Annotated in this window: 62 protein-coding genes; 55 read left to right on the top strand and 7 right to left on the bottom strand. The window is 51.0% G+C overall.

Going from position 1 to position 56,499, the window contains the following annotated elements; translation table 11 throughout:
* Nucleotides 1-229 precede the first annotated feature (229 nt).
* From ACPV3A_RS24205 to ACPV3A_RS24065, 29 genes are all read left to right on the top strand, one after another.
* A complete protein-coding gene (locus ACPV3A_RS24205; RefSeq protein ID WP_426201704.1) occupies nucleotides 230-469 on the top strand; it encodes a hypothetical protein in 240 nt (79 codons plus the stop codon).
* A gap of 280 nt (nucleotides 470-749) precedes the next feature.
* Nucleotides 750-1,349: a P27 family phage terminase small subunit gene (locus ACPV3A_RS24200; RefSeq protein ID WP_426201703.1), complete on the top strand. Its 600-nt coding sequence runs from the start codon at nucleotides 750-752 to the stop codon at nucleotides 1,347-1,349.
* Nucleotides 1,342-3,099 (top strand): terminase large subunit, encoded by a 1,758-nt coding sequence (locus ACPV3A_RS24195; protein ID WP_280755994.1) that lies wholly within the window; start codon nucleotides 1,342-1,344, stop codon nucleotides 3,097-3,099. Before ACPV3A_RS24200 ends, ACPV3A_RS24195 begins: the two co-directional genes overlap by 8 nt.
* A 12-nt stretch (nucleotides 3,100-3,111) precedes the next feature.
* Complete coding sequence (locus ACPV3A_RS24190; RefSeq protein WP_426201701.1) at nucleotides 3,112-4,446, top strand: phage portal protein; 1,335 nt, start codon at nucleotides 3,112-3,114, stop codon at nucleotides 4,444-4,446.
* Complete coding sequence (locus ACPV3A_RS24185) at nucleotides 4,376-4,999, top strand: HK97 family phage prohead protease (protein WP_426201699.1); 624 nt, start codon at nucleotides 4,376-4,378, stop codon at nucleotides 4,997-4,999. Before ACPV3A_RS24190 ends, ACPV3A_RS24185 begins: the two co-directional genes overlap by 71 nt.
* Before the next feature lie 13 nt (nucleotides 5,000-5,012).
* Nucleotides 5,013-6,242, top strand: a complete 1,230-nt coding sequence (locus ACPV3A_RS24180) for a phage major capsid protein (protein ID WP_426201697.1) — start codon at nucleotides 5,013-5,015, stop codon at nucleotides 6,240-6,242.
* Between the two features lie 55 nt (nucleotides 6,243-6,297).
* Nucleotides 6,298-6,525: a hypothetical protein gene (locus ACPV3A_RS24175; protein ID WP_426201695.1), complete on the top strand. Its 228-nt coding sequence runs from the start codon at nucleotides 6,298-6,300 to the stop codon at nucleotides 6,523-6,525.
* Entirely contained in the window at nucleotides 6,506-7,045 is a 540-nt protein-coding gene (locus ACPV3A_RS24170) for a hypothetical protein (RefSeq protein WP_426201693.1), read from the top strand. Before ACPV3A_RS24175 ends, ACPV3A_RS24170 begins: the two co-directional genes overlap by 20 nt.
* Before the next feature lie 11 nt (nucleotides 7,046-7,056).
* Nucleotides 7,057-7,545 (top strand): hypothetical protein, encoded by a 489-nt coding sequence (locus tag ACPV3A_RS24165; RefSeq protein ID WP_280755862.1) that lies wholly within the window; start codon nucleotides 7,057-7,059, stop codon nucleotides 7,543-7,545.
* Nucleotides 7,542-7,892 (top strand): hypothetical protein, encoded by a 351-nt coding sequence (locus tag ACPV3A_RS24160; protein WP_426201691.1) that lies wholly within the window; start codon nucleotides 7,542-7,544, stop codon nucleotides 7,890-7,892. The genes ACPV3A_RS24165 and ACPV3A_RS24160 overlap by 4 nt, the downstream gene beginning before the upstream one ends.
* Complete coding sequence (locus ACPV3A_RS24155; protein WP_426201690.1) at nucleotides 7,876-8,373, top strand: phage neck terminator protein; 498 nt, start codon at nucleotides 7,876-7,878, stop codon at nucleotides 8,371-8,373. The genes ACPV3A_RS24160 and ACPV3A_RS24155 overlap by 17 nt, the downstream gene beginning before the upstream one ends.
* Nucleotides 8,360-9,364: a DUF3383 family protein gene (locus tag ACPV3A_RS24150; RefSeq protein WP_426201688.1), complete on the top strand. Its 1,005-nt coding sequence runs from the start codon at nucleotides 8,360-8,362 to the stop codon at nucleotides 9,362-9,364. The genes ACPV3A_RS24155 and ACPV3A_RS24150 overlap by 14 nt, the downstream gene beginning before the upstream one ends.
* 13 nt (nucleotides 9,365-9,377) lie before the next feature.
* On the top strand, nucleotides 9,378-9,770 hold the full coding sequence (locus tag ACPV3A_RS24145; RefSeq protein WP_280755985.1) for a phage structural protein: 393 nt from the start codon (nucleotides 9,378-9,380) through the stop codon (nucleotides 9,768-9,770).
* Nucleotides 9,771-9,802: 32 nt separating this feature from the next.
* Nucleotides 9,803-10,108, top strand: a complete 306-nt coding sequence (locus ACPV3A_RS24140) for a hypothetical protein (RefSeq protein WP_426201686.1) — start codon at nucleotides 9,803-9,805, stop codon at nucleotides 10,106-10,108.
* Nucleotides 10,071-10,247: a hypothetical protein gene (locus tag ACPV3A_RS24135; RefSeq protein WP_426201685.1), complete on the top strand. Its 177-nt coding sequence runs from the start codon at nucleotides 10,071-10,073 to the stop codon at nucleotides 10,245-10,247. Before ACPV3A_RS24140 ends, ACPV3A_RS24135 begins: the two co-directional genes overlap by 38 nt.
* A gap of 59 nt (nucleotides 10,248-10,306) precedes the next feature.
* Nucleotides 10,307-12,514, top strand: coding sequence for a phage tail tape measure protein (locus ACPV3A_RS24130; protein ID WP_426201683.1), 2,208 nt, complete (start codon nucleotides 10,307-10,309; stop codon nucleotides 12,512-12,514).
* A complete protein-coding gene (locus ACPV3A_RS24125; RefSeq protein WP_426201681.1) occupies nucleotides 12,514-13,044 on the top strand; it encodes a phage baseplate protein in 531 nt (176 codons plus the stop codon). Before ACPV3A_RS24130 ends, ACPV3A_RS24125 begins: the two co-directional genes overlap by 1 nt.
* Before the next feature lie 8 nt (nucleotides 13,045-13,052).
* The gene (locus tag ACPV3A_RS24120) at nucleotides 13,053-13,373 is read left to right on the top strand and encodes a phage baseplate plug family protein (RefSeq protein WP_426201679.1); all 321 of its coding nucleotides are present in this window, start codon (nucleotides 13,053-13,055) and stop codon (nucleotides 13,371-13,373) included.
* Nucleotides 13,366-14,154, top strand: coding sequence for a phage protein (locus ACPV3A_RS24115; RefSeq protein ID WP_426201677.1), 789 nt, complete (start codon nucleotides 13,366-13,368; stop codon nucleotides 14,152-14,154). Before ACPV3A_RS24120 ends, ACPV3A_RS24115 begins: the two co-directional genes overlap by 8 nt.
* Nucleotides 14,151-14,531: a Gp138 family membrane-puncturing spike protein gene (locus tag ACPV3A_RS24110; protein WP_426201675.1), complete on the top strand. Its 381-nt coding sequence runs from the start codon at nucleotides 14,151-14,153 to the stop codon at nucleotides 14,529-14,531. The genes ACPV3A_RS24115 and ACPV3A_RS24110 overlap by 4 nt, the downstream gene beginning before the upstream one ends.
* Complete coding sequence (locus ACPV3A_RS24105; protein WP_426201673.1) at nucleotides 14,528-14,893, top strand: DUF2634 domain-containing protein; 366 nt, start codon at nucleotides 14,528-14,530, stop codon at nucleotides 14,891-14,893. Before ACPV3A_RS24110 ends, ACPV3A_RS24105 begins: the two co-directional genes overlap by 4 nt.
* Nucleotides 14,883-16,055 (top strand): baseplate J/gp47 family protein, encoded by a 1,173-nt coding sequence (locus tag ACPV3A_RS24100; RefSeq protein WP_426201671.1) that lies wholly within the window; start codon nucleotides 14,883-14,885, stop codon nucleotides 16,053-16,055. The genes ACPV3A_RS24105 and ACPV3A_RS24100 overlap by 11 nt, the downstream gene beginning before the upstream one ends.
* Nucleotides 16,048-16,689, top strand: coding sequence for a hypothetical protein (locus ACPV3A_RS24095; protein ID WP_426201670.1), 642 nt, complete (start codon nucleotides 16,048-16,050; stop codon nucleotides 16,687-16,689). Before ACPV3A_RS24100 ends, ACPV3A_RS24095 begins: the two co-directional genes overlap by 8 nt.
* Nucleotides 16,690-16,700: 11 nt before the next feature.
* A complete protein-coding gene (locus ACPV3A_RS24090; RefSeq protein WP_426201668.1) occupies nucleotides 16,701-17,903 on the top strand; it encodes a hypothetical protein in 1,203 nt (400 codons plus the stop codon).
* Nucleotides 17,904-17,921: 18 nt separating this feature from the next.
* A complete protein-coding gene (locus tag ACPV3A_RS24085) occupies nucleotides 17,922-18,362 on the top strand; it encodes a hypothetical protein (protein ID WP_426201666.1) in 441 nt (146 codons plus the stop codon).
* Nucleotides 18,363-18,503, top strand: coding sequence for an XkdX family protein (locus tag ACPV3A_RS24080; protein ID WP_426201665.1), 141 nt, complete (start codon nucleotides 18,363-18,365; stop codon nucleotides 18,501-18,503).
* An 82-nt stretch (nucleotides 18,504-18,585) separates the two neighbouring features.
* On the top strand, nucleotides 18,586-18,975 hold the full coding sequence (locus ACPV3A_RS24075) for a hypothetical protein (RefSeq protein WP_426201663.1): 390 nt from the start codon (nucleotides 18,586-18,588) through the stop codon (nucleotides 18,973-18,975).
* Nucleotides 18,976-18,992: 17 nt separating this feature from the next.
* Entirely contained in the window at nucleotides 18,993-19,274 is a 282-nt protein-coding gene (locus tag ACPV3A_RS24070; protein WP_426201661.1) for a phage holin family protein, read from the top strand.
* Nucleotides 19,258-20,082 carry a GH25 family lysozyme gene (locus ACPV3A_RS24065; RefSeq protein ID WP_426201659.1) on the top strand — a complete coding sequence of 275 codons (825 nt, stop codon included), beginning with the start codon at nucleotides 19,258-19,260 and terminating at the stop codon, nucleotides 20,080-20,082. The genes ACPV3A_RS24070 and ACPV3A_RS24065 overlap by 17 nt, the downstream gene beginning before the upstream one ends.
* A 490-nt stretch (nucleotides 20,083-20,572) precedes the next feature.
* Here ACPV3A_RS24065 and ACPV3A_RS24060 read toward each other — a convergent pair whose 3' ends face one another.
* Nucleotides 20,573-21,115: a PH domain-containing protein gene (locus tag ACPV3A_RS24060; RefSeq protein ID WP_426201658.1), complete on the bottom strand. Its 543-nt coding sequence runs from the start codon at nucleotides 21,113-21,115 to the stop codon at nucleotides 20,573-20,575.
* Between the two features lie 338 nt (nucleotides 21,116-21,453).
* The gene (locus tag ACPV3A_RS24055) at nucleotides 21,454-21,867 is read right to left on the bottom strand and encodes a hypothetical protein (protein ID WP_426201656.1); all 414 of its coding nucleotides are present in this window, start codon (nucleotides 21,865-21,867) and stop codon (nucleotides 21,454-21,456) included.
* A gap of 127 nt (nucleotides 21,868-21,994) precedes the next feature.
* Between ACPV3A_RS24055 and ACPV3A_RS24050 the strand changes: the two genes are divergently transcribed.
* Nucleotides 21,995-22,189: a hypothetical protein gene (locus ACPV3A_RS24050; RefSeq protein ID WP_426201654.1), complete on the top strand. Its 195-nt coding sequence runs from the start codon at nucleotides 21,995-21,997 to the stop codon at nucleotides 22,187-22,189.
* 127 nt (nucleotides 22,190-22,316) lie between these two features.
* On the opposite strand, the gene ACPV3A_RS24045 is transcribed toward ACPV3A_RS24050, so the two are convergent.
* Entirely contained in the window at nucleotides 22,317-22,532 is a 216-nt protein-coding gene (locus ACPV3A_RS24045; RefSeq protein ID WP_426201652.1) for a helix-turn-helix domain-containing protein, read from the bottom strand.
* A gap of 99 nt (nucleotides 22,533-22,631) precedes the next feature.
* On the opposite strand from ACPV3A_RS24045, the gene ACPV3A_RS24040 reads away from it, so the two are divergent.
* From ACPV3A_RS24040 to ACPV3A_RS23980, 13 genes are all read left to right on the top strand, one after another.
* Nucleotides 22,632-22,853: a helix-turn-helix domain-containing protein gene (locus ACPV3A_RS24040; RefSeq protein ID WP_426201650.1), complete on the top strand. Its 222-nt coding sequence runs from the start codon at nucleotides 22,632-22,634 to the stop codon at nucleotides 22,851-22,853.
* A gap of 248 nt (nucleotides 22,854-23,101) precedes the next feature.
* Nucleotides 23,102-24,223 (top strand): deoxyribonuclease IV, encoded by a 1,122-nt coding sequence (locus ACPV3A_RS24035; protein WP_071222600.1) that lies wholly within the window; start codon nucleotides 23,102-23,104, stop codon nucleotides 24,221-24,223.
* 129 nt (nucleotides 24,224-24,352) lie between these two features.
* Complete coding sequence (purU, locus tag ACPV3A_RS24030) at nucleotides 24,353-25,252, top strand: formyltetrahydrofolate deformylase (protein ID WP_216530669.1); 900 nt, start codon at nucleotides 24,353-24,355, stop codon at nucleotides 25,250-25,252.
* 350 nt (nucleotides 25,253-25,602) lie between these two features.
* A complete protein-coding gene (locus tag ACPV3A_RS24025) occupies nucleotides 25,603-28,002 on the top strand; it encodes a DUF7408 domain-containing protein (RefSeq protein ID WP_426201648.1) in 2,400 nt (799 codons plus the stop codon).
* A complete protein-coding gene (locus ACPV3A_RS24020; protein ID WP_426201646.1) occupies nucleotides 27,999-28,928 on the top strand; it encodes an ATP-binding cassette domain-containing protein in 930 nt (309 codons plus the stop codon). Before ACPV3A_RS24025 ends, ACPV3A_RS24020 begins: the two co-directional genes overlap by 4 nt.
* Complete coding sequence (locus tag ACPV3A_RS24015; protein ID WP_426201644.1) at nucleotides 28,925-29,872, top strand: ABC transporter permease; 948 nt, start codon at nucleotides 28,925-28,927, stop codon at nucleotides 29,870-29,872. Before ACPV3A_RS24020 ends, ACPV3A_RS24015 begins: the two co-directional genes overlap by 4 nt.
* A 35-nt stretch (nucleotides 29,873-29,907) precedes the next feature.
* Nucleotides 29,908-31,605, top strand: coding sequence for a phage tail tape measure protein (locus tag ACPV3A_RS24010; RefSeq protein WP_426201642.1), 1,698 nt, complete (start codon nucleotides 29,908-29,910; stop codon nucleotides 31,603-31,605).
* A gap of 71 nt (nucleotides 31,606-31,676) precedes the next feature.
* Nucleotides 31,677-32,666, top strand: a complete 990-nt coding sequence (locus ACPV3A_RS24005; RefSeq protein WP_071222606.1) for an AAA family ATPase — start codon at nucleotides 31,677-31,679, stop codon at nucleotides 32,664-32,666.
* Nucleotides 32,663-33,610, top strand: a complete 948-nt coding sequence (locus ACPV3A_RS24000; protein ID WP_071222607.1) for a DUF58 domain-containing protein — start codon at nucleotides 32,663-32,665, stop codon at nucleotides 33,608-33,610. Before ACPV3A_RS24005 ends, ACPV3A_RS24000 begins: the two co-directional genes overlap by 4 nt.
* Nucleotides 33,611-33,870: 260 nt before the next feature.
* On the top strand, nucleotides 33,871-35,877 hold the full coding sequence (locus ACPV3A_RS23995; RefSeq protein WP_426201639.1) for a vWA domain-containing protein: 2,007 nt from the start codon (nucleotides 33,871-33,873) through the stop codon (nucleotides 35,875-35,877).
* Nucleotides 35,861-38,887 (top strand): VWA domain-containing protein, encoded by a 3,027-nt coding sequence (locus ACPV3A_RS23990; protein ID WP_426201637.1) that lies wholly within the window; start codon nucleotides 35,861-35,863, stop codon nucleotides 38,885-38,887. Before ACPV3A_RS23995 ends, ACPV3A_RS23990 begins: the two co-directional genes overlap by 17 nt.
* Nucleotides 38,888-39,255: 368 nt before the next feature.
* Complete coding sequence (tkt, locus tag ACPV3A_RS23985) at nucleotides 39,256-41,277, top strand: transketolase (RefSeq protein ID WP_426201635.1); 2,022 nt, start codon at nucleotides 39,256-39,258, stop codon at nucleotides 41,275-41,277.
* 101 nt (nucleotides 41,278-41,378) lie between these two features.
* Nucleotides 41,379-41,696, top strand: coding sequence for a pyrimidine/purine nucleoside phosphorylase (locus ACPV3A_RS23980; RefSeq protein ID WP_194544389.1), 318 nt, complete (start codon nucleotides 41,379-41,381; stop codon nucleotides 41,694-41,696).
* Between the two features lie 131 nt (nucleotides 41,697-41,827).
* Here ACPV3A_RS23980 and ACPV3A_RS23975 read toward each other — a convergent pair whose 3' ends face one another.
* Together ACPV3A_RS23975 and ACPV3A_RS23970 are read right to left on the bottom strand one after the other, a co-directional pair.
* Nucleotides 41,828-42,754: a copper amine oxidase N-terminal domain-containing protein gene (locus ACPV3A_RS23975; RefSeq protein WP_220684014.1), complete on the bottom strand. Its 927-nt coding sequence runs from the start codon at nucleotides 42,752-42,754 to the stop codon at nucleotides 41,828-41,830.
* Between the two features lie 169 nt (nucleotides 42,755-42,923).
* Nucleotides 42,924-43,820 (bottom strand): NAD(P)-dependent oxidoreductase, encoded by an 897-nt coding sequence (locus ACPV3A_RS23970; RefSeq protein WP_220684015.1) that lies wholly within the window; start codon nucleotides 43,818-43,820, stop codon nucleotides 42,924-42,926.
* 196 nt (nucleotides 43,821-44,016) lie between these two features.
* Between ACPV3A_RS23970 and ACPV3A_RS23965 the strand changes: the two genes are divergently transcribed.
* From ACPV3A_RS23965 to ACPV3A_RS23955, 3 genes are all read left to right on the top strand, one after another.
* Complete coding sequence (locus ACPV3A_RS23965; RefSeq protein WP_194544386.1) at nucleotides 44,017-45,372, top strand: glucose-6-phosphate isomerase; 1,356 nt, start codon at nucleotides 44,017-44,019, stop codon at nucleotides 45,370-45,372.
* 106 nt (nucleotides 45,373-45,478) lie between these two features.
* On the top strand, nucleotides 45,479-46,111 hold the full coding sequence (locus tag ACPV3A_RS23960) for a YigZ family protein (protein WP_194544385.1): 633 nt from the start codon (nucleotides 45,479-45,481) through the stop codon (nucleotides 46,109-46,111).
* 6 nt (nucleotides 46,112-46,117) lie between these two features.
* On the top strand, nucleotides 46,118-46,711 hold the full coding sequence (locus tag ACPV3A_RS23955; RefSeq protein ID WP_113061516.1) for a TetR/AcrR family transcriptional regulator: 594 nt from the start codon (nucleotides 46,118-46,120) through the stop codon (nucleotides 46,709-46,711).
* A 180-nt stretch (nucleotides 46,712-46,891) separates the two neighbouring features.
* Here the strand turns inward: ACPV3A_RS23955 and ACPV3A_RS23950 are convergent, their stop codons facing one another.
* The gene (locus ACPV3A_RS23950) at nucleotides 46,892-47,293 is read right to left on the bottom strand and encodes a secondary thiamine-phosphate synthase enzyme YjbQ (RefSeq protein WP_220684017.1); all 402 of its coding nucleotides are present in this window, start codon (nucleotides 47,291-47,293) and stop codon (nucleotides 46,892-46,894) included.
* Nucleotides 47,294-47,481: 188 nt separating this feature from the next.
* Between ACPV3A_RS23950 and cysT the strand changes: the two genes are divergently transcribed.
* From cysT to ACPV3A_RS23930, 4 genes are read left to right on the top strand one after another with little or no spacing between them, the layout of a single operon-like run.
* A complete protein-coding gene (gene cysT / locus ACPV3A_RS23945) occupies nucleotides 47,482-48,297 on the top strand; it encodes a sulfate ABC transporter permease subunit CysT (protein ID WP_071222617.1) in 816 nt (271 codons plus the stop codon).
* Nucleotides 48,294-49,091, top strand: coding sequence for a sulfate ABC transporter permease subunit (locus tag ACPV3A_RS23940; RefSeq protein WP_426201632.1), 798 nt, complete (start codon nucleotides 48,294-48,296; stop codon nucleotides 49,089-49,091). The genes cysT and ACPV3A_RS23940 overlap by 4 nt, the downstream gene beginning before the upstream one ends.
* Nucleotide 49,092: 1 nt before the next feature.
* Nucleotides 49,093-50,157: a sulfate/molybdate ABC transporter ATP-binding protein gene (locus tag ACPV3A_RS23935; protein ID WP_071222619.1), complete on the top strand. Its 1,065-nt coding sequence runs from the start codon at nucleotides 49,093-49,095 to the stop codon at nucleotides 50,155-50,157.
* Between the two features lie 35 nt (nucleotides 50,158-50,192).
* Complete coding sequence (locus ACPV3A_RS23930; RefSeq protein ID WP_194544382.1) at nucleotides 50,193-51,251, top strand: sulfate ABC transporter substrate-binding protein; 1,059 nt, start codon at nucleotides 50,193-50,195, stop codon at nucleotides 51,249-51,251.
* A gap of 223 nt (nucleotides 51,252-51,474) precedes the next feature.
* Here the strand turns inward: ACPV3A_RS23930 and ACPV3A_RS23925 are convergent, their stop codons facing one another.
* Nucleotides 51,475-52,041, bottom strand: a complete 567-nt coding sequence (locus tag ACPV3A_RS23925; RefSeq protein ID WP_426201630.1) for a GNAT family N-acetyltransferase — start codon at nucleotides 52,039-52,041, stop codon at nucleotides 51,475-51,477.
* 189 nt (nucleotides 52,042-52,230) lie between these two features.
* Here ACPV3A_RS23925 and ACPV3A_RS23920 point away from each other — a divergent pair, with 189 nt between their 5' ends.
* From ACPV3A_RS23920 to ACPV3A_RS23900, 5 genes are all read left to right on the top strand, one after another.
* Complete coding sequence (locus ACPV3A_RS23920) at nucleotides 52,231-53,511, top strand: serpin family protein (RefSeq protein WP_220684018.1); 1,281 nt, start codon at nucleotides 52,231-52,233, stop codon at nucleotides 53,509-53,511.
* Nucleotides 53,512-53,623: 112 nt separating this feature from the next.
* The gene (locus tag ACPV3A_RS23915) at nucleotides 53,624-54,652 is read left to right on the top strand and encodes a TIR domain-containing protein (protein ID WP_113061508.1); all 1,029 of its coding nucleotides are present in this window, start codon (nucleotides 53,624-53,626) and stop codon (nucleotides 54,650-54,652) included.
* Nucleotides 54,649-54,885: a hypothetical protein gene (locus tag ACPV3A_RS23910; protein WP_071222624.1), complete on the top strand. Its 237-nt coding sequence runs from the start codon at nucleotides 54,649-54,651 to the stop codon at nucleotides 54,883-54,885. Before ACPV3A_RS23915 ends, ACPV3A_RS23910 begins: the two co-directional genes overlap by 4 nt.
* Nucleotides 54,886-55,079: 194 nt before the next feature.
* A complete protein-coding gene (locus ACPV3A_RS23905) occupies nucleotides 55,080-55,817 on the top strand; it encodes an MBL fold metallo-hydrolase (protein ID WP_426201767.1) in 738 nt (245 codons plus the stop codon).
* 393 nt (nucleotides 55,818-56,210) lie between these two features.
* Nucleotides 56,211-56,345 carry a hypothetical protein gene (locus ACPV3A_RS23900; protein ID WP_258394733.1) on the top strand — a complete coding sequence of 45 codons (135 nt, stop codon included), beginning with the start codon at nucleotides 56,211-56,213 and terminating at the stop codon, nucleotides 56,343-56,345.
* The last annotated feature ends 154 nt before the right edge of the window (nucleotides 56,346-56,499 follow it).

The raw sequence follows: 56,499 nt of genomic DNA, 5'->3' as shown, positions 1-56,499 counted from the left end.
AGAGGAATTAATGAGCAATCCACCTAGAGGATACGGAAGTGTTCATAAACCATGCGAACACAAATATGAGTTCCTTTATTCTGACTTCGATAAAATGGATGGCCCCGGCCTTACCTATTATGAGCAGAAGGATACATTCTTCTGTAGTAAGTGTTTGGAATACAAAACGAAACTATCTCGTACCGCAAACGAGCGATACAAGCCGGAATGGTACAAAGGAAGGTGAATCTTGATGCAACAGGAGCGGGAGCATAAAGGGCTGGCTGATGTAGAGTTAAAGTTCAATGTCCAGTTTGCAGGATGGTATGAAGTCTTGATCCAGAAGATGGGCGGTGCCTTACAAGATGCGGTTAAGGCCGGCATGCCCGTCGATATTGCAGACAATATGTTTAAAGGCAACCTTAGTAGTGTCCTTAGAGATGCGTTGGTGATCGGAGATAGGACCTCATGGGAACAGAGTGGGAAGTAAATAACATTGTGCGTGAGCTCAAAAGAGTAGGGGAGCATTTGGTAAACGATCTGTACACGAAAGCAATGTGTGTAGAGGTCTATTTGCTGCACCTTCTGAGACGAATTTAAAGGGGGCATAGAGACGTCCATGTCTCGACCCTCCCGAACACACGACCAAGGGCGCACAAGGGGGAGGGGGGGTAAATCTCTGCGGTCCTTTTGCTAGTTGACCGCGTCCCCCTTATTTCGCGTAAAAACTCGTTTTATGAATTTTTCGGAGATTCAGGGAGGTGAACCCGATGGGACGGAACGGAAAACCGATTGATCTGCACCTCGCAGCGGGGAATCCGAACCGGCTAACCAAAGAACAAATCCGGCAGCGGCAAGAGAGTGAAATCAAGCTCGGGAAAACGGAGCTCGACAAGCTGAAACCCCCGGAATATGTGAAGAGTGACACCATCGCCTATAAACAGTGGAAGGATTGCTTAAAGGAATACAAGGCAGCTTCCCAACAAGGTTTGGACCTTTTAACGTCTTCGGATGTAGGGTTGCTGGCGATGTATTGCAAAACGTATTCGGAATATGAAAAGCTGCTAAAACAGTATCAACGCATCGAAAATATAGCGATCAACGAAGACATTTTGAACGATTATTTCGAAAAAATGGAGGGTATCGAGGAATTTGAAGGGCGGGCGCAGATGTATCTTTCGCAGCTCGCCTCCATCGAAGGGGTATTGAAGATCGAGACGGCCATTAACAAGAAAATGGACATGCTCCTGAAAATGCAGGACCGTCTTTTCCTGAATCCTCTTGCGAAGATCAAAAACGTACCGAAACCGAAGGAGAAAGAAAAGCCTGCAAGCAAGTTCAGTAAATTCGGGGGCGGCCGGGGTGTATAGCTCCCAAATCTATCCTTACAACACCGTAACCGAGCTTGACCGGGTCACAGCGTATGCCAAGGAAGTAGTTTCTGGCCGGATCATTGCAGGTGAGACGCAGAAACAGGCCTGCGAAAGGCACCTTCGGGACCTTGAACGGCAAGGGACGGACGATTTTCCATTTGTTTTTGACCCGGACAAAGCCCATGAAATCATTGATTTCGCCGAAAGCTTGACGCTTGCGGAGGGAGAAGAACCCGAACCGCTCAAGTTATGGGGCTTCCAGGACTTCATTTTCGGTAGCTGGAACGGCTGGCTGAACATGGAAGGGTACCGGAGATTCCGCACATCATATGTTCAGGTTGCCCGGCAAAACGGGAAATCGCTCGGGAACGCGGTTCCGGCCCTGTTCTACGGGAATTTTGACGGCTATAATTACCCGCAAGTATATTGCGCAGCCACTAAAGAAGATCAGGCGCGCATTGTTTTGAAGGAATGTCTTAAATTCATCAATGCCGACCCGGAACTCGGGGGCAGCAAGTATGAAGAGGGGCTATTCACTTCCAAAGAATATAAAAGTACGATTCTCTGCAATATTACCCGCGGGGAAATCAAGGCGATAGGTCGAGATACCGAGACGATAGACGGTTTCCGGCCTTATTTTGCGTCTGTCGATGAATATCACAAACACAAGACAAACCAAATGTACAAGCTGCTGACAGGGGGCCAGCGCAAATTAAAACAGTGCCTAACCTCCATCATCACGACCGCCGGATTCGACCTGAATCTGCCATGCTACGAGGAATACGAGTATGGGAAGATGATTCTGGCCGGGCTCCATGATGACGAAACGCATTTCGTCTTTATCTGTGAGCTGGACAAAGGCGATGACATTTGGGACGAAGCGAACTGGCCGAAGGCGAATCCACTCTGGACCGAAGAAACGCTTTCCAGTTTGCGCGGAGATGCCATTAAAGCGAAGAAAAAGCGCGGCGCCGATCTCCGGGATTTCATGACAAAGGGCCTGAACATCTGGGTACAATTCGCAGATAACCAGTACATGAACATGGAGCACTGGAAAAAAAGCGAGTCGGACACCACGCTGGAAGCCATGCGCGGCCGCAGATGTTATCTTGGGCTCGACCTTTCATCCGGCGGTGACTTGACGTCTGGGTGCTTGGAGTTTCCACTCGATGACGGGGAGCACCGGAAATATTATCTGCATTCGCACAGCTTCATGCCTGCGGGCAGGGTTGACGAGCATATTCAGTCCGATGACGCCCCTTATGATATATGGATCACGGACGACTTAATCACCGTCACCGAAACCCTAGGCGGTGTGAAGACAGATTATAAATACATCATCCGATATTACAAGGATCTAATAAAAAAATACGATCTGAAACTGGAAGGCATCGCTTATGACCCTCATAATGCGGATGCCTTTTTGTCTGATTTGGAAGAGTTCGGCGTGGATTGTGTGGAGATCGTACAGAGCGCCCGTAGCCTGAACGATGCGACCGTTGATTTCCGCTTGGAAGTCGAAGCGGGCAACGTGAGCTACGATCGGGAGAACAAGCTGCTGACGTGGTCCATGGTTAACGCTAAAACGGTAAGCAACAGTTTTGGTGAAATTAAGATCGATAAGGATCCGAAAGCCAAGACGAAGCGGATTGACCCAATTGACGCGGTCATCAATGCCCACAAGCTGTGCATGGCGAACAAAACCAAGCGGTCCGTCTATGAGGATAGGGGCGTACGGACCATTTAATTCAGGAAGGGGGTGAGAACACTGAAAATTCCCATTATTTCACGATTCCTTGAGAAACGGAGCGATTCAAGCACCTTAAGCAATCCGAAACAATGGATATACCAAGCGCTGGGGATTCCATTCGGCAAGAAAATATACGTTACTGAGAGTTCGGCCATGCGGAGCACCGCCGTTTTGACATGTGTTCGAATCCTGTCCGAGACGGTGGCATCCTTGCCGCTGCCGGTATACAAGCGATTGAACCCGAGGGGGCGGGAGCGGGTAAACCATCGAATCGGTGAATTGCTGCAGCGATCCCCGAACCCGAGGATGACGGCCTTCACCTTCCGGGAAACCATGATGGTCCACATTCTTTTATGGGGGAATTGTTATGCCGAAATCGAGTATGACAGCCGCGGGGATATCGTGGCATTGTGGCCCATTCCGCCCCACCGCGTCGAGCATATGGAGACGGAAGCGGGCGAACCGTTTTTTAGGGTAACTACCGCGGACGGGAAGCAGCACAACGTCCCTGATTATGCCATGTTTCATATTCCTGGGCTTGGCTTTGACGGCAAGAAAGGAATATCGGTTATTCAATGGGCGAAACAGGCGATTGAACTTGCCCTTGCAACCGAACAATTCGGCGCGGAGTTTTTCGAGAATGGTACCAATGTTGGTGCGGTGGTTACACATCCGGGCACACTTTCGGATCCAGCCTTTGAACGATTAAGCAAATCCCTGAAAGAAAAATATGAGGGGTTAGGCAAATCGCATCGGCTTATGTTGCTAGAAGAAGGGATGTCTTTTTCTAAAAACACCATTCCGCCAAATGATGCGCAGTTTTTGGAAACCCGGAAATTTCAGATTCTTGAAATTGCCCGTATCTTTCGAGTGCCGCCGCACATGATGGCCGATTTGGAGCGGGCAACATTCTCCAACATCGAGCATCAGAGCACGGATTTTATTGTTCATTCCGTCCGGCCGTGGTTGATCCGTTGGGAACAAACGATCAATTGGAAGCTGTTTGATGGAACCGAGCAGAAACGTTTGTATGCTGAGTTTCTAATCGAAGGTTATCTTCGGGGGGATTCCGCAGCGCGAGCTGCTTTCTATAAAGAAATGTTTAATCTTGGAGCGTTTTCGCAGAATGACATTCGCGAGAGGGAAAACGAGAACCCAATCCCCGGCGGAGATCGTTATTTTGTACCGTTAAACATGGTTCCGCTTGATCTCTTGGACGAGTATTACAAAGGCAAATTTGCACCAAAAGAAGCATTGAAGGGAGGTGATAACGATGAAGGAGAACGAGAAGGAGCAGCGGGAGCTAGTGCTACCGGGGAGCAAGCCGGAGGTGCGGAAGGTTGATGGAGAGCCGACAAAGATTATTGGATATGCGGTCCGCTGGGATCAGTTATCACATCCGATTTTCGGTATGTTCCAAGAGAAATTCAAGCGCGGGGCCTTTTCTAAATGCCTTGCCGATAATCCTGATGTCTATGCAGCGTGGCAGCACGATTCCCGGGAAGTCTTAGGGAGAACGCCGGGTACACTACTCTTGACAGAGGATGACATCGGACTTCGATACGATATTACGCCGCCGAGTTGGGCGGAAAAACACATTGAGACGATCGAGCGCGGAGACGTGCGAGGGTCGTCTTTTATTTTTCGCGCAACTGTGGAGGAATGGGACGAGACGAACAGTGATATGCCGATTCGCACCATTACCGAAGCGGAGTTGTTTGAAGTAAGCCCGGTCACAACACCGGCATATCCGCAGTCAACCGTTGGTATCCGATCAGCCGAAGAAGTGTTCCAAAACCGCAATCATAGTGATGAATCGATCTTAGGCTACACGGATGAAGAAATTGACATGATCATGCTTGAACACGATTTGCGAATGAAAAAACTTAACCTTTAGGGAGATGATCGATTTGAAAAACCTGATCGAACTGAGAAAGAAGCTTGCTGCCAAGAAAGATGAAATGCGCACGATGATCCAAGGCGCGCAAGGTGAAAAACGCAGTTTCACGGATGAAGAAGAAACGAAATTCACCGCTTTGGAGGGCGAGGCTCGGGACCTTGAAAGCGAAATTAAAATGGAAGAGCGGGCGCAGGCCTTGGCAATGTCCGCAGGCGGCACCAAGCGTACAGCGGACGACCCACAACATGAATCTGAATTCCGCAGCTTCGGTGATATGGTGAAAACATATCGAGAAAATCCGCATGACGAACGTCTTAAAGAATACCGCGAGCTGGCTATGAAAGCGAACACCAGCGGCGGTATTTTTGTACCTCCGCAATTTTCGGCGCAACTCTTTGAGGTCACCCCAGAATCTGCAATCGTGCGTCCTCGTGCCTTGGTAATTCCTGCTGATGACGATACGCCGGATGCAAGCATGACTTTCCCGGCGCTTGATCAAGGAACGGGAAGCAACATGTACGGCGGTGTCGAGGTCAACTGGATTGGCGAGGGCGATGAAAAGCCGGAAACAAACGCTAAGTTTAGAGATTTGAACCTAACACCTCATGAAGTAGCGGGTCATATTGTCGTCACGGACAAACTGCTGCGCAACTCGTCGGCCATCAATACCATTGTCGCCCGGTTGTTCCGTGGGGCCATTGCAGCTGCCGAGGATGACGCCTTCCTGTATGGTAACGGAGTAGCCAAGCCGCTTGGTGCAATTAATTCCCCAGCTAGTGTAACTGTGGCACGGAAAACGGCCGGACTTATTACGTATCTCGACATTGTCGGTATGCTGGCGAAAGTGAAGATGGGTGGCAACCTTGTTTGGGCTGCTTCGCAGTCGATCCTTCCGCAATTACTCACAATGAAGGATGATGCCGGGAATAACATTTTCCAGCCGAACATTGCAGATAAAATGACCGGCACACTTCTTGGGTATCCGATCCGATTCTCCGAAAATTCGCCGATCCTGGGCGAAGCGGGCGACTTGGTGCTCACGGACTTTGGTTACTACATGATTAAAGACGGGGCGGGCATCTTCATTCAGGCTTCCGAACATCCATTGTTCAAGCAAAACAAAACGATTATCAAAGCGTTCTGGAACGTGGATGGTAAGCCTTGGTTGAATGGTCCGTTGACACTCAAAAATGGCTATGAAGTTTCACCGTTTGTGAAGCTGGGCATTCCTCAACCTTAATCATCAAGCCCGGCCTAGTCCGGGCTCCTATTCTATTTGAAAGCGAGTGGGATATATGGCAGAGAAAACAAAGTTTTACCACGTCACCAATGACTTTGTAGACAAGGAAACGGATGAAGTTATATCCAAAGGGTCCATCTATGAAGCGGACGAAGACCGAGCAGCGCTGTTGAAAGCCGCGGACGTCATCGGGAAGGAAGCAACTAAAGCCGAGATTGACGAGGCCAAGAAAGCAGCGGCGAAGGATACGGATGGTGGCAAAGATGCTGGCAAGTCTAAATAAGACTAAGCCCTTTCTTGGGGTATCTCTGGACGATACGTCACAGGACCTTGAGATTATTTTAGCTTTAAAGGCAGCATCGGCGGCCATTGAAAGGGAAACGAATCGGAGTTACGAACACAAGCCATATCGGCAAACGCTGGACGGCTCTGGAACGCAATTCCTCCGGCTCCGAAACTTTCCCGTTCATTCCGTTTCCATGCTCAAGGTCGAGGGGAAGGAACAGGATTCCGGTTCTTTCGTGATTGAGTCGGAAAACGGCATGCTGTTTCGGCGCACTGGCTGGCCCTGTGGCTCCCGTTTGATTGATGTGGAGTATTTGGCCGGGTACATCCTGCCAAGCGACGAGGCGGGCGCACCAGAAGCCACGTTGCCGGAAAATATCCAACTGGCCTGTATCATGTTCGCTCAGATGCTGCTACGTTCCCCGGGTGTGAAGTCGGAGCGGGTCGGTGATATTTCCGTGACCTATGACGATAGTAAAGGCCTTCCGGACGTTGTCAAAGCGCTGATTCAGTTATGAGGTGATCATACATGCCGAAGAAGAAACGCCGGAGTTACCGGCGGGCGAACATAGAGGTCACAGAAGAAACGTATCTGCCGGGAATCATAGACGCGCTGCAGGAGCTGGTCACCAAAGAGGTTCATATCGGTGCGCAGGGCGATGAAGAACTTGCAATGATCGCCGGTATTCACGAATACGGTTCATTGAAAGCGGGCATCCCGGCCCGTTCATTTATCGGAGCGGGGAAAAAGAAGGCCCAAACCCCGATTTCTCGCGTGGTAAAAGAGGGCGTTGTCGAATTGGTGACCGGGAACCTTGAAACGGATGACTTGCTGCGAAAGATCGGCGATGTCGGCAAGGATCGGGTGCTCAAGAACTTCGATAAAATGCGGACGCCCCCACTATCTCCGCTCTATGCGAGACGGAAGGGGAACAAGAAGATTCTGCGGGATGAAGAACAGCTTCGAGAGTCAATTACTGCCGTGGTTGTCAAGAAGAAGGGAGGGCGTCGGCGTTGATGTTCCGTTTTAACTCCATCGTTAGAAAGTACGAAAAGCCTTACGTTCTGGTACGACCGGGCGAGGATCAAGGTTATGACGAATACGGCGACCCGATTCCGGCCCAGCCCGTACGGGTACCGTTAAGAGGTCTTTTTCAGCCGGTTTCGGCGGATTTGCAACTGGCCGAGGGCGGGAACTACACAGCGGAAGACCGGGCGCTCTATACGTCACACCGGCATGATCCCGGCGATCTGATCGAATACCAAGGCGATCAATACACCATCGATATGCCGGAGGGCCGAGATTACCGGGATACCAACAAATACATCGCGAAAAAGAGGGTTGTCAATGATCCCGTACAATGAAATCCGTAAGCTGCTTGTAAAAGAGCTATCAGGGTTTACCGGCCTGCAGGTCATTAACATGAACGGCGGCGGCAGCATCCCGAAAACGGCGTTTCTGACGTATCATTTCGAACCCGGATTTGAAAAAGTTCGCGGATTCCCAATTGAGGTTCATAAAGGCGATCATATCGAACAGGTGGAGACGGTGGAATTCACTGTCTCTTTTATGTCGTACGCCGATGATCATCCCATCAGCATGAACAATGCCCTGCTGGCTCGGGAATGGTTCAGAACCGATGGCCGTGAAATCTTGAAAGATGCCTATTGGATCATCGTTCACGAGGTCGGCCACGTAGAAAATCGGGATATCGCCATAGGGGAAGAGTGGGAGCGGCGGCACGGGTTCGAAGTGGTGTTCCGCATGCCGGATGTGTCCCAAAGAAAACTCTACACGATTGAAAAAGTAAACATAGAAGGAGCTGGTACCATTGTCAGCAATTAAAGACGTAACGGTCATTATTGATATCCAAAAGCCTTCGCCGGTCGTCGGTTTTGGTAAACCGCTGATCATCGGCACATCCGCCACGGCCAAACCGTACAAAACATACACCGAATTGTCCGAAGTAGCTACTGAGTTCACTACGAGTTCCGAGGTGTACAAAGCAGCGAAGGCGATTTTTGACCAGGATAACCGGCCGCCGGAGCTCGCGGTGATGCTGCGCGAGACAGCCGGGACGTGGGATGATTTCTTGCCTACGATTTTTGATAAGGATTGGTACTTTGCCGTATGCACGCGCAGCACATTGGAAGACATCACGGCCATTGCCGATGCGATCGAGGCCGCGGATGCAAGACAGTTTGCGGTGAGTACAAGCAGCAAGGATGACTTAACATCCATTAAGGCCAAGGACTACAAGAACACCTTTGCGTTCTATCATACGAACATTGACAATTACCCGGAGGCGGCATTGGTCGGCGAAGCGGGTTCAAAGCCGGTAGGAAGCATTACATGGAAGGGTCAACGCTTGAAAGGGATTCAGCCTTTGGATATTACGGCAGCTGAGCTGCGGGAGATTCATAATCTCGGAGCGATTACCTATGTAACCAAAGCGGGCGATCCGGTGACATCGGAAGGCAAGACGGTATCCGGTGAGTACATCGACGTTATCCATTCTAAGCACTTTGTCATTCACACGCTGGAATATGAGGTCCAGAAGCTGTTCAACAATGCGCGTGACCGCAAAATTGGATATGACAATACAGGCATCGCCCAAATCGAAGGTGTGGTCCGTACGGTGCTGCAGCGCTGCTTGAATCAAGGCATTATCGCCCGCGGGTCGGATGGCGTCGGATTGTACAGCACAACGTTTAAAACACGGGAGCAAACGACACCGCTTGAGCGGGCCAGCCGGGTTTATAACGGAGGCGCATTTGCTTTTGAGCTGGCCGGAGCGATCCACGAAACCACAATCAAAGGCGTAGTAACCTACTAAGGAGGGAAACCAAGTGGCGACAACTTATGATCCGAAGGATTTGACAGTTATGGTCAACGGCGTATATCTTACCGGGTTTAGTGAGGATATGGCCGAATTCGAAAAAGATGAAGATGGTTACGAGGTAAAAGTCGGAGCGCAAGGGGATGTTGTTCGTTCCAAAATCAATAACCCTTTGGCAACACTGTCCATTACGCTTCTTTCCACAAGCCCGCAAGTGTCCATGCTGGATAAACTGGCCGTTTCCGATGAATTGGTGCCGGTCTCAATTATCTATAACGGCGATCCGAAGGAGACCATCACAGTGACGGAAGCTTATATCAAGAAACCGGCTGCACGGTCCTACGGCACCGAAGCCGGAGACCGGGAATATGAAGTGCAGTGCCTGGATGCAACATACAGCTAAACCAAACCAAAACATGAAAAGGGGTATATCAAATGTCTAATTTCAAGCAGAAAACCTATACATCTAAATCCGGTACGGAATATGTATTCCAGTTCCCGGGCGTCCGGTCTGTCTCGAAAATCAACGATGCCAGCAAAAACAAATTCGGCGTAGTCATGGAAGAAAGACTCTCTGATGAAATGCTCAAGCACGTCATTGTTTCTCCGAAACTTAAAATTGATGATTTCCCTTCCTACCAAGAATATATGGAGGTCATCAACGCTGCCTATGCGTTCATTTCTGGCAAGGATGGTGATGGCAATGACGATCAGCAAGCCGGAAGCGGAGAAGAGGGCTAGAAACAACTGGAATATGTGGCGGCTGCTGCTGTCCGACATGAACATCACCTATCGTGATCTCGACCTGATGGATGACGATGACATCATGGAGGCAAATGCAGCTCTGGACATCCACATCAAACAACAGAAAAAAGACTAGCAAAAGAAGTGAGCGCCCGCGGGCGCTCCTTTTTGGTTTGGAAAGGGGGTGTGTAGCGGGTGGCAGTAATCAGTAACCTAATGTTCGCGGTCGGCTTTAAGGTCGCCGATGGTGCCTTAAGGAAAGCAGACAAGCAAGTGCAGCAAATGGAACAGAATTGGGCGGCTGTAGGGGTTGCTGCTGGTGTCGTAACGGCTGCGGTTGTTGGTATTGGTGTAGCATCGGTTAACGCGTCCAATGAGTTCAATGATTCTATGAAAACAATACAGATGGCAACCGGTATGACAGCGGAGCAGATGGAAGAAACGAAGGCCGTTGCTACGGACCTGTACAATGATAATTTCGGGGAAAATTGGCAGGACCTTGGCAGCGCGATTGCAAGTGTGAAACAGATTACCGGGGATACCGGCGATGCTCTGGAAAGCACGACCCGGAATGCATTGCTGCTCCGGGATGCGTTTGGCTATGAGGTTAACGAGTCGGCACGAGCAGCCAAGACGATGATGGAAAACTTCGGCATCTCATCCGAAGAAGCATTTAATTTGGTGGCTCAAGGGGCGCAGCAGGGCCTTGATTTCTCGGGTGAACTCATTGATACCATTAATGAATATTCGCTGCAGTTTAAGGCGCTTGGTTTTGATGCCAATGAAATGTTTGATACGTTGGCAGCGGGATCGGCAGAAGGCGCATTTAATTTAGATAAGGTAGCGGATGCTGTCAAAGAATTTGGTATCCGGTCCAAGGATGCCGGTGATACTGGCGCAATCGAAGCGTTTGAAATGCTTGGTCTCAACGCCGATCAGATGATGCGTACCTTTGCCGCTGGTGGACCAGCTGCGAAAGATGCATTTACGCAGATTACCCGAATGATTGGGGATATTGAAGATCCGGTAGCGCAAAACACCGTAGCTGTTGGGTTGTTCGGCACCCAGTTTGAAGACCTGCAGAAAGATGTCATCACCGCTATGGGGTACGTTGACAGTCAGTTCGACATGACCATTGATAAGATGGGTGAGCTGAATGACATCAAGATGAACACGCCGGGGGAAGCGTTTGCCCGGATTGGTCGGCAGATGGAGACGGGGATCCTAAAACCATTGGGTGACAAGTTAATGCCATACCTGCTGGAATTTGCCGAATGGCTAGAGGCCGCGGGGCCCAAGATTACAGAAGTCGGCGGAGCTATTATGGATACGTTAGCGAAGGGGTTTGGTATCGCAGGCGATACAGCAAAGTTTCTCGCGGAAAATATAGATGTTATTGGCCCAGCATTAGGGGCGTTCGCAATCATAATAGGCATTAAGCTTGTTCCTGTGTTATGGGCTATGTCTGTAGCTGGATGGGCTGCGGTTGCTCCGTGGCTGCCGTTCATTGCTATTGCCTTGGCTGTAGCTGCGGCGGTCGCTGGCGTGATTCTGATATTCAAAAATTGGGGAGCAATAAGCACATGGCTAACCAATGTTTGGAACACCTTTAAAACATGGGTGGTCGGTCTATTCACCTCAGTTGGAGAGTTCTTTATTACCTGGGGGAATATCATCTGGAATGCCATTACCTCTGCCGTCATGAATATTGTGAATACCGTGGTTGCAAACTGGCAGGCGTTTAGCGCGATGACACGAGCGGTATTCAATGCGATTGTCGGGTTCTTTACAAGCACATGGAATTCCATTTGGAGCACTATTACCAATATCGCCAATAACATTGCATCGTTCGTCAACGGCGTATGGGAAAAGATCAAGACAACAGCAACCAACACATGGGAAGGGATATCCACGGGCCTATCCAATATGTGGACGAACGTTAAAAATAATTTCGCTAATGGCGTAAACTTCATCACCGGCCTGATCAATGACATGATTGCCAAGATCAATAGCGCATTATCGATCAAACTGCCGGACTGGCTGGGCGGTAAGGAATTCGCCATTAACATTCCAGAAATCCCGGAAATCCCGGTCGATGGCAGCCACGCCAACGGTCTTGCGAATGTGCCGTTTGATGGATACGTTGCGGAGCTGCATGAAGGGGAACGGGTACTGACGGCAGAAGAGAACAAGGCATATTCGGCCGGCAGCGGGGATTCCTCTTTGGCACCGGCTCGAGCGAGCAGCGCAGGTGGCGCAACATCCCGGCAAGAAATCAGCCTGAACATTAATTTGAATGGATCATCTGTTGGTCCGGCAGAAAAATCGGTGCTGCTTGCAGAAATCAATGCTCTGTTTGAAAGCGTCATGCGCCGAAACGGTTTGGAGGTGGCAACGGACTAATGGCAACCATTAACGGGCATTATCTCTTGGTTGAAGATGAGTCGTATGATTTTTCCATTGACGTTACGGATCAGCCGGTGGAAAAGGACATCGATGTCACGGACCATGTACAGCGGAAGCCGCGCGTCCTTTCCTTGACCGGGGTCGTGGTAGAGAATGCGGCCAAATTTGAAGCGTTTCTAAAAGATGCGAGTGAGAAAGGAAGCATCGTTCGCTATGTTGGCCGGACGACATTCACGGGTCTGATCACCGGTTTTGCACCAACTCGGAATTATAAGAATGCGACCGGGTTTGCTTACTCGTTGACCATTAAGGAAATCCGGGTCGCAACAACCTCTTATGTTAATGACTTGCCATTGCCAGTGAAAGCCCAGACGGTCAAGATCGTCAACTCCGGGACAAAGCAGACCAAGGACAAAAAGAAAAGCAAAAAAAGTTCCAAAACGTCTAGCAAGAAGACTTCGAAAAAATCCACGAAAGAGAAAGTGGAAAAGGTCAAATTTAAGCCGGGCAGCCCGTGGGCGAATTGAGGTGACACATGGAGTACATCGACATTGAAAAAGAACAAACACCCTATCGCTTTGATATTTCACTTGCAGAAGAGAATTTTACTTTTGAGGTCCATTACAATGCCGAATATGACTTTTTCACGGTGGACCTAGAGCGTGACGGGGATGTTTTGGCGGTCGGTGAAAAGCTGGTCTATGGAATGCCGCTATTTTATGACATCATGGATAACCGATTCCCCAAGCTGCCGATCGTGCCGTTTGACGAATCAGACAAAAGCAGAGCTGTGACATGGGAGACGCTCGGGAAAAGTGTCTTTTTATATGTGATTGAAGGTGAGGATGATGAATAATTTCGGTCGGGTGGCCGAGGTCATGACGGAGAACATGAAGTTTTCTATGGATGATTTCAACATTGAGGCGACAATCCCTTTTGATAACGATACGCTGCCGAATGAGGCGGAGATCAAGATATGGAACCTTTCGAGTGACACCCTGAACAACATCAAACGAAATAAGGTGCTGATGATGAATGCCGGGTACCGGGATGATTCCGGTGTTGTTCTTCACGGCTATATTTCCAGTGTGAAGACTCAGCGGGACGGCGTGGACAAAATCACGATCATCAATGTGCTTGATTCGCAAGACCTGTCGAAGCGGGAGGTTAAGGAAATCGCCTACGCCAAGGGCACACTTGCCAGCCACATCATTAAGGAAATGGCCCGGTATATTGGGTTGCCTGTGGCTCAAATGCAACTCAACCAAGATTACCGTTATCAGGACGGCTACACGGCCAAGGGTCCAGTGACTGAAATCATTTCCAAGGTGGCGAAGGATTGCGGTACATCGGTTTACATCAATAAAGGAAAATTGTATGTGCGCAGCCTCCGAAAGGGCGGGGATAGCGTATTTAATCTGACCAAGAAAACCGGATTAATCGAGTCCCCCGAGTATTTCGAAGACAACGGCGCAAGAGGGTATAACGTGAAATCTCAGCTGCAGTACCGTATTACTACGGCTTCGGTCATCAATCTGGAAAGCGAACAGTTTAGCGGCAAGCTGCATGTTCGAAGCGGTAGCCATCACATCAGCCGGACAGGCGATTTTTCAACGGAGATGGAGGCGTTGTTATGAGCAAAGCAGATGCAGCGGGCACTTTATCCAAGCTTATAGATGGATTCGTTAACCGAGCCATGGCCGGGGTACATGTGGCGATTCCGTGCCGCGTGGTGATGTTTGATGAAACGACATGCAGGGCGGATGTGCAGCCCCTTGTGAGAACGGGGGACGATATGCCTGCTGTCCTTCAATCCGTTCCGTCTCTTGGTCGAAAGCGGAAGATCGGGTCGGATATCGACGTCGAGAAGCCATTCTATGAAAAAGGCGATGTGGTTTATGTGGTATGTGCGGACCGGGAAATTAAGAATACATTACGCGGTCAAGTGGCCGCGCCGGACAGCACCCGGGTGCATGACATCAATGACGCCGTAATAGTGGGGGTGTTCCTATGATTTCACTGAAAGTGGATGACACCGGGGACCTTGTCTTCACCGGCGGCGAGTTGGATACGATCGAAGGCCCCGAAGAATTGGCACAATGCTGCCGGTTGGGCATCGGAACCAATAAAAATGAATGGTTTCTAAACCCGGAAATGGGAATTGATTTTAAGTTATTCCTTGGTAAAGACGTCAATGAAGCGCAAATGATGGACGAACTGACAGCCGGATTGCTGCAGGAGGCCCGGATCCAGTCTGTGGAGAATGTGGAGTTCACCATCAATCCTAAATCCCGGACGATGCTTGTTACATTTACGGCAACCGGGACGGATGGGGAAACGATTCAAGAAGAGGGGGTGATAGTCGGTGCTGGATAGAACCGGATTTAAACGGCGGCGATTCCAAGACTTGTATGACGAAATCGAAGACAAGGCCAAGGAAGCCTTTGGAGATAACATTAATACGTCTGAACGCTCGCCGCTGGGAATCATCCTGCGGCTTTTTGCATGGTTCTTGGCGATGATTTGGGGCACCGCCGAGGACGTTTATAACAGCGGATACAAGAACACGGCCCAAGGTAACAATCTGGACCGTCTTGGACCTTATTCGGGGGTCACACGCATATTGGAACAATGGGCGACCGGGACCGTTTTAGTCTCAGGAACCCCGGGCCGGACCGAGGATACAGGATTTCAGGTTGCCACGGAAACCGGTATTTATTTTGAGACGACGGAACCTTTCACGGTGGGTACCGACGGCACAGCGACCGTGCCAGTTGAGGCTCTAGAACCCGGTTCAAAGGGCAATGTAGCTGCCGGGTCGATTGTGATTATTGTGAATCCGAATCCTGATATCACGGCCGTAACGAACCCGGAGCGCACCCAAGGCGGACGGGAGAAGGAAACGGATGACGAGTTTAGAGACCGGATGGATCAGGCGGTGGCCGGGGGTGGCGCTGCTTCCTTGGATGCCCTTCGCGGCGCGCTGCTACGTCTGGAAAATGTGCGTGCGGCTGCCGTGATCGAGAATAACACCATACAGACGGACAGCGCCGGACGCCCTGCTAAATCCTATCAAGCGTACGTGCTTGGGGGAGACGATCAAACTATAGCCCAGACGATATTTGATAAGGGCGCGGCCGGAATTGAATCTCATGGAGACATTGCCATGCAAGTCATGGACCTTGGCGGCTATCCGCATACCGTCAAATTTAGCCGAGCGGAGGAAGTCCCTTTGCAAATCGAAGTGAATGTTACCCGAAATGACAGTTACCCGGCGAATGGTGATGATTTAATACGATCCGCCTTGGTCCGGTATGTCGGCGGTGAGGATGGCGGCAGCTATTACAACGGCCTGAACATGGGTGCCCAAGTAGTGTATACGCGGCTGATCAGTGCGGTGTACAGCGTCACCGGCGTTGAAGATGTTGACATCCGGGTAGGAACCGGCGGAACGATGGGGACGGGTAATGTTGCGATTGAGCCTTTCCAAGTCGCGCAAGTGAAAGCTTCTGATATTGAGGTGACCAGCCATGTTTAGTTTTAAGGATATGCTGCGGCGGTTTGCCGATGCCTACAATAAGGATCCACATAGCAATCTCGGTAAATTGATCGGCATTCTACATGGCCAACTGCAGCAGGTAAATGACAGCCTTGAACGAATCCGGGAATGGCGGTCTATTGATGATGCAGAAGGAACTACATTGGACCGGATAGGGGAAAACATCGTGCAAACACGCGGGGCTTCCACGGATGAAGTTTACCGGGTGCTTCTTAAATCCAAAATTGCGCGTAACCTTTCCAAGACTGACGTGAATACGATCATTCAGGTCCTATCCCTTGCGCTGGACTGCCCGTATTCTGACATCCGTATTGTCCAAAAGTTCAACGATCCATCAGAGCCGGAACCGGCTGCTATATCGCTGATCAAGGTTCCAACCAAACGGCTAAATGAAGTTGGGATGTCACCCTTACAGTTCGGACAGATCATTCAAAAAACGGTTGCGGCGGGTGTCCGGGTAGCTCAAATCGAGTTGACCGGGACGTTTCAATTCTCTTCGAAATATGCGGAGCTCGAAACCGGTCCGACTGGATTTGCAGACGAGGCAATGACGACAGGCGGGACCTTGGGGGAAGTTTATATCCCGGGTAACGATTACCCATTACCAATATAGGAGGGATTACCTTGGCTTTTGATAAACAAGTTCCTACTTGGAGCGCCCCCGGTGTGGAGCCTCCTGAATCGAAGAAGCAGGAAGGATGGCAAGTGAACGATAAACCGCCTGCCGCATGGTTGAATTGGTTTATGACGTTGTCTTCGGAATCCATCAAGGAGTTGCAAGAGAAGGCTGCAGAGAAGATTGACATCGGGGGATATGGGGTTACATCGAACAATGGTAACGCTTATGCAGTAACATTGAACCCTGCCCCAACGGAACCACTACCAGCGGGATATCGCATAACGATTAAAATAAATGCCGCGAGCACGGGCGCCCCGACACTTAATATTAACAATATCGGGGCTAAACCTGTGTTAAAAGCAAATGGCAGTGCAGCTAGCTTCAAAGCAAACGGTGTTTATACATTGGTTTATGACGGTACGTCTTTTTTCTTACAGGGGGGTGAAGGGGGGGAGGTAGGAACAGCGACTGCACCGGATGTACTACAAGGTAAAACGTTTCCTGGGGAAGACGGTCTGATTGTCGGTACCATGCCACATCTCACAGGCATTAGAAATGCTACTGGAACTGCAAAATGGGGTGATGGAGCATTAGCTGTATATCCCGAGAAAGGATATCAGAAAGGCGGCGTCGGTGACGGTGAAATCAAGGTGTCTCCTGCACAATTACAAGCCGCTGAAGGTGCACTTTCTCCGGGCAATTTACCGAAAGACGTTTCGATTTTTGGATTTTTGGGTGTTTTGGAACGTATGACCACAGCGGAAAAGCAAGCTATAGCTAATGCGATTACCGGCAAAGGTGTAGCAGCTTCAGTTAATGATACAAATACTGTTTTAGCAAATAAAATTGGGCAGATTAGAATATCTCCACGTAAAGCGTCAGGTCAAACCAATGCGTCAAACAGTTTGTACGGTATTACTTTTACAAATGGTAATACGGGAACCGTTTATGCGGTAACTGTTAATGGACTTGATTTTACACCCAGAGTAATAATCATTAGTGATGGAGGTTACAGAGTTCTTGGCTACTATAGTGTGGATATAGGAGCTTTCACACAAAAAATACGCAGAATGAGCGATGATATAACCGAAACATTAGATTATTTTATTTCGGGGAACTTGTATGTTAATAGTTCTGGGTTCAGACTTCCTGCCGGACCATTCAGCTATACAGCTGGAATGAGTTTTAATTGGTACGCTTATGAATGATAAAGAAGGTGAATGTGTATGAATATAGGCGCTAAAATTTACTTTGACAAAAGTACTGGTAATGTAATATTGAACACCCGTGATCGGACTGGAGACATTGTAGAAACTACTCGTGAACAAGATTTCGAGGTGTATGTCGAACTATCTGAACGTGTCCCCGAAACGGTTGAGATGGTCCAGTTAGAATATGGGGCGTATGCTGAAGATTATGCTCAAGGTGGAGCAATAACACGGATTGACTTAGAAACTCTCAAACCACTCTTTACGTATCGTGATCCTGAACCAGAGGTGCCACAAGAACCGCGAAAACCCTTAACTACCGAGGTCGACGAGCTGAATACAACGATCGGAACACTCTTACTGGATAACGCCAATGATAAGGCGACCATATCATCCCTTGAGGATACAGTGGGGACTTTGCTCTTTGAAGTGGCAGCACTGAAGGGAGGTGCAGGGTAGATGTGGTATTCGATCGTCAAACGCTACTATGATAATGAACATCCGTTATACAATTCCGAAAGCTTAAAGACTTTTGTTGTGGCAAAGATGATCACTCCAGATGAATACAAGCAAATCACAAACGTTGATTATGCAGCATAGAGCGCCGTAAGGCGTATTTTTTATGCCCCTGGGTGGTCCGGGGGCTATTTTTAATACAGAGAAATGATTGGGGGACGAGGGGATGACAACAACACAAGGGGTGGGTGACGTGCACGATGTAAACACATTGGTTAGTTTGCAAATTCAGCTCGCCAGAATTGAAGAGACTTTAAAACCATTAGCGGCATTGGTGCCGTCGGTGGCCGATGTCAAAGAGACGTCCCGGGAAGCATTGACATGCGCGCAGCAGGTGAAGCAGAAACTTGAAGGGCTGGAAGTTGAATTTAATCAGACGAAGATCATCGCAGAGGAAGCTCTACGGAAAGCAAACGCTGCGCTTGAGACGCAAAAGGCGCAGGCAGAGGACCAGAAGTGGTTTAAGCGTACGTTCTACGGGGTGGTAATCACCGGCATTGCTGGTGGAATCGTCGCTGCGGTCTGGACTGGTATCAAACTAGCTGCAATTAATTAATAGGAGGATGAACGAATATGGAGTGGAACGTGATTTTCGATTTGATTGACCCGCGGTTGTTTATCGTGGTAGCTGTTTGCTGGATTATTGGTGGAGTATTGAAGAAAACGCCGAAGGTGCCGGATTGGAGTATCGTTTATATCGTCGTCCTAGTCGCTGTATGGTTGGCTATTGGTCTTCTCGGGTGGTCGGTTGAAAACTTGATCCAAGGGATTCTGGCCGGTGCCTTTGCTGTGCTTGGACATCAATTCGTTAAGCAAGGTAAAGAGGGAGTGGAAACCAATGCAGAGCAGAAATAAGGGCAATGTCCAAGGGATCGACGTTTCCCATTGGCAAGGTAAAATCAACTGGCAGCAAGTAAAGGCAGATGGCAGAGAGTTCGCTTTCATCAAAGCAACTCAAGGAACGGCGCGTGTGGATCCACGATTTTATGAGAATGCGAAGGGGGCGCGGGGAGCTGGGCTTTTGGTGGGTGCATATCATTTCATGGATGCTATCACAGTACAAGCAGCGAAGCAGCAGGCTACCCATTTCGCAGAGACGATGAAGAAGGCCGGTGATGTGTTCGAATTGCCGCCGGTGATGGATTACGAGAATAACCCGGGTAATCTCAACAAGGCTACTATCAACGTCATTGCATTGGCATTCCTGAACGAGGTGGAGCGACTTACAGGCTGCCGGCCGATGATCTACACGGGCAATGCTTTTGCCGTCAATTTTGACACATCCCTTGGATCATATCCATTGTGGATTGCACGATACAGTAATACCCGAGTGCCGGATGATCGGGCAGCATGGAAACGCTGGACTATCTGGCAATTTAGTGATTCTGGCAAGGTCCCGGGTATTAGTGGCAACGTGGACCTGAATGAGTTCGACGGCACGCTGAATGATTTGAAGGCGTGGGCGAAGAAGATGAAACAGAAGGAAGACGCGGCTGCGGTGAGCGACAAGGTGAAAGTCATCGTGGATGGTAAGAAGATCAAAGACGGTAAACTAGTGGACGGAGTGACATACGTTCCACTGCGAGATGTTGGTGAAGCGCTGGGAGCAAAGATTGGATGGGACCAGAATACCAAGACAGCTACACTTAGTACAAAGGTATAAACCACTGTCGAGCGGCTATACTCATATTGAGTGATGATTCTTCCCTGTTGAACATTACTCGTCTCCACTTAGTTATTAGAGTTAACGTGGAAAGAACCCCTCGGCTTAGGCTGACGGGGTTCTTTTTTGCGTTCAGGCCTGATATAATACAAACATACATTCGCATGAAGGAGATGGACAAAATGCTGCCTGATTTCGAACGTAAGTTACTTCGAATCCTTATAAATTACCCGAGTCCAGTACATAACAGCCGCATGCCTGATTTTAGACGGATAGAAAGGATGACCGGGCGGCTCCGTCCAGATATACTGATAGGGCTCCAATACCTTGAGCATCAAGGGTTCATCGTGTGGCCGGATAAGTCCACGACAGATGGTATCCTGATCATTCGGACAGAAGATCTAGAGAAATCGCCGCCTAAGATGAGAAACATAGACTATTGGACATATTAAAACCCCTACCGGCTTAGTGCTGGAAGGGGTTCTTTAGATTATATAGATGATAACAGTTCACTCTTTTTGGCTTGATATTCTGTTTCGGTTATTATTTTTTTCTCGTAGAGCTCGTTTAATTTCTCAAGCTTGGTAAAAGCGTCTGCTTTATTAGGTGTGTTTTCAGGAGTCTGATTACCGACCTCTTTTGGGCGAGAAATACTTTCTCTAATTAAAGCGGTTATAAGTCTTGACTCTTCATAATCCATATTGTCAATGAATGCTTCATTACCCATGGCAAGGATTTTTATTTTCCCTAAGAGCAGAGGGGGAACCTTTTCATTTTCAATCGAGGTTATTTTATCAAAAGTGAATTCTTCTGTTTTGGATCCTCCAAAGAGAACTTTAGTTAATAAAATCACTCTCGAGTCAGTCACCACAATAATACCAGGCGTTTTATTATACCTTCCCTTTGCGATCTCGGTGATTCTTTCTTGAGAGAGAAGGATTTTCGGTAGTTCTTTAACCTCTGACATTTTAGACAGTTTGGAGTTACCTTTTACCGATTCGATTTGCTCTTTAATCTCGTCTAAATTTGGCAATATTTACACCGCCCTTTTTTTGTTCCATTTTACCAGCATGACAGAGATGTTTCTACATTAATAATACTTCATTAAGTATTTAGGTCTTTTCGAGGCTTTTTCACAAGGGTTCTGTCATACAAAAATGGCTTACCGTGATACATCCATCTTTCCGATTGCTTTTCTTTCTTATATATAACAAGTTTAATCTCCAAATTCGCGACCTTTTTCTGAAACTGTGAAGCATATTTTTTGCACCATTTTAATCCTGATTCTTCACTTTCACTATGATAGGTTCTAAGAATGAATCCATTTACAGTCATCTCGAATTTACACATACTCACGCTGTTTCAATCCCCTCAATATGTATTCCATAAAGCCTCATTAGACCCTTTTCTATCTTCATATATACTTATATCAAGTCCCAGGTACTTACGCATTAGAATAGAAGCCTCAGCAGAAATAAACTCCCATCTCAACTCCATTTCAGATTCATATCCTCTACATTTAAACCGTGTCATCAAACCATCAGAAGTCTTGCTTTGTGATGTTATTTTTAGTCCGCGCTCAAAAAAGTGTCTCTTTGCATAATGAAAATCCTCGTTTGCTCGTTTGATTGCAATTTTGAGGAAATCTGTATAAGGTTCTGGTGACTTGAAATGTTGTTCGATAATCTTTGAATCACGTTCGAATGCAGAAATGATAAAGGGAAGTATTGCATATCGTTTGACATGAAAACGATCTTCATGTGAGATAGCCTCCAAAATACTCAAGTATAGCCCCTCCTATACATCGGGATCATACGTTCTATGATATCTTTTCACAAACATGAAAACAAGGCTTGATAAGAACTTATGTTCGTAGTAATATGATTTCAACACACATCAGAGGTGACATTCTATGGAAACTTATTCATTCATTTGTGAACCTGTGACAAATAACAGAGAAGTTAAGAGTGTGATAGCAAGACATGAATCAAAAATGAAGTCGCCGTGTTATGTTAGCTTGTTAACGGATAAAGGCGTAAAGAAATACTACGCTGAAAAAAGCAATTTATCTTTGAAAGATGCCGGATGGATTGTGGTTGAAAAATGAGTGGATATGAACATAGTTTAAATAAGGTATATTTTACCAATTGAGGGGTAGAGGAAATAGAGGTATAATTTAACAAACCGGAGCAAATTGCTCTGGATGTCTCAAGAGGGTGCGGTATTCCCGCTACTTACTCTTCTATCCACTCATACAGATTTTCCATGCTGCACTTAAGTATTTTCGAGGCGATATACATATCCTCAGGCGACATCGTTCTTTCGTTTCGGCAGAAATGTGAAATCATCCTAGGGTGTCTTCCAGACCTAACGGCGTAGTCATTTTGTGACATTCCCCTAGCTATGAGCAGATCAGGAAGTAAGCATCTCCCTCTGGAGACGCGTTTCAATTTGCTTGCTCCTTTCGAAGGACGGTGATTCAAGGATAAATTTTACCATGATATCTCTTGAGGTGTAAGTACAACGAGAAAATACGGAGGCGGAGTCGTATGAATAAGGGGAGTAAATACAGGCGGGGCGATTCGATAGGCTTAAAAGAACTAAGGGAGTTCAGAGGATTAACTATTGAGTCGGCGGCAAAATCAATTGGAATAAGTGGGTATCAACTTGATCACTACGAAAATAATCCTGGCGATACACCGGTATCTATTGCTATAAAGCTCGCGAGCGTCTTGAATTGTGATTATGACCTTATTACATTCGAAGAATAATAACGTGAAGAGCCCAAACGTCTGCTGGAGACGAAGGGCTCTTTTTTAATTTTCCCCACAATCCACCCACAAAAACACGTTCCAACACCTTCCATCGCATTCCTTCTGTTTCCAACGTGAAATGCCGAGAACCCACGTCATTATTGGATTCCTTCCAAGAATGTCCTCCCGATTCCATCTCTTCTAGATTTATTTCGATATACAAGCTAAAATAGGTGTAATTGTGTGTTAAAAAAGGGGGATGCAGCATGTTGAAAATTGGTTCCCACGTGTCGTTTTCGGACAAGGGATTGCTGACTGCGACGGCTGAAGCCACATCATATGGCTCAAGCTCGTTCATGATATATACCGGCGCACCGCAAAACACGCGTCGCAAGCCGATCGATTCCATGTTTATCGAAGAAGGCAAAGCCGCCATGCAGGAAAGCGGTATTGAGGAGATCGTGGTCCATGCGCCGTACATTATTAATCTCGGATCGTACAAGCCCAACACGTTTGAGCTGGCGGTAAGCTTTTTGCAAGAGGAGATCCGCCGCACGCATGCGGTCGGCGTGAAGAATATCGTTCTCCATCCCGGCGCGTATACCGATAAGGATGCGGAATACGGCATCGACCGAATTGCCGAAGGCCTTAATGAAGTGCTCGGCGGTACGGATGAGACCGAAGTGAAGATTGCACTGGAGACGATGGCCGGCAAAGGCACCGAGATGGGACGCAGTTTTGAAGAAATTGCTTCCATTATTGATAAGGTGAAGTACAATGACCGTTTGGCCATCTGCCTCGACACCTGCCATATTCATGATGCGGGTTATGATATCGTAAATGATCTGGACGGCGTTCTGGAGCAGTTCGATAAGCTGATCGGACTCGACCGGTTAACGGTCGTGCACGTGAATGACAGCAAGAATCCGCGTGGAGCGGGTAAAGACCGTCATACGCCGATTGGAACCGGATGGATCGGCTATGAAGCCATTCAAAGAGTGGTTCATCATGAGAAGCTTCAGGGCAGACCGTTCATTCTGGAGACGCCGTGGATCGGTAAAGATCCGAAAACGCAGCGTCCGATGTATGAGATCGAGATTGCGCTTTTGCGCGGGGATGTGGAAGGCCGTTTCGGGCCGACTTTTGCTCAGCAAGTAGAAGAACTGGGTGCTTTCTTTGCGAAGGAAGGCATCGAATCCCGTTCGTTCGTGCTGGATACCTGGACGCTTCTGAAGAATGATGCCAAAGCCAAAAAGGCCGATCCTCGCGAACCGATGGAGCGCCTGTATGATATGGTCATGGCAGCCGGCCTGCTGTCCGACCTTTCGGAGGAGCAGATCAATCAGCGCCTGATCGCTTGGTTGTCCGGTGTTTCCCTGACTTCATAAGCTTCATTAAATGGCTTTATATTCAGAATACTAAGGCATTCTCGGGATAACGTCCGCAAGTCGCGGCATGTTTTCCTGAGAGGCCGATTGACGTTAATTGCAGATTTAAAAGGAGGATCACCAAGTCTCATGGAAATTCACATCAAGAAGGATCTGCCGTCTGCGGCAGGTCAGTACCCTAATCGCGCCCGCATGCTGATCTCCTGTCCGGATGGACCGGGAATTGTGGCGGCGGTCTCCCAGTTTCTGTACCAGCATGGTGCCAACATTGTCCAGTCTGATCAATATACAATGGATCCGGCCGGCGGCATGTTTTTTATGCGGGTTGAATTTGATCTGGAGGATTTGAACACGAAGCTTCCCCAGCTGGAGGAGTCCTTCCGGGAAGTTGCCGATCAATTCCGTATGGAATGGAATATCTACCATGCGGTCCGTAAGAAACGGCTGGCGATTTTTGTTTCAAAAGAAGATCACTGCCTTGTAGAGCTGTTGTGGCAATGGCAGGCCGGCGATCTGGACGCGGATATCGCACTGGTGGTAAGCAACCATCTGGATATGAAGGAATACGTGGAATCGTTCGGTATCCCGTATCACCACATTCCGGTTACGGCGGATACGAAGCCTCAAGCGGAGCAGCGTCAGCTGGATGTGATCGGCGATGATATCGACGTGATTATCCTTGCGCGTTACATGCAGATTATTTCGCCAACCTTTATCGAACATTACCGCAACCGGATTATCAACATTCACCATTCCTTCCTTCCGGCCTTTGTCGGCGGCAAGCCTTATGCGCAAGCCTATAACCGCGGGGTGAAAATTATCGGAGCAACCGCCCATTATGTAACCGAAGAGCTGGATGGCGGGCCGATTATTGAGCAGGACGTGCAGCGCGTTAGCCACCGGGATGATGTCAACGAGTTGAAGCGTATTGGCCGTACCATCGAACGCGTGGTGCTTGCAAGAGCCGTCAAATGGCATGTTGAGGATCGGATTCTGGTGCATAACAATAAAACGGTTGTATTCAACTAACGGTCTGCGTAAGATTTGCAAGCGTAAGTATGATCAGACAGGAAGACAGCCAGCAGGTTTGGAAACAGAACGAACACGATGGCGAGCGATGCCAGAGTAACCGGGCCTGTGCCTGAGATACAAGTAAGATATGAGGCTGTATTCGGACGATTCATCATAGATAGTACAATGGAGCAGCCTAACACTTTAACGCTGCAATGGATTACCCCTTGATCCCGCTCCTCTTATTGGAGTGGGATTTTTATTTATGGAAGGAAACGTCAAACTTTTTATAGATTCGACTCGTCAATATAGTTGAACTTGTGAAGAGAACCTTTACATACGTCTTCTGAACATAGGTGTCATTTGTCATGAGAAAGCAATTTATATGTGGAGAGGGGAATCATCAGTTGTCGTTTTATACAAAAAAAACGTGGATGTTGCTGCAGATGGTGGCGCTGCTGATTGTTGCAACGTTATCCTTCTCGTTCCCGGCCGGAAACGTCTACGCCGACGGAGCGAAGATTGGCATTCAATCCGAAATGGGTTATCAAGGCAAGATTAAACATGATAAATGGAATCCGCTCAAACTGACCTTAACCAGTGACCGGGATATATCCGGTGACGTGGTCGTGCAGATTCAGAACTACAATGGCTTCGGATATCAAACCTCCTACGTCCAGCAGGTGGACCTGCCGAAGGATACGCCGAAGGAAGTCGTGATCGGCATTCCAGGGGCTGTGCTGAATAAAGATAATAACCAGATCCTGTTCTATGAAGGGTCTTATACCAAGGGGAAGCAGATTCCGTTTGCCTCAGGTAAAAATTACGTGCAGGCTTCTCCATATCAGGGCGCACTCATCGCCGTGTTATCCGATGATCCGGATACAATGAATTTCATGAATGTCCTTAACGGCAAGGGCAACAGCGTGAATGTGTTCCCGCTTAAGAACGCCAGCGTTCCATCGGATGGAATGCTGCTGAACGGACTGGACGTCATCCTGATCAACAATTTTGCTTCCGATACGCTGTCAGAGCCTCAACGCAAGGCGATTACAGATTGGGTGAATGGCGGCGGCACCCTGATTCTGGCCGGCGGCGCTGGATATGCCAAAACAGCGGCACCGTTTGCCGACATCACGCCGGTCGCTGCGGATGGGACCACCACCGTTCATTCGCTGGCTGAGCTGGAGAAGCTTGGCGGGAAACCGCTGAAACTGGATGGGGCATTTACCATTTCCACAGCGAAAGCGGTGGAAGGCGCCCAAATCGGAATTGAAGCGGACGGACAACCTTTGTTTGCCTCGAAAGCCTATGGCCAAGGAAGTGTTCAATATGCGGCCTATGATCTGGCTATGGAGCCGGTGAGCTCATGGGCAGGCCATCCGGATGCATGGGCATCAATATTGCGCAATAGCCTTCCCATGGTGGGCGCTCAGAATGGCATGTACTACAATTCGCTGATGGACAGTTTGAATTACGTTCTGGAGTATTTTCCATCACTGAAGATGCCTTCCTTCACGCTGCTGTTGTGGATGCTCATTATTTATGCGGTCGTCGTTGCGCCGCTGCTCTACTATATCTTGAAGAAGGCGGACAAGCGGGAATGGGCGTGGTTCTTGATCCCGATCATTGCCGTCATCGCGAGCGGTTCCGTTTACGTGGTCGGTTCATCGGACAAGACGCGGGAACTCGCGCACACCATCAACTTGATTGAACTAAACGGTCAGGGGGATGCGGTTAAATCGACGGCTTCCGCATTTTTCACGCCTCGAAGCGGGAACTATGCTTTGGAATTTCCGGAGAATACGTATTTGAAAACGGGGCAGTCCCAGACCAGGTTTGGAGGAATGGGCGAGAATAAGAGTTTTGTCCGAGTGGAGCAGGCGTCCACGACGCTGGAGCTACGCGACATGTCCCAATGGTCATTAGCCAAGGTCTGGGTGGACCGTCAAGGAACCGAGGAGATGGGGCGTCTGGGCATGGATTTGAAGCTGGATGCCAAAGGAGAATTAAACGGTAAGGTCACCAATGACACGATTAACGATTTGACCGAGGTTGTGCTGGTTGTCGGGGGCAAAGCCTACAAGCTGGGAGATATCAAGAAGGGAGATGCTGCAGCCGTTCCTCAGGACCCGAAACAAATCATCAAGTTTACAGGCGGTGACTTGTCCGGGATGCTGTACCCTTATTCGCAGAATGATCCGAAACAGCGTGAGCGTGATATTTTGTCCCAATACGGATATTCCAACAGAATGGTCAACAGAGATGCTTACATCTTGGGATGGAGCAAGGACCATTTGACGAATTATACGCTGAAAGGCGCTGAGGTGGACAGTGATCAGCTCAATTTCTGGATACAGCCCGTGGAGATGGATTGGGGATTGAACGGGGAGATTAACATTCCTTACGGCTTCCTGTCTCCCGAAATATCGCAGGTGAATGCGCCGATGTTCGGGGTTTACCCTCATGGGGTTGAAATGGGACAGGGCAGCTTGATCGCCGAATTCCCGTTAATTTCGGAAGGCAACGTGAAGTATTCGGAATTGTCCGTGAAAGGCACCAAATTCAACAACAACGTTACGATGGAGATCTGGAACTCGAAGAAGAGCGCATGGGAGCCTGTTACAGACGCGAACAATGTGTTTACCATTACCAAGAATCCGGAGCAGTATATCGTGGGGAATCGGATCCGCTTCATGATCACCGCCAAGGATCAGACCAACTTTATGATGCCGGAGCTGTCTGTGAAGGGGGAGGCCACTCAATGATCGAGATTAGAAACCTGAGTAAAAAATATGGAACGTTCCATGCGTTGAAGGACATCAGTCTTCATATCGAAAAAGGGACGGTGTTTGGATTTGTCGGTCCGAACGGAGCCGGCAAATCCACAACGATGTCCATATTGGCCACCCTGATGCTGCCAACCTCGGGTGTTGCCAAGGTCGGCGGCTTCGACGTGACCCAGCATCCCAAGGAGGTCCGCAAGCGGATCGGCTACATGCCCGATTTCTTTGGCGTGTATGACCAGCTGAAGTCTACCGAATATTTGCATTTTTACGGGGCGAGTTACGGCATTCCGCGCGCCGAGCGGGAACAGCTCATTCCGCAGCTCCTAGAGCTGGTCAACCTGAGCGACAAAGCGGATACCTACGTCGACAGTCTCTCGCGGGGCATGAAGCAGCGTTTATGCCTTGCCCGGTGCCTGGTGCATGATCCGGACGTCTTGATTCTGGATGAGCCGGCTTCGGGGCTGGATCCGCGGGCGCGGATCGAGATGCGTGAAATATTGAAGGAATTGAAGCTGATGGGCAAGACGATCATCATTTCGTCACATATTTTGCCTGAGCTGGCGGAGATGGTGGATGAAATCGGCGTGATTGAGCACGGCGAGATGGTTGCCCAAGGCAAGGTGGCCGATATTCAGAGCCGTCTCCGCGTAAAAAAAGTCATCCACATCCGCACGCTCGAGCGTGAAGAAGAATTGGCCGAGAAGCTGCGGGACGAACCGTTTGTCACGTCGGTATTAACGGATAACACCGGCGTCCATGTTCATTACGGCGGGGRTGACACGCAGCAAAGCGCTCTGCTGCGGCAGGTGGTCTCCTGGGAAATTCCGATTGTCTCGTTTCAGGAAGCGCAGAGCAATCTGGAGGATGTATTCCTCGAAATTACCAAAGGAGGGCCCCGCGAATGAATTGGAGCAGAAAGCTAATTAATCCGGTCATTGACAAGGAATTTCGGCTGCGGATGCGTTCTACGCGTTCCATGCTGTCGGTGTTATTTTATGTATTGGCTCTCGGAGCCGTTGCGATGGGCTTCATTTATCTCTTCTTATATTTGGGACAGCGGGGACCACAGCGATTCGATCCGCAGATGAGCCAAATGATGTTCTATGTGCTGAGTTTTGCCCAGCTTGTCCTCATCGCATTCATGGCGCCCGCTCTTACCGCCGGTGTCATCAGCAGCGAGCGGGAGAAGCAAACGCTGAGCATGCTGCTGACAACGCAGCAGAGCTCGGCCACGATTGTGCTGAGCAAGCTGGTGTCGGCACTCAGCTTCATGACACTGATCGTGCTGGCTACCCTGCCGGTATACAGCATTGTTTTCCTGTATGGGGGGATTTCGCCGAAACAGCTCATATCCGTCTTTATTTTTTATTTATTCGTGATGCTGCTGCTCGGTTCGCTTGGGGTGATGTTCTCGACTTTATTCAAAAGAACCATCGTCGCGATTATTGTCACCTACGGTGCGGGACTGATTATCTTCCTTATAACAGGACTGCTGTATTTGTTCTTCATGGGAATTGAACAGCAGAATATGTATCAAAGCGGGCAGGCGCCAACGCCAGGCAGCTATTCCTGGGTCGGATATTTGCTGGGCTTGAATCCGGCTGGGGCGATGATGAGTTTGTTTAACCCGTCCTTCTCAAAAGACGTGTTCCTGTTGTACGGCGGAAGCTTGAACAGCAAGGCTCCCATTGAATTGTGGCTGGAATTTTTCATCGTCTATTCGGTTGTGATCGTTCTCGCCCTGTGGGTTGCCGTACGAAATATCCGTCCTGTCGCAAGGCGGAAACGTAAGGATAAGAACGAAGAACAGCTCCCGCAAGTATCGGAAATGACGCGGGACGAAGCGTAACCTAAAGCATAACAGCAGGATAAGGAGGAAGAGCAATGGACAACATCATGCGTTTTATCGAAGCCGCGAGACGGCGGCTGCAGCGATTCCGCGTCATAACGTATGTTTTATACGGACTGATGGCAGGGTTTGCCGCACTGCTGCTGCTTCTGGTGCTGGGGAGATTCGTGCCCATAGCCTGGCTTCCCGTTGCATCCGTCGCCATTCCTGTTGGGGCAGGCTTCGTAGGTTTGTTATGGGGATGGCTGCTCCGGGTTCCGATCGAAGAGGCTGCTTCTGCGATGGATCATGTTCCTGACGAAGCGGAGCGAAGTGACATGATGGTAACGGCACTATCGTTCAAAGAAGAGGAATCGCAGGCTGCAAAATGGCAGCGCGAGCAGGCGGAGCGCTATGGCGCACGTTTTGCAGAGCAATTGCCGAAACGACTTCCTTACCCTAACCGTAAAAGACATCTCTTGATCTGTGGCGCTTCGCTGGCTGCCGTGCTCATCCTTGTTTTTGTTCCGAATCCGATGGATAAGAAGGTGGAAGCGGCAAAAGAGGCGCAGAGCTGGATGAAGGAGCAGGCAGCCAAAACTGAAAAGCTGGCGGAAGAACTCCAGAAAGAAACGATCGATCCTGCTGACAGGAAGAAGCTGCAGGAGAAGCTGGATGCCTTGAAAAAAGCGCTGGAGCGTGAGAAGCATCCCGAGCAAGCGCTGGAGAAGCTGGAAGAAGCCATGAAAGAGCTGGAGAAAATGGCGAAACAGCAGGAGGAAAAAGCGAAGGCATTGTCGGAGCTGGCCCAAAAAATGCAGCAGGAGAAGGCGTTGTCCCAGGTGGGGAAAAAGCTTGCCGAAGGCATGGCCGATGAGCTCAAGCAGGAAATGAAGAAACTCACCGAGCAGGTGAAAAGGATGTCCCAGGAAGAGAAGAACGAGCTGGCCGATGCTTTGAAAAAACTGGCAGAGGAAGCAGCCAAGCAACTGGAGGACGGGAAGCTGGAGCAAGAGCTCAAGAAAGCGGCAGACTCGCTGAAGGAAGGCAAGCTGCCGAAAGAGCTGGAAGAAGCGCTCCAGCAGCTGGCCGAGGAGCTGGCTAAAGCGGCTCAAGCTAAAGCCGCATCCGACAGTCAATCGCAATCCGCCGCTTCGCTGGCGTCCTCCCTTGCTTCGCAAGGACTGAGCTTGGCCGATCAGATGACGGCTGCCGGGATGTCGGTATCGGATGCCTGGAGTAACGGCGGCAGTGCGGAGGCGTTGGCGCAGGCGGGATCCGGGGAAGGCTCGGGAGAAGAAGGCGAAGGCTCGGAGGGAAGCCCCGGAGAAGGTGGCTCCGGGGCCGGTCAAGGTCAAGGTCAAGGTCAAGGTCAAGGCGCCGGCAGTGGTTCCGGTTCGGGGAGCGGCTCTGGATCAGGAGCAGGCTCCGGCTCAGGCGGCAGCGGAGGATCGGGAAGCGGAACCGGAAGCGGAGCCGGCTTTGGCTCAGGCGGTCGCGAGCTTGTGACGATCCCTAGGGATTTCAAGGGCAGCGGCAATGTGCAGAACGATTCCGGCGAGATCAAGGGCAGCGGAGGAGATATTCAGAAGGGCGGCGTTTCGCCGACCGTTCCGGGTATGTCCAGGCCTTATGAGGAAGTGTATCGCGATTATGAGACCGAAGCGCGCAAAACGTTAGATCGCAATCCGCTGCCTGACCAGATGCAAGGGTTGGTCGAGGAATATTTCATACAGATCAATCCGAATCCGTAGGGGATGGAAGAATCGATTACGGAAGCTAGAATGAGTACTTGAACTTTACCAAGAAGATGGAGGTTTCGTCCATGTCGGATATAGCAGTGAGACCACAGGAATGGATGGAGAAAATATCGGGCCTGCGGGAACATATCGGCAAGGTGATTGTCGGGCAGCAGGATGTTGTGGAGCAAATGCTCTGGTGTATCTTTGCAGGAGGGCACGCCCTCCTGGAGGGGATTCCGGGTCTCGGTAAAACGATGCTCGTCCGCACGGTGTCGGAAGCGTTGGAGCTATCCTTTTCCCGCATACAGTTCACGCCGGATTTGATGCCGAGCGATATAACGGGCACCAATATCCTGTCGTTCGGGCAGCATGGGGACACCGGGATGACCTTTCAAAAGGGTCCGCTGTTCAGCAGCATCGTGCTGGCCGACGAGATTAACCGGGCCACGCCCAAAACCCAGAGCGCCTTGCTGGAGGCCATGCAGGAGAAGACCGTCACGGTGGGTGGGGTAACCCACCAGCTGCCCAAACCTTTCTTCGTTCTTGCCACGCAAAACCCGCTGGAAAACGAGGGAACGTATCCATTGCCGGAGGCGCAGCTTGACCGCTTTCTGCTGAAGATCGAAGTGTCGTATCCAAGCGCGGATGAACTGAAGGAAATCGTGAAGCGGACGACGTCCTCCCACGAATTCCAGGTGGAACGGCAAATGACCGGCGACGAGCTGCTGGAAATCCAGCGCGGAGCCCGGGAAGTGCTGGTTGCCGAGGAGATTTTGGACTATGCGGTTCGTCTGCTCATGATGACGCATCCCGAAGAGGCAGCGGCCCCGGAGGCGGTGCGAAAATACGTTCAGTTCGGTTCCGGACCGCGGGGCATTCAATCTATCATATCAGTGAGCAAGGTCCGTGCATTGTGCAGCGGGCGGATGCATGTATCGACAGGGGATATTCGCGCCGTGGCTTTATCTGCGCTGCGCCACCGTTTGTTCCTGAATTTCGAGGGGCAGGCGCTCGGCATTACGACAGACCATGTCATTCAGGAGGTTCTGCAAGCGCTGGAGGCATCCGCGTGAGCGGGGGCGGGCACCTGCTTCCTCCGGAATGGCTTCCGCGTCTGGAGCGGCTGAGCCTGGATGCCAAGCGGCGGGTTGCCGGGACGCTGCAGGGAAAGAGGCGATCCCGCCGGCTCGGATCGTCCCTCGAGTTTGCCGATTATCGAGTGTATGCACCCGGCGATGATGTCCGCAGGTTTGACTGGGGCGTCTATTCTCGTACGGGAAAAGCATTCGTGCGTCAATTCATGGACGAGCAGGAGCTGACGGTCAGTCTATTCGTGGATTGCTCGGCATCGATGGGGGCTGTCATGTCATCGTCATCCGAACCATCTGCTGCAGATCCGGCAGGAACGAAGGAAAGTCCGAAATGGCTGCTCGCACGTCAACTCGCCGCAAGCATCGGCTACATGGCATTGTCCTCTTACGACAGACTGCAGATCGCCTGTTACAGCCGTTCGATTAACGCCCGCCTTCCGATCATGAGAGGAAAGGGCTCGGCCCATCGCCTGTTTTCGTTCCTGCAAGGGGCAGAAACGGGAGGCGAAGGCAGTTTGGGCGCAGCGCTTGCGGTTCCTGGCGCACTCCCCCGGCAGCCGGGGATGACCTGGGTGTTCTCGGATTTTTGGCTCGAGGGCGGCGAGGAGGAGTTGTTCAGGGCGCTTTCCCTTTTATCCGGCACCGGGCAGGAAGTGGTGCTTGTGCATGTGTTGTCGAGGGAAGAACTGGAGCCTAAATTGACCGGCGATTTGCGATTGGTCGACAGCGAAACGATGAGCGGCAAGGAAGTGGCGTTGACGGGTAAAGTGCTCGATGCTTACAAAGAGGAACTGGAGCGGTACCGGACGATGCTGTCCCGCGTGTGCGCGGAGCGGGGGATGTCTTACGTGCTCATTCCGGCGGACATGCCACTTACGGATGCGATGTTCGGGGTGCTTGCGGGAGCTGGGCTGGTTACTGGATAGAGCGGGATCCCATGCAGGGCCCCGTTCCAAGCATCTGCCGAACTTCATACGTATTTGGGTAGCTGATAGACGGGGAACACCGGTGAATACTCACCTATGAAATGCAGGCTTTATGAGCACCTGTCTGTGATCTATTTAGAAGAAACAACAAGAGAATTCATTGAAATAAAACAGGAACAGATGACAGGCCTTCATCCAATGCTTTGAGAAAACGTCCAAGTCGTGTTAGTCAGGGTCCACGGGAGTAAGGAGGGGACACGTTGGGGATTCAATCTTGGCTGAGTCTATGGTTCGGTTTAACGCTGCCGGCCATCGTGCTTATGTATATGTTCAAACGAAAATATGTCGATACAACCGTTCCCAGCCATTTGCTGTGGGAGCGGGTGCTTCGGAACCTGGAGGCCAACAGGCCGTGGCAGAAGCTGCAGAACCGGCTTCTGCTGTGGCTTCAGCTGCTTGCTGCTGCGCTGATGGTCTTCGCACTGATGCAGCCTTTTCTGCAGGTGTCTGGCGGAGGCAGCGCCCACGTGGTCATCGTTGCCGATACCTCGGGCAGCATGAGCGCGCAGATTCAGCCATCGGCTGAAGGCGAAGCCGCATCCAGGCTGCAATGGATGCAGGAACGAATAAAGGAATACGTGAAGAACCAAGGGAGACGGAGCGAAATCACCCTCCTGTCCGTGGGAGCAAGTCCCATGACGCTGGTCTCCCATGAAAGCGACCGCACCGTCATTGATAAGGCTGTGGATGGGCTGCGGCCCTATTACGGCCAGGCATCCTACAGGGAAACCTTATCGCTCGCTTCCGCTCTGACACGGGAAGAGCGTGATGCAGAGGTCGTTATTTTTACGGACAGCTACTGGAAACAGGATACGGCTCCCATAACGTTTCAGGTTCCGGTATCCGTAGAGAAGGTGCAGGGGGAGCTCCCTCTTAACGTGTCCATTGACCAATTCGGCATTTCACCCAAGGGTGAAACAGGTTCATCCTATGGGGCGGTCGCTGTCCTCAGCACGAATGCCAAGGAATCGATGTCGGCTGAAGTGAATCTTTACGGGGATGAACAGCTATTGACCAGCAAGATGCTTGAACTGGAGCCTGGTAAAAAATCAACCGAATCCTTTTCCGATCTGCCGTTTGCGGAAGTGTACCGGCTTGAGTTGTCGCAGGATGACGGATATGCCGCAGACAATCAATCCTTTGCATTCGGTTTGGGTCATGGATCTTCGCGCGTGCTTCTGCTGACTTCGGGCAACTTGTTTCTCGAGAAGGCCTTGCAGCTAAGCGGAGCCGAAGTCACCCGGGTTGCTTTGGACGAGTCCAAAGACAAGACCGTCGAGGACAATGGCAGTGAGGATAAGGAGGCGGGTAAGGGCAGCACAGCTGCGGATGTACCGCCCGTGCCCGAAGGCGAATTTGATCTGCTCGTCATCGACGGGGACGTGCCGGAAGGGTTCAAGCAAGGGAAGTGGGCGGAATTGGCCGCCAAAACGCCGCTATGGACGATCGGCGGAGAAGGTGCCAAAGTCGGCAACCAAGGGGGGCGCGCCGTGCTTTCCAAGCATCCGGTGACCGCCTATGTAACCTTGTCGGGCGTCTATTTTGGCACGCTGGTGGAACAGGCCCCTGCCTGGGGAGAGCCCGTTATAAAGCTGGGGGATCAACCGATCGTCTATGCGGGAAGCGAAAACGGGCGACCGCGCTTGTCGTTTCATTTCCTGCTTCAGGATAGCGATCTTCCATTATCGCCGGAATTCCCGGTCATGGTAAGCAATGCACTGGAGTGGATGACCTCGGGCAAGGGAAGCGGCCTTGGCCGCTATATGGCTGGCGCGCAAGCGGATATACCGATTGCGGCGGATACGGTAGCGGCAAAATGGGTATCTGCGAGCGGTCTTGCTCTTACTGGCGGCATCCCTGCTGCGGAAGCGCTCCGGAATGAGCAAGGGATATCGCCGGTACAGCTTGTGCCGGAATATCCGGGGCTGTACGCTTTTGAACAGCAAAATGAAGCGGGTGAGAAGCTTAGGTTCTGGCTGGCCGTGACGGCGGATCCATACGAGGCGGATTGGAGCAACGATCAGGGGCCGGTCGTAAGTCAAGCGGCTCCGAACTTGGATGAGTCTGAAGCGGGAGAGCATGCCGGGACATCCGGCAGCAACGAAACCGCAAACCGCGCCGGCTCGTTAATGCCATGGCTTGCTGTCTTGGCACTGGCTGTGATCGCAGCAGAATGGGGGGTGTACCAGCGTGGGCGTTCAATTTAGCCAACCATGGTTCCTGCTGCTGTTGATTCCTGCAGGATTATTTCTCTACTATGCATACAAATCGGATTTTCGATTAAACGGCTTTCGGAAGAAACTGGCTTTATTCTTTAGAACCTGCGTCATTCTATTATTGATTCTTATGATTTCGGGTTTGCATGGCTTTACCGTCCTAAGAGATAAACAGGTTGTATATCTGGCTGACCGTTCCGACAGTATGGGGGATTCAGCCCGGATCGCGAGCTGGATTAACGATTCTCTCTCGGCAAAAGGCGAGAAGGATGGCACGGCCGTTGTTTCTACGGGGCTTGAGGGCGCTGTAGAACGGCGGTTAACCTCTGCAGAGAATGCAGGAGCCTCTCTTAATGCGCTGCTGGAGCAGCAGTTTACGGGGCTGGAGTCCGGTCTTCAGCTCGCGGGGAGCCTGTTCGAGGGCAACAGCGATTCCAGAATTGTGTTGATCTCGGACGGGGAAGAGAATGTAGGCAGCATGGCAGCGGCCGGGAGGCTGCTGAAGGACCGGGGCATTGCGGTTGATGTGCTTCCGACGCCGAAGCAGGCCATCCGTGACGTTGCGGTGGAGGAGCTGAAGGTGCCGGATAAGCTGTATCAAGCGGAGTCTTTCTATGTGGAGGTTATGATCCGCAGCACGTTTAAGACCTCCGGTGAGCTGCGCATTTATGAGGACAACCGTGAGATCGGCCGGGAACGCGTGGACGTCACCCCGGGCGAGAACCGGTATGCCGTGAAAGGCCTGGCCAAGAGTCCGGGACTTCATCGTTACCGTGCCGAAATCTTCATGGACGGGGATGAAGCGTCCGCCAATAATGCAGCGTTCGATTTCACCCGGGTGGAAGGTCCGCCGAACGTACTGATCGTGGAAGGAACCCCGGGAACGTCGGGGAATATCACGGCAGCCCTCGAGTCCGGCATGATCGGCACCGAGGTGATTCCGCCGGAACTGCTCCCGCTGGAAGCGGCCAAGTATGCCGTATACGACAGCATCATCTTTAATAACGTTTCGGGCAGTGACGTCGGCGGCAAGCAGATGGAGCTGATCGAGCAGGCGGTCCGAAGCTTTGGCATCGGGTTTATGATGGCGGGCGGCGAGGACAGCTTCGGGATGGGCGGATATTTTAAAACCCCGATCGAAAAGGCGCTGCCGGTCTCCATGGAGCTGGAAGGCAAGCGGGAGATTCCATCTCTGGGCCTCATACTCGTCATCGACCGATCGGGGAGCATGGACGGCAACAAAATCGAATTGGCCAAGGAATCGGCGATGCGAACGGTGGAGCTGCTGAGAGCCAAGGATACGGTCGGCGTTGTCGCCTTTGACGATCAGCCGTGGTGGGTCGTTCCGCCGCAGAAGCTCGGGGACAAGGAAGAGGTGCTCAGCAGCATCCAGTCGATTCCGAGCGCAGGCGGGACCAACATCTATCCTGCCGTTTCCTCGGCGCTTGAGGAAATGCTGAAGATTAAAACCCAGCGCAGACATATCATTCTGATGACCGACGGGCAGTCCGCCATGAATTCCGGTTATCAGGATCTGACCGATACGATGGTGGAGAACAAAATTACGATGTCTTCGGTGGCGGTCGGGATGGATGCCGATACCAACCTGCTTCAATCCTTGGCGGATGCGGCCAAAGGCCGGTATTACTTCGTTGAGGATGAAACGACGCTGCCGGCGGTATTCAGCCGGGAGGCCGTCATGCTGGCCAAATCCTATATCGTGGATAAACCCTTTGTCCCGGCCGTTCAGAACCCGGCCGATTGGGCGAGTCTGTTCCAGCAGGGCGTTCCGGGGCTGTATGGTTATGTAGCGACAACGCCGAAGTCTTCCGCCCAGACGATTCTGTCGAGCCCGGAGCCGGACCCGATCCTGTCACGATGGCAGTACGGATCCGGACGAACGGTGGCATGGACGAGCGATTTAAGCGGAAAGTGGTCCAAGGAATGGGTATCGTGGTCCGGCTTTGCCAACACGTTGACTGAAATCGTGAAGTGGACATTCCCGCAGTTTACGTCGTCGCCCTATGAAGTGACTACCGAGACGGCCGGCAACCAAGTAAAGGTCCAAGTTATGGCAGAGGGCGAGAGTCCGCCGGAGAAGCTGAATGCGGTGATCGGGGACGATGAAGCCGGCGAGCAGACGGTAGAGCTCATTCAGGAGGCGCCCGGCCGTTATACCGGACTCGTCAACGTATCCAAGCCGGGAGCCTTCCTCATGTCCCTTGAGGATGCCAGCGGGGAAGAGCCGCTGCAAGCCGCGCCGGGCACCGGTTTTGTTGTGCCGTATTCGCCGGAATACCGGCTATCTTCCGGCAGCGGCGAGGAAGCCATGAAGCGGCTGGCCGAGATAACCGGGGGCCGCGTGCTATCCTGGGATAACCCGGCCGAAGTGTTCGACCGGCAGGCGACCTCGCGGATGAATCTCCATGATTGGAGTTATCCGCTGCTGGTGGCGGCCCTGCTGCTGTGGGTCGCCGACATCGCCGTGCGGCGCCTGGCTCTGCCATGGGGCGCCATCGGCGCTAGGCTGGCCGCCCTGCTCCGCAGGCGGCCTGCACCTGCCGGCGAGGCCGCGCGTGACGCCGGCCTCGAGCGGCTGGCGGCGCGCAAAGCCCGCGCCGCCCAGTTCTACGGCGGCAGCTCCGCGAAGCCGCCGCCGCAGGCCCCGCCCGCGCGCGAACGCAGCGGCGCGGGCCAGGGCGCCGGGGGCGGGAACCCCGCCCCGGCACCTAGCGCAGCTCCGGCAGGGGGCCGAAAGGCCCCGCCGGAGGCGCGCGATTCGCAGCGGGTGAATGCCCCGCTGCGGGAAGAGCGGCCGGCGCAGGCGAAGCCGGCCGCAAGCCAGGGCGCGCGCAAGGGAAGCGCGCCCACGCCACCCCCGCCCCCGCCGCCGAAGGCGCAGGGGGACGGCAGCGGCCGGCCCGGGGAGACCGGGCCGGCTCCGGAAGGAGGCTCCTCCATGGATCGCCTCCTCAAAGCCAAAAAACGCGGCACGCGCTGATGTGCCGCCTCACGCTTCGGCCTAAGCTGTATAATGTGCAGCTTCGGCCGAAGCTTTTTTAATTGTCGAATGAAGTAACTTTTTCCATGCCGCCGATGTCCGTAAAATCGTTTAACGGATGTCGAATCCGGTTATAACCGGACTATTAAGGGAAATAATGCAAGGGGGATGTCGTTCGCCCTGGCGGCTTTTACACAACTTTGACAATTACGTTATGGAAATGAAAGACGTGTGGTGATACAATAAGAGTCAAAATGATATTCTCAACATTCCTAACTGCTCTAATACCATGTGGATTGGGGCTGGAGGGACGTAAGAAGCCTTCATTTTCGAAGCTTACTATGGAAAAGATTTGAGGAGGACGAATCATGACAACTGAACATAACCAAACGATCGACAACCTGTCCATCGCAACGATCCGGACACTGGCGATCGACGCGATCGAAAAAGCCAACTCCGGTCATCCGGGCATGCCGATGGGGTCTGCACCTATGGGCTACCAACTGTTCGCGAAGACGATGAATCATAACCCGGACCAGCCGGCGTGGATTAACCGCGACCGTTTTGTCTTGTCTGCAGGCCATGGCTCCATGCTGCTCTACAGCCTGCTTCACCTGAGCGGGTATGACTTGTCCATTGAGGATCTCAAGCAGTTCCGTCAATGGGGAAGCAAAACCCCGGGTCACCCGGAATTCGGCCACACGGCCGGCGTAGATGCAACGACAGGTCCGCTTGGACAAGGCGTGGCTATGGCTGTAGGTATGGCAATGGCTGAAGCTCATTTGGGCGCGACTTACAATAAAGACGGCTTCAACGTAGTGGATCACTATACGTATGCGATTTGCGGCGACGGTGACATGATGGAGGGCGTGGCTTCCGAGGCAGCTTCCCTGGCAGGTCATTTGAAGCTTGGCAAATTGATCATGTTGTACGATTCCAACGATATCTCCCTTGACGGCGAGCTCAGCCTGGCATTCTCCGAGAACGTAGCGAAGCGCTTTGATGCTTATGGCTGGCAAGTGCTGCGCGTAGAAGACGGTAACGATTTGCCTGCGATCGAGAAAGCGATCGAGGAAGCGAAAGCCGATACGAACCGTCCGACGCTGATCGAAGTGAAGACCGTCATTGGTTACGGCAGCCCGAACAAACAAGGTAAAGGCGGCCATGGCGGTACGCACGGTTCTCCGCTTGGAGCTGATGAAGCGAAGCTGACCAAGGATTTCTATAATTGGGTATATGAAGAGGATTTCTATGTGCCTGAGGAAGTGCGCGAGCATTTCGGCAAAGTGAAAGAGCGCGGAATTGCAGCTTATCAAGCTTGGGTTGATCAATTTGCGAAATACAAAGAAGCTTATCCTGAGCTGGCGGCGCAATTCGAGCGCGGTGAATCCGGCGAATTGGCTGAAGGATGGGACAAAGACCTTCCGAAATACAGCACGGATGACAAAGCGGTTTCCACTCGCGTGGCTTCCGGTAAAGCGCTGAACGGGTTGACTGCAGGCGTACCGCAGCTGCTCGGCGGATCGGCTGACCTGGAAAGCTCCACTATGACACACTTGAACGACCTGGCCTCTTTCACAGCGAACAGCTACGAAGGCCGTAACGTGTATTATGGTGTTCGTGAATTCGCAATGGCCGGTGCCATGAACGGTATCGCTCTCCATGGCGGACTGAAGATTTTCGGCGGTACGTTCTTCGTATTTACGGATTATCTGCGTCCGGCTGTACGTCTGGCTGCGATCATGAAGCTGCCGGTTACGTATGTACTGACTCATGACAGCATCGCTGTCGGTGAAGACGGTCCTACGCATGAACCGATTGAACAATTGGCTTCCCTGCGCATCATTCCAGGCTTGACGGTGATCCGTCCTGCGGATGCCAACGAAACTTCCGCGGCATGGGCTTATGCGGTTGAGAACACAGACCGTCCGGTAGCGTTGGTGCTGACTCGTCAGAATCTTCCGATCCTTGCAGGCACGGCGGATCATGCACGTGAAGGCATCAAACGCGGCGCTTATGTTGTAGCCGACGCGAAGGATGGCAACGTGCAAGCTCAAATCATTGCAACGGGTTCCGAGGTTCAGCTTGCCGTTAAAGCGCAAGCAGCGTTGGCTGAAGAAGGAATCGCCGTACGCGTCATCAGCATGCCGAGCTGGGATCTGTTCGACAGCCAGGATCAGGCATACAAAGATTCCGTGCTGCTTCCTGACGTAAAAGCCCGTCTGGCTATTGAAATGGCACATCCGTTCGGATGGGAGCGTTATGTCGGAGACAAAGGCGACATTCTGGGCATCAACACATTTGGCGCTTCGGCTCCTGGCGACCGCGTCATTGCCGAGTACGGATTTACCGTTGAGAACGTGGTTAGCCGCGTAAAAGGCTTGCTGTAATGCAAGCGGATCTAACTCCATATTGATTTTCCGGCACCCGCATTATGCGGGTGCCGTCCATATATCAAGCCATAACTATGTTGGAGGAGGAGAGTTTGTCCATGTCACAATTTAAGAATGCTACCGTTACAAAGGCAGCCAACGTGTACTATGAGGGAAAGGTAACCAGCCGTACGGTGCTGCTGGAGAATGGCGAGAAGGTAACGCTCGGCATCATGCTTCCGGGAAGCTATGAATTCGGAACGGATGGCCCTGAGATTATGGAAATTTTGTCGGGCGATTTGCGTGTCCTGCTGCCTGGAGAGCAGGAGTGGTTAGAGATTCAAGGGGCTGCAACCTTTAACGTTCCGGGCAATTCAAGCTTTAAGCTGGAAATCCGCACCGTGACGGATTATTGCTGCTCTTATCCAACCATGTAATAGATGAAATGCCGCATGTGATGTCGTGTCCGTAAATACACAACAAAAAGGCTCAAAGCCGTTGGCTTTGAACCCTTATTGTCAATGTCGGATATCAACGCATGCCGTTAACGTTGGTTGCTATAATGGACTTATTCCTCCGGGATCGTCACGATCTCGCCTTTATATCCGGGAGCCCGGTTATCAAGCTCTACGTATCCTTCGCTCCATTCCTGATTACGGTCGAGCAGCCGGTAGCTGGTGACGCCGGAAGGATAACGGAATACGAATCGGGCTACAGTCCAGTTTCTGGCATCCGGCTGCTTACCGATCTCGGCTTGAATCGGGGGCAGGAAGAACAGGTTCTGATTCGCAGCCGCTTTGGCGGAGTAATCCAGCTTGCCCTGCCATTTCAAATATTTGACGCCGCCCTGGATTTCGTAATATTCGGCGATGTCGTTATCGACCAGGAAGAAGCGATTGGATTCGCCTTTTGGAAAATAATAATCCACGCCCTGCATTTCCACAGGGAGCATTTCCAGCTCAGGTTTCTGCAGTTGGGATGAATAAGGCAGCTTGGCAGCAGCATTCCTGGCGGTGGCCAGATCGGAGCTCTTTAAGTCAGCGAGCATAGCGGCATCTGCTTTATTGATATAAGCCGTCTTGAGAGAACCGTTCCAGTTGATGTCGGCATCAAAAGCTTGGGCTACGGCCCTCAGGGGAATCATGGTCTTGCCTTTATGGAGCAGCGGGGCTGCAGGCAGCGTCTTCTGAACTCCGTTCACTTCCATGCGGTTGCTTCCCGCCGTGAGAATCACCGTTCGGTGGTCACCCTGAATCGTCACCTGTTTCTTGCTGTTGTCGTACTTCATGACGTAGTTACCCAGAGGTTTGAGATCGGTTAGGGTAACAAAGGTGGAGCCCTGCTTGACCAGCACTTCGCCGCTCGCGGTAACATTGTTAATCGAAGCGGTAGGTTTGGCTGCGGCAGAAGCCGGTGATGCAGCTGTTACTGAAGATAGTACAGTGGTTAATAGCGCAGTGGCTGTCACTGCTTTTAAACCTGTGGTCCATTTCATGTTGTATATTCCTCCCTTTGCATAGTAGACGAAATGAAATGCAAAAAGTTTCTTCTGGAGGGGGAAATCATGAATTTGACCAAAAAAATGGCTCCTTCCTCCTGGTCCGGATGATCCGAAAACCAGTATGAAAGGAGCCAGTATAAGGCAAAGCATGGCTTAGCTGGTATTACTGCTGCTGTTCGCCGATTTTCTGGCCGATCCAGGCTTCATAACATTTCACGACAGCGGAAAGATCCTCTTCGCCATAACCTTCGCTGGCACCGGCTTGGAACAGGCTCTTGGCCAGATTCAGCATAGGGGAAGGCATTCCGATGCCATCGGTGAGTGAGGAGGCCAGCTTAAGGTCCTTGAGCATGAGCGCAAGCGAGAACTGGTTGCTGAAGTCGCCCTCGATAATTTTGCGTCCCTTCAGCTCTGCCGCTTTGCTGCCGGCTGATCCCAGCTGCACGAGCTCCAGGAAATTGTCAGCGGGAATGCCTGATTTCGCGGCGATGGCAAAGCCTTCGGCAAGCGCCAGATTGTTAATGCCCACGATGGTATTATGCGCAAGCTTCGCGACAGCGCCGCTTCCGTTAGGTCCCATGTGGATGACTTTTTTGCCCAGGGTGTCAAACACGTCTGCATGAGCTTCGATGACCGCGGCATCGCCGCCAACCATGAACACCAAGGTTCCATCTATCGCTGCAGGCTTGCTGCCGGTTACCGGGGCATCCAGGAAGGAAGCGCCCAGACCGGTTACGGCGGAAGCGATTTCCTTGACAAGGCTCTCGGAGATCGTGCTGCAGTCAATGACGGTCATCCCGCTCGTCAGGGAGCCAAGCAGGCCATTCTCACCATAGAATACATCCCGGATGGATTGGTCGTTGCTTACCATTGTAATAACAAGATCTTGTCCTTCAGCCGCTTCACGAGGCGTCTCCGCAATGGAGGCTCCCTGTTCGGCGAGCGGACGGCATTTTTCGTGGGTGCGGTTATACACGGTCACATCGTAATCCTGCTTCAGCAGATTGGAGGCCATGGGAGCGCCCATGGTGCCCAGTCCGATAAACCCGATTTTTTTCATAGCTATATCACCTTCGATTATGGATTCCTGATCCACTCTATCTTAGCATGGGTCCCTGAAACGAAGCCAGCGTTTGTGAGGAATGGAAGCGCAAGGGAGATCCGCGCATGAAGAATAGATGACAGTTGGCCCGCGAAGCTTGCGGTCTTTATTAAATTAAAGTATCCTATTTCTAAATTCACAGGAGGTTTAAGGCATGTCTAAAAAAATCAAGTTTGATTACAGTAAAGCACTGACTTTTGTCAATCAGCACGAAGTTGATTATTTCGCTGAGCCGATCCGCACAGCTCATGAACAGTTACATAACGGTACGGGAGCCGGCTCCGATTATCTGGGCTGGATCGACCTGCCGACGCAGTATGATAAAGAAGAATTCTCGCGCATCCAGAAAGCGGCTGCCAAAATCCAAAGCGATTCGGACGTTTTGATCGTTATCGGAATCGGAGGCTCCTACCTCGGGGCACGCGCGGCCATCGAAATGCTCTCGCACTCGTTCTATAATGAGCTGTCGAAGGACCAGCGCAAGACACCGGAAATCTATTTTGCGGGCAACAACATCAGCTCCACCTATGTGACTCACCTGCTTCAATTGATTGAAGGCAAGGACTTCTCCGTCAACGTCATCTCCAAATCCGGCACAACGACAGAGCCGGCTATCGCATTCCGTATTTTCCGTGCGGAATTGGAGAAGAAATACGGCAAGGAAGAAGCTCGCAAACGCATTTATGCTACGACGGATCAAGCGAAGGGCGCCCTTAAGAAGCTGGCTACCGAGGAAGGCTACGAGTCCTTTATCATCCCTGACGATGTGGGCGGACGTTATTCCGTGCTGACAGCGGTCGGTCTGCTTCCGATTGCTACGGCAGGCATCAACATTGAAGAAATGATGCAAGGCGCGGCTGACGCATCCAAGGAATACAGCAGCCCGAACGTAGCCGAGAACGAAGCTTACCAATATGCGGCGGTTCGTAACGCGCTATACCGTAAAGGCAAAGGCATCGAGATCCTCGTGAACTACGAGCCTTCCCTGCATTTTGTATCCGAATGGTGGAAGCAGCTTTACGGCGAGAGTGAAGGCAAGGATTACAAGGGGATTTACCCGGCATCCGTCGATTTCTCTACCGATCTGCACTCCATGGGTCAATTTATCCAGGAAGGCAGCCGCAACATCTTCGAAACGGTTATTCAGGTGGAGAACGTATCCGAGCATATTACGATCGAATCGGATCCGGACGATCTGGACGGCTTGAACTTCCTGACCGGGAAAACATTGGATTTTGTTAACAAAAAGGCCTTCCAAGGCACGATGCTGGCCCATACAGACGGACAAGTTCCGAATTTGATTGTGACAATTCCAGATTTCACTCCCTATTCGTTCGGATATCTGGTATACTTTTTCGAAAAGGCCTGCGGTATCAGCGGCTATCTGTTGGGTGTCAACCCGTTTGACCAACCGGGCGTAGAGGCGTACAAGAAAAATATGTTCGCATTGCTCGGCAAACCTGGGTATGAGAAAGAGAAGGCCGAATTGGAAGCTAGACTTTCCGAATAACCTGACACTTTCATTGGATTAGACGTAAGACGCTGAAGGAAGCAGTCCGCTGGCATATCATTGCCGTGGACTGCTTTCTTGGCAATATAGAGGTGGTTGTAGTTTCATGCTGGATCGTTACAAAACGGTACGTCAGGCGGGCTCCAAAGAGATCGTCATCAAGAAATCGCGTTTCATCGGGCATGTGATGCCGGTTGAAACCGAAGAGGAAGCCGTCGCTTTTATTGAAGAGATCAAGAAAAAACATTGGAATGCTACCCATAACTGTTCCGCTTATATGATCGGCGAGCGGGATGAGATTCAGAAGCAATCGGACGACGGGGAACCGAGCGGAACGGCTGGTAAGCCAATTCTCGAGGTGATCCGCAATCAGGGGCGGAAGAATGTAGCCATTGTGGTCACGCGTTATTTTGGCGGCATTATGCTGGGTGCGGGCGGATTGATCCGGGCGTACACCGACGGAGCCGTGGCTGCGATGGAGTCAGGCGATCCGATTACAAGGGTTCTTCATCGGGAGATTTTCGTGGAGCTGGATTATACCTGGCTGGGTAAAGTGGAGAACGAGCTACGCAACCGAGGCGTTCGTATGGGAGAGACAAACTTTGCCGACACGGTGACCTTGACCTGCTTGCCGCTCGATGGTGATGCGGAGAGCTTTATGTCTTGGATGGTGGATTTGACACAGGGGCAGTCCCTGATCACAGAGGGAGAGCGGCTTTATTTTATTGAAGGGGAATAAAATAATATGGCAAGAAGAGCAGTCGAACGCGAGTTGTCGAGAGAGCGGATACTGGAAGCAGCCAGGCATTTGTTCATAACCAAAGGATACAGGGCCATATCGATGCGAAGCATCGGGCAGCATCTGGGTTATAGCCACGGCTCCTTGTATTATCATTTTAAGGAAAAGGCGGAGCTTTTCTACGCCATTGTCATGAAGGACTTTAATGATCTAAGTGATTTGCTGTTGGAAGTCTCGGGAAAGCCTCCCTGTGACGGGGTATCGAAGCTGGAGCAGCTGATGCTGGAATTCGTTCGTTTCGGTCTGGATAATCCTTACCAGTACGAAATCATGTTCATGATTCGGGACGAAGAGCTGCTGTCCTACTGTCGCTCTGAGCAGGGACGCTGTTTTGAAATGTTTGCTATGCTGGTCCGTCAGTATTTGCTTGAGGAGAATTACAGTGAGGAAGAACGGCGAACCGTTCCGTTGACTTTGTTTTTGTCGCTGCATGGATTTATATCGTATTATATTCAGGACAGAATTGGTTTTGATGAGATTAAACCAGCCGCTCTTACCCATATCAAAGTGTTATGCCGGAGTTTGTACAGCAGGGTCTGATGTTTAAATACGGTCAAAACGTGCAGCTTGATGCTTCAATCCGTTACAACGATCTAGCGTTGAAACGTCAATCACTTAATGAATAAAACACAGACAGGTCCACGCCCCCTAGCATGTGCCTGTCTGCTTTTTGTGCTGTTATACATACGCTGGCGTCAACATAACATCTTATTTAAGGGATTATCCTTCCATGATCTTCACATGATACTGGCGCTGCCTCGGTCCGTCGAATTCGCAGAAATAAATGCCCTGCCAACGTCCGAGGAGCAGGTGCCCGTTCTGAATGATCACGGTCTGGGAAGGGCCGCAGGTGATCGATTTGAGGTGGGAAGCGGTGTTGCCCTCCGCATGGCGATACTTGGGATGATTCCAAGGATAGACCTCATCGAGCGACATCAGGATGTCCCGTTTCACATCAGGATCCGCATTCTCATTGATGGCAATCCCCGCCGTCGTATGCGGGCAATAGATCAGGACCGTTCCCTGCTGGACCCCGCTTTGTTTCACGTAGGAGTGGATCTCCCTTGTAATATCCCTCATCTCATCGCGACCTTGCGTTTCCAATTCACCGGTATACAGCATGTAGAATACCTCCTCATTTTTTACCATTTCTTTTATTTTACCCGATAAAGTGCAAAAGATGGATTGACGATGGGATTCCGCTTTTGGTAAAGTATGTGTAAAGAAAACCAAGTATACAAATAGGAAATATAAAGATGGTTTGCGAAAGTGTCGACCGGAATGCCATCCGGAGGCGGGAGGGATACGAGATGACAACATGGATTCGTCATAAAGGTTGGACTTGGGGATTTCGAAGTACCGTACTGCTTTATTTTCTTGCCTTGATCGTACTGCCGATCTTTGGGGTATATGTGCAATCATTCTCTGCAGGATGGAGTCATTTTACGGAGAGCATTATGGATCCGATCGCGTGGAAGGCTGTGCTGCTTACCATCAAGCTGGGCGTCATCTCTACTTTCATCAACGTGCTTATCGGAACGATGATTGCATGGGTGCTTATACGATATAAGTTTCCGGGAAGGACGCTGCTGAACAGTCTGGTCGACCTGCCCTTTGCACTGCCGACAGCCGTTGGCGGTCTGATGATATTACTGCTGCTGGGCCCCGGGAGCTTTCTCGGTGGTTTGGCAGAGAAATTGGGTTTTGAAATTGTGTTCCACCAGCCCGCGATTGTGATAGCGATGATGTTTGTCACGTTTCCGTTTGTCATCCGTGCGGTTCAGCCGCTGCTGGAGGAGCTCGACCCGCTGGAGGAAGAAGCGGCATATACGATGGGAGCTTCCAGGACGAGAACTTTTTTTAAAGTCATCCTCCCGTCGATGCTGCCCGGGATTATCAGCGGAGGAATGCTGGCATTCTCAAGGGCATTAGCCGAATTCGGGGCCGTTGTCTTGGTGGCTGGCAACATTCCGGGAAGAACACTGATTGCCTCGGTTTTTATTTTTGGTGAGGTCGAGAGCGATAATCCTGCTGGAGCGGCTGCGGTATCTATTCTGCTCCTTACCCTCTCTTTTATCATCCTCTGGGTGATCAATGCCGTACAGCAGAGGGGGAGACGAGTTTGAGACGTCTGTGGATCGGACTTACGTACGCCGTATTTATTATTCTGTTAATCATCCCCCTGTCCCGAATTGCGATCGGTGCGTTTGATAAAGGGCTGAGCGGGTTTGCCGAAGGTTTGTTCAGGCCGGAAGCCTTGCATGCCCTGATGATGACGGGGCTTATAGTGGTATTCGTTACGTTCTTCAATGCGTTGTTTGGCATCATGATGGCGTTGTACCTGGTACGGGCGAATTGGCTGAGCCGAAAGATCAAGGGCATTCTGAACAGCATTGTCGATTTGCCCTATGCGGTATCGCCGGTCATTGGCGGTTTGATGATTGTACTGCTGCTCGGACCCGACAACATCATCGGCGGTTTTTTTGAAGGGATCGGGTTTAAAGTGGTATATGCTTTCCCGGGTATGGTAATCGCCACACTGTTCGTCACGTTTCCGCTCATGGTTCGTGAGGTCATGCCTGTATTGCAGGAAATTGGAAATGATCAGGAACAGGCGGCAGCGACGCTGGGGGCTTACGAATGGACAACGTTCCGAAAGGTAACATGGCCTTCCATCCGGTGGGCTGTCGTATATGGACTGGTACTCACGGTGGCCCGTTCATTGGGCGAGTTTGGTGCGGTGCTGGTGGTGTCCGGTAATATCATGAATAAAACTCAGACGGCGACAACGTTAGTATATCAGGATGTGGAGAATTTTAACGTGGCTGCGGCGAATGGCGTCGCATTGGTATTGGCTGCCTTCTCGGTAGGACTCTTGCTGCTGATGGAATGGGCCAAAAAAAGAAAGGATGTGCATTGATATGCATGTGGAGGTTCGCGATCTGAACAAGCATTTTGGTACGTTTCATGCCGTCAAGGATGTCAGCTTCGAGATTGAGAAGGGACATCTGATTGGACTTCTGGGGCCCAGCGGAGGCGGCAAAACCTCCATCCTGCGCATGCTGGCCGGGCTTGAGAATCCGGACTCCGGGCAAATCTCTTTTCATGGCCAAGTGGTTAATGATCTGCCGCCGCAGGAGCGCGGAATTGGCTTTGTATTCCAGAATTATGCCTTGTTTAAGCATATGACCGTGTTTGATAACATCGCTTTCGGCTTGAAGGTGAAGAAGACTCCCAAGGCCATAATCAAGGACCGGGTTATGGAATTGGTGGAGCTGACCGGCTTAAAAGGTTTCGAGAGCCGCTATCCGCACCAGTTATCGGGCGGACAGCGTCAGCGAGTAGCCTTTGCCAGAGCGCTGGCGCCCGAACCGCAGCTGCTTTTATTGGATGAACCGTTTGCTGCCATCGATGCGAAGATCCGCCAGGAGCTGCGCTCCTGGCTTCGCGAGCTGATCGAGCGGGTCGGCATTACGTCGATTTTTGTTACGCATGACCAGGATGAGGCGATTGAAGTCGCGGATGAAATTATGATTATTAATCAGGGGCGCGTGGAGCAGAAGGGAACGCCTTGGGATATTTACAAGGAGCCGAAGACGCCGTTTGTCGCTTCATTCATAGGCGAATCCACCGTGATTTCGAGCGCGGCCGAGCTGAAGGGATTTGAGGCAGCGGCTAACAAGAATGCGACGCGTGCGCTGATTCGTCCGGAATATATCGAGATTGGAAGCAAGCATGATTTCAGCGTGTTGTCCGCAACGGAGACGGGGATCGTCCGTCATCTGCATTTCCGCGGCAGCGAATGGCTGGTGGAGGTGGAGGTTAAGGGACATAAGCTGATCACCTACCGTTCACTGGAGAAGGAAACGCTGTACCCGGGTCAAGAGGTCCGGGTTCTCGTTCACCGGGCTTATCTCTTTAATGAAGAGCACAGCTGGATCGAGGAGAATCGATTGAAGGTCGACCCGATGCCAATTATGATCTGATGGTTCTAAATATCCGAAGGGAAGTGGATTCATTCATGCGGATCTTAAATATGAAACGCACCTCATTCCTGCTGGTTGGCATGGCGCTTCTCTTCAGTTTTTTTATGGCAGGATGCGCCAGTGATTCGCCGGATCGCGAAGAAGTGATATCCCGAGCGGGAGAGAGAACGATCGTTCTGGGCGCGTACAGCGTGGCCAGAGATGCCCTGTCCGAGATCATCCCTGCTTTTCAAGCGCAGTGGAAGGAGCAGACGGGAGAAACCATTCGGTTTCAGGAATCCTACGAGGCTTCCGGAACACAAGCTCGTGCCATCACGGGCGGATTTGAGGCCGACGTAACGCTGCTTGCCATGGAAGGGGATGTCGACAAGCTGGTTCGGGAAGGGCTTGTGGACCCGGAGTGGAAATCTCAGCCGTATAACGGCATGGTGACACGATCGATTGTCGTTCTCGGCACGCGCGAGGGAAATCCGAAAGGAATACGGGATTTTGACGATCTGACCCGATCGGACGTCAAGGTGCTGTATCCGAATCCGAAGACCTCGGGCGGCGCCCAGTGGGACATTAACGCGATCTACGGCGCGGGGCTGAAACTATCGGAAGAGAACGGAAAGCGTGATCCTGCCGAAGCGAAAGCCTTCCTTGAAGCGGTTCACCGCAATGTGGAATCGCTCGATAAAAGCGGGCGGGCTTCCATGGCGGCTTTTGAATACGGGGTCGGCGACGTGATCGTCACGTATGAGAACGAGCTGCTCGCCCGGATTGCTCAAGGCGTCCAATATGATATCGTTGTGCCGCAGCACACGATGCTGATCGAGAATCCGGCTGCAGTCGTCGAGCGTTTCGCTGAAAAACACGGCACGCTGGATGTATCGGCAGCTTTCGTAGAGTACTTGCGCACGCCGGAGGCGCAGAGCATATTCGTGAAGTATGGGTTCCGTCCAGTTGAAGAATCGGTGTATGAACAGACGAAGGATCAGTTTTCCAACCCGCCGGGGTTATTCGATATCGAGTATCTGGGTGGATGGGATCAGGTGCGCGAGACGCTGTATTCCAAGCGCGGAGTCTGGTATCAGGTGCTGGCCGGTCTATGATGCTCGCGGCAAACGGGAGCGATTGAGGGTTCATGAGGGTCAGTCGCGTGCTGAGCTGCGTTTCGTACATGGTCCGTCGATCAAAAAAGACAAAAAAGCGAGCCGTCCAGGATCTCCTGGCCGGCTCTTATTTGTATATATAGAACATTAAGCGATGATCTGAATAACGCCTCATGTACTGGAAGTTTTCCATGTAAACGGATGGTGCCGTACAATCCTTGCCCTACACGCTCAATTTCCGCGCTTCCCATTCTTCGCGCAGAATGCCCATGCGAATGGAATCGTAGTAAACGCCCTCGTAATATCTGCACTTTCGCATACGGCCTTCGAGCTGCATGCCAACCTTCTCCGCGCAGCGCATCATTCTCGGATTGCCGGACCAGGTGGTGATGCCGACACGAGCGATGGTGAGATTTTGAAACAGGCATTCCACCCATAGCGACAGCGCTTCCGTGCCGTATCCGCCGCTCCAATGGCTCGGATCGTAAATCAGGATGCCCGCTTCCAGCCAGCGTGAGGCTTCATGCTCCCAATAGAACGTGACGATGCCAATCGTCTTTCCCTCTGCTTCGATGAGCAAATCACTCGGAAATTGATCGGTTTCGAAGTCGGCGTTCCACTGCGTTTCAAATATTTCGTAGGAAATCTGCTTGAGCGGGAAATAAGGAGCGTCGTATTTTTTCCATTCCGGATTCTTCGTGCCATAGATCAGATTATATAGAACCGGGGTATCCTCGGGTTTCCTGGATCTTAGCGTCACATTGCTGCCTTCAAGGCGAATTTTTTGCATATGTAGAAATTCCTTTCGCTCTGTATTCTGTACATGCTTAAGTACGGTCCGGGTTCTCTACATTGTAACGGTGAACAAGTTGGTTGCCAACTAAATTTGGATAAATGATCCTTTATATGAAACATTAGGTGACGCCATTCCGTCAATAGCAGATAGACAAAGAATTTGAGATTGAAGGGGGACAAGGATATGCGAAAAAGGATGATATTCTCGGGCCTATGTTTACTTATGGGGCTTACCGCTTGCGTTCAGGGCAGCGATATCCAGTCAGGGGAACCGCAAGCCATGGTGGATAAGCTGCCCAAAGTGAAGGAATTGTCGGCTGAGGAACGTAAAGAGGTATTGACCAAGATTGATACCGGCATGGTGGAAGCGCAGAATGATTTTGGCTTACGATTGCATCAGGCGTTAGCGAATAACCCGGAGTACAAAAGTGATAATCTGATTATTTCCCCGTATAGCGTTACGCAAGCTTTGGCACTGGCCTATAACGGGACAGCGGGCGGTACGGCCGCCGAGATGTCCGACGTACTTGGTTGGAAGGGCATGAATGTGGCTGATATCAACGATGGGAACCGCCAGCTGCGATCATTGCTGGAGAACGGGGGAGGCGTCGTGCTGAATGTGGCCAATTCCGTTTGGCACCAGCCAGGCCTTGAGATGAAGAAGACGTATTTGCAGGCCGTTAAGGATAGCTATCGTGCTGAAGTTAAGGAGGCCGACTTGTTGCATGCCGATGCAATGGATGCCATAAATCGGTGGGTGAACGACAAGACGAGCGGCATGATTCCTTCGATATATGATAAGCCTCCGGGCGGCGTTGCGGTTCTGATCAATGCCATTTATTTTAACGGCGGGTGGACGGACGAATTTGATCCGGCGAATACCGTGGATGAAGAATTCACGCTTTCTGACGGCACCACTCAAAAAATTCCGATGATGAAGCGGGAAGGACGATACGGTTACAAAGAAGGGGAGTCCTGGCAGGCGATCCGCATTCCTTATGGAGATGGCCGCATGCATATGCTGGTCATCTTGCCGAAGGAATCCTCATCCATGGATGAGCTGCAGCAGCAGCTGTGGAAGGATGCGTCCGTCTGGAAAGGTGATTTCCCGCATGAGACCATCCAGCTTGGGCTGCCCAAATTCAAGGTGGAACAGACCTTCGAGCTCCCGAATGCGCTTCAAAGTTTGGGGATGATTCAGGCATTCGACAGCGATGCAGCTGATTTTAGCGCCATGGCAGCCGATGGAGAGAAATTTTGGATTGATAAGATAAAACACAAAACCGTAGTTGATGTCAGCGAAAAGGGAACAGAGGCTGCTGCAATTACAGCAGTCGGGATCGAGACAACTGCTGCTCTGACCTCCCAGCCGATCGTCATGAATGTTGACCGCCCTTTTTTCTTTGCCATTGAAGATCGGGACACCGGCACATGGTTATTTATGGGGTCTGTTTTGAAACCTTAGCATATACTATACCAACATGCGCCTGCCATAATTTTCACCCAAAAATAGGCAACTTTGTTATAATGGTCGAATAAGACTAAAATGTATAACAAAGGGAGAATAGGATGTGCCTATGACCATACCGAAGCCGAATTTATTCATAGGTTCTTCCAGAGAGGCCATCAAGTATGCAAGGGCGATCCACGAACAGCTCAAACGGTCCGCCCAAGTGACACCTTGGTACGGCGGAACGTTCGGGGCGAACCTGTATACGATGGAAGCTTTGGAGAAGCAGCTGGCGTCCAGTGATTTTGGTGTGTTCGTCTTTTCTCCGGATGATGTGGCACTCATTCGAGGCAAACATGTATTTGTTACCCGCGACAACACGCTATTCGAGATGGGACTGTATTGGGGAAGGCTCGGGCGGCGAAGGGTGTACTGCATCATCCCGGATCAGGTGGAGGCAGACAGCAGTTCCGTTCAAGACGTGATCGTTAAGGATTACCATCTACTCTCCGACCTGCAGGGCTTAACGCTGCTCGAATATGAACTGCGAAGCGATGACGATTACAAATCAGCCGTCGATGTCGCTTGCGGGCATATACTGAGCGCGATCGAAACCGAAGGGTTCTACAACAACCCGAGCACCGTGATTGAACAGAAGGATGCGGAGCTGAGGCGCAAGCAAAGCGTGCTGCATTTTTTCTGGGAATATAACCGAAATGTGCATGTGAGTGATGAAGCGGAAAAATATCATGCACTGAGTGAAGCTGTCCGAAATTCCTTGCTCCCGCCGGCTGCAGGGGATTTCAGGGTGACCGGGGCCGCCTTCTGGGGCCGAAGAGATGAAGGCATTGCCCAAATTGGGGGTAATGTAGGTAGAGGACGGTATTTCCCGTTCGATGGGAGTAAGGAACATTCGCCAAGTAACCAGTCGATTTACGTGATAGATGTCTATAATAGTGGAAAATGGGCATTTTATCACGAAGAGGAAGTTGCGCAGGTGTATGTGTTCTGCTATCCTTTAGGTGTAAATCATGTATTGTCCGTGCATTTTACGGGACATGAGATTCTTACGGATGAAGATCTCGCGGAGGTTGTAGAACAGAATCGTGAGCTGCTTCGTACCATCAGGCATTTAGTTGGAGGGGATTCGTCGTGAGCAGGAATGAGAAGAAGAGAACGTCAGGTCATCCGCAGGGGTCCGCCAATGGCAGCAGCTGGGTGGTTCGGGGACCCGTACCGATGATGAGTACGCTGAAATCCCGGAAGCGCTCGGTTAGACGCCCAAGCAAGAACAGTGTATATGTTGGTCCTTCTGTGGAAGGTGTAGATAAGAAATACGTCAAGGTCATCAGCGGAGCTGTTGACGATAATAAGCCCTCATTTGCTTAATGAATTGCTATGATACCGTTTAAGACGAAATGACGAAAGACCGTTCGGGATGATCCGGGCGGTCTTTGTTTTTTCTTCGTGCGCTTATACAATATAGGGACAAGGTTTACGCAAACAAGAACAAATCTATAAACACAAATGGGGGATGTCGTGTGAGCGGGGATACATTGACTTTTTTGGGAACGGGAGATGCCATGGGCGTTCCGCGGGTATATTGCGATTGTGAGGTATGCACGGAAGCCCGGAATACGGGGAACAATCGGCGCTTGCGCTCTGCCGTTATGGTGGAGTGCGATGAAACGTCCTTCATGATCGATTGCGGTCCGGATTGGCGCTCCATGATGGAGGGGCGGGGAAAGCGGAAGATGAGCGATATGCTGATTACACACGCCCATTTTGATCATATCGGCGGTCTTCCGGAATGGAGCGATGCCTGCAGATGGCAGAGGGAAAAGGGACGGTTATACGCCCCTGCCGAGGTGCTGGAGCAGATTGTAAGGCAGTATCCATGGCTCCCGCGACAGATGGAGATGACGCCAGTCGATGATGGATTTTCACTGGGCGGCTGGGAGATTTCCTGCTGGAAGGTAAACCATGGACAGAACGGATATTCTTATGCATACCGGTTTCAGAAGGACGGGTACATCTGGGTATACAATTCCGACTCGATTAATCTGAGCCCTGCGGAAAAGGAACCGCTGAATGGCGTGGATTTGCTGGTCCTCGGAACCAGCTTTGTTCATGAAACCGCCAAATTTGAGACGCGCTCCGTCTATGACATGAAGGAAGCGGCAGAGCTGCTCGCCGAGGTGAAGCCTCGCCAAACGGTGTATACCCATATGTCTCATGACGTCGACGTTCGGAAGGAGCTGCCTCTTCCGGAGGAAGTCCGCGTGGCGAGGACAGGGATGACCGTGAGTCTAAGCAAGTGAAAAAAATATGATGGACTCGATACGGATGCATACAGCGCCGATTACAATGCAACCTGGGCTAAAGATGTGAACTTGGCTAGATAGGCACTGGGAGAGATCCAAAAGACAGCTAATAACATTATCCGCGAGATCGATCACTTGAACAGAGAACGTATCCAGGAAGTTATTAAAGAGAAATCATTCCTGGTATGGATGTAGTTATAGAAGTAGCCGTAGGGTTCTATGAAACGAGACGAGCCAAAGGTCCGCGATAAGTCCAATGTAGTTGAACTCCCAAAAACTAATCCAGGGCCAGAACTAGAAAGATAAATACCCTGATTATGGTATAATAGAGAAGACAAAGTAACCGGTGGGATGTTGACACGGCGAAGCTACCCGAAAGGGGGCGACGCTGTGTCACTTGATCTTTTGGTGAAGATTCTGGATGTGCTACTAAAAGTGGTTGGTATTTTTGCTGGCCTGAAGACTTTGCATGGTAGCGGAAAACAGAAGAAAACACGTAAAGACAAGAAAAACCACCGGCGATGAACTGCACCCCAATTGTTAGACACCATCTAACATTGGAGGTGCAGTTTTTTCTATGGCTAATTTTAGTTCGGACGAAAAATTACAAGCAGTTATGCGTTATCAAAATGGATCAGAAAGCATGAAATCCATGAAATCGATTGCGAAATCACTAGGA

Origin of the sequence: Paenibacillus sp. Dod16, assembly GCF_049893405.1 — a bacterium.
GTDB lineage: Bacteria > Bacillota > Bacilli > Paenibacillales > Paenibacillaceae > Paenibacillus_AQ.
Note: the sequence above shows the minus strand (reverse complement) of the source record. Positions and strands in the feature narration are given on the sequence as shown.

Coding starts and splice junctions, on each gene's coding strand:
- ACPV3A_RS24200 (WP_426201703.1), top strand. CDS start 750: ATGGGACGGAACGGAAAACCGATTGATCTGCACCTCGCAGCGGGGAAT.
- ACPV3A_RS24185 (WP_426201699.1), top strand. CDS start 4,376: ATGAAGGAGAACGAGAAGGAGCAGCGGGAGCTAGTGCTACCGGGGAGC.
- ACPV3A_RS24175 (WP_426201695.1), top strand. CDS start 6,298: ATGGCAGAGAAAACAAAGTTTTACCACGTCACCAATGACTTTGTAGAC.
- ACPV3A_RS24170 (WP_426201693.1), top strand. CDS start 6,506: ATGCTGGCAAGTCTAAATAAGACTAAGCCCTTTCTTGGGGTATCTCTG.
- ACPV3A_RS24165 (WP_280755862.1), top strand. CDS start 7,057: ATGCCGAAGAAGAAACGCCGGAGTTACCGGCGGGCGAACATAGAGGTC.
- ACPV3A_RS24155 (WP_426201690.1), top strand. CDS start 7,876: ATGATCCCGTACAATGAAATCCGTAAGCTGCTTGTAAAAGAGCTATCA.
- ACPV3A_RS24140 (WP_426201686.1), top strand. CDS start 9,803: ATGTCTAATTTCAAGCAGAAAACCTATACATCTAAATCCGGTACGGAA.
- ACPV3A_RS24135 (WP_426201685.1), top strand. CDS start 10,071: ATGACGATCAGCAAGCCGGAAGCGGAGAAGAGGGCTAGAAACAACTGG.
- ACPV3A_RS24125 (WP_426201681.1), top strand. CDS start 12,514: ATGGCAACCATTAACGGGCATTATCTCTTGGTTGAAGATGAGTCGTAT.
- ACPV3A_RS24120 (WP_426201679.1), top strand. CDS start 13,053: ATGGAGTACATCGACATTGAAAAAGAACAAACACCCTATCGCTTTGAT.
- ACPV3A_RS24115 (WP_426201677.1), top strand. CDS start 13,366: ATGAATAATTTCGGTCGGGTGGCCGAGGTCATGACGGAGAACATGAAG.
- ACPV3A_RS24110 (WP_426201675.1), top strand. CDS start 14,151: ATGAGCAAAGCAGATGCAGCGGGCACTTTATCCAAGCTTATAGATGGA.
- ACPV3A_RS24105 (WP_426201673.1), top strand. CDS start 14,528: ATGATTTCACTGAAAGTGGATGACACCGGGGACCTTGTCTTCACCGGC.
- ACPV3A_RS24095 (WP_426201670.1), top strand. CDS start 16,048: ATGTTTAGTTTTAAGGATATGCTGCGGCGGTTTGCCGATGCCTACAAT.
- ACPV3A_RS24085 (WP_426201666.1), top strand. CDS start 17,922: ATGAATATAGGCGCTAAAATTTACTTTGACAAAAGTACTGGTAATGTA.
- ACPV3A_RS24080 (WP_426201665.1), top strand. CDS start 18,363: ATGTGGTATTCGATCGTCAAACGCTACTATGATAATGAACATCCGTTA.
- ACPV3A_RS24075 (WP_426201663.1), top strand. CDS start 18,586: ATGACAACAACACAAGGGGTGGGTGACGTGCACGATGTAAACACATTG.
- ACPV3A_RS24070 (WP_426201661.1), top strand. CDS start 18,993: ATGGAGTGGAACGTGATTTTCGATTTGATTGACCCGCGGTTGTTTATC.
- ACPV3A_RS24065 (WP_426201659.1), top strand. CDS start 19,258: ATGCAGAGCAGAAATAAGGGCAATGTCCAAGGGATCGACGTTTCCCAT.
- ACPV3A_RS24050 (WP_426201654.1), top strand. CDS start 21,995: ATGGAAACTTATTCATTCATTTGTGAACCTGTGACAAATAACAGAGAA.
- ACPV3A_RS24040 (WP_426201650.1), top strand. CDS start 22,632: ATGAATAAGGGGAGTAAATACAGGCGGGGCGATTCGATAGGCTTAAAA.
- ACPV3A_RS24035 (WP_071222600.1), top strand. CDS start 23,102: ATGTTGAAAATTGGTTCCCACGTGTCGTTTTCGGACAAGGGATTGCTG.
- purU (WP_216530669.1), top strand. CDS start 24,353: ATGGAAATTCACATCAAGAAGGATCTGCCGTCTGCGGCAGGTCAGTAC.
- ACPV3A_RS24025 (WP_426201648.1), top strand. CDS start 25,603: ATGAGAAAGCAATTTATATGTGGAGAGGGGAATCATCAGTTGTCGTTT.
- ACPV3A_RS24015 (WP_426201644.1), top strand. CDS start 28,925: ATGAATTGGAGCAGAAAGCTAATTAATCCGGTCATTGACAAGGAATTT.
- ACPV3A_RS24010 (WP_426201642.1), top strand. CDS start 29,908: ATGGACAACATCATGCGTTTTATCGAAGCCGCGAGACGGCGGCTGCAG.
- ACPV3A_RS24005 (WP_071222606.1), top strand. CDS start 31,677: ATGTCGGATATAGCAGTGAGACCACAGGAATGGATGGAGAAAATATCG.
- tkt (WP_426201635.1), top strand. CDS start 39,256: ATGACAACTGAACATAACCAAACGATCGACAACCTGTCCATCGCAACG.
- ACPV3A_RS23980 (WP_194544389.1), top strand. CDS start 41,379: ATGTCACAATTTAAGAATGCTACCGTTACAAAGGCAGCCAACGTGTAC.
- ACPV3A_RS23975 (WP_220684014.1), bottom strand. CDS start 42,754: ATGAAATGGACCACAGGTTTAAAAGCAGTGACAGCCACTGCGCTATTA.
- ACPV3A_RS23970 (WP_220684015.1), bottom strand. CDS start 43,820: ATGAAAAAAATCGGGTTTATCGGACTGGGCACCATGGGCGCTCCCATG.
- ACPV3A_RS23965 (WP_194544386.1), top strand. CDS start 44,017: ATGTCTAAAAAAATCAAGTTTGATTACAGTAAAGCACTGACTTTTGTC.
- ACPV3A_RS23960 (WP_194544385.1), top strand. CDS start 45,479: ATGCTGGATCGTTACAAAACGGTACGTCAGGCGGGCTCCAAAGAGATC.
- ACPV3A_RS23955 (WP_113061516.1), top strand. CDS start 46,118: ATGGCAAGAAGAGCAGTCGAACGCGAGTTGTCGAGAGAGCGGATACTG.
- ACPV3A_RS23950 (WP_220684017.1), bottom strand. CDS start 47,293: ATGCTGTATACCGGTGAATTGGAAACGCAAGGTCGCGATGAGATGAGG.
- cysT (WP_071222617.1), top strand. CDS start 47,482: ATGACAACATGGATTCGTCATAAAGGTTGGACTTGGGGATTTCGAAGT.
- ACPV3A_RS23935 (WP_071222619.1), top strand. CDS start 49,093: ATGCATGTGGAGGTTCGCGATCTGAACAAGCATTTTGGTACGTTTCAT.
- ACPV3A_RS23930 (WP_194544382.1), top strand. CDS start 50,193: ATGCGGATCTTAAATATGAAACGCACCTCATTCCTGCTGGTTGGCATG.
- ACPV3A_RS23925 (WP_426201630.1), bottom strand. CDS start 52,041: ATGCAAAAAATTCGCCTTGAAGGCAGCAATGTGACGCTAAGATCCAGG.
- ACPV3A_RS23920 (WP_220684018.1), top strand. CDS start 52,231: ATGCGAAAAAGGATGATATTCTCGGGCCTATGTTTACTTATGGGGCTT.
- ACPV3A_RS23915 (WP_113061508.1), top strand. CDS start 53,624: ATGACCATACCGAAGCCGAATTTATTCATAGGTTCTTCCAGAGAGGCC.
- ACPV3A_RS23905 (WP_426201767.1), top strand. CDS start 55,080: ATGGGCGTTCCGCGGGTATATTGCGATTGTGAGGTATGCACGGAAGCC.